The sequence below is a fragment of the Aporhodopirellula sallentina SM41 genome, assembly GCF_000346505.1.
Lineage (GTDB): Bacteria > Planctomycetota > Planctomycetia > Pirellulales > Pirellulaceae > Rhodopirellula > Rhodopirellula sallentina.
Map to the genome: position 1 here is coordinate 1 of NZ_ANOH01000462.1, position 41,053 is coordinate 41,053.

General features: G+C 57.7%; 27 protein-coding genes. 14 read left to right on the forward strand and 13 right to left on the reverse strand.

Annotation, left to right across the window (positions count from 1 at the left end):
• Positions 1–173: 173 nt before the first annotated feature.
• The gene (locus RSSM_RS29965) at positions 174–3,314 is read right to left on the reverse strand and encodes a dockerin type I domain-containing protein (RefSeq protein ID WP_144060232.1); all 3,141 of its coding nucleotides are present in this window, start codon (positions 3,312–3,314) and stop codon (positions 174–176) included.
• 582 nt (positions 3,315–3,896) lie between these two features.
• On the opposite strand from RSSM_RS29965, the gene RSSM_RS29970 reads away from it, so the two are divergent.
• The 7 genes from RSSM_RS29970 to RSSM_RS30000 all read left to right on the forward strand — a co-directional run bounded on the left by RSSM_RS29970 (position 3,897) and on the right by RSSM_RS30000 (position 13,384).
• A complete protein-coding gene (locus RSSM_RS29970; RefSeq protein ID WP_201767243.1) occupies positions 3,897–5,504 on the forward strand; it encodes a hypothetical protein in 1,608 nt (535 codons plus the stop codon).
• A gap of 174 nt (positions 5,505–5,678) precedes the next feature.
• Complete coding sequence (locus RSSM_RS29975; RefSeq protein WP_236621492.1) at positions 5,679–6,203, forward strand: hypothetical protein; 525 nt, start codon at positions 5,679–5,681, stop codon at positions 6,201–6,203.
• A gap of 134 nt (positions 6,204–6,337) precedes the next feature.
• Positions 6,338–9,082, forward strand: coding sequence for a pyruvate dehydrogenase (acetyl-transferring), homodimeric type (gene aceE, locus RSSM_RS29980; protein ID WP_008688811.1), 2,745 nt, complete (start codon positions 6,338–6,340; stop codon positions 9,080–9,082).
• 117 nt (positions 9,083–9,199) lie between these two features.
• Positions 9,200–10,630 carry a 2-oxo acid dehydrogenase subunit E2 gene (locus RSSM_RS29985; protein WP_044304037.1) on the forward strand — a complete coding sequence of 477 codons (1,431 nt, stop codon included), beginning with the start codon at positions 9,200–9,202 and terminating at the stop codon, positions 10,628–10,630.
• A gap of 430 nt (positions 10,631–11,060) precedes the next feature.
• Positions 11,061–11,783, forward strand: coding sequence for a polyprenol monophosphomannose synthase (locus RSSM_RS29990; RefSeq protein ID WP_008688820.1), 723 nt, complete (start codon positions 11,061–11,063; stop codon positions 11,781–11,783).
• 174 nt (positions 11,784–11,957) lie between these two features.
• Entirely contained in the window at positions 11,958–12,863 is a 906-nt protein-coding gene (locus RSSM_RS29995; protein WP_008688822.1) for a hydroxypyruvate isomerase family protein, read from the forward strand.
• A gap of 284 nt (positions 12,864–13,147) precedes the next feature.
• A complete protein-coding gene (locus tag RSSM_RS30000; RefSeq protein WP_008688823.1) occupies positions 13,148–13,384 on the forward strand; it encodes a hypothetical protein in 237 nt (78 codons plus the stop codon).
• A gap of 140 nt (positions 13,385–13,524) precedes the next feature.
• Here the strand turns inward: RSSM_RS30000 and RSSM_RS30005 are convergent, their stop codons facing one another.
• Positions 13,525–15,018, reverse strand: a complete 1,494-nt coding sequence (locus RSSM_RS30005) for a sulfatase family protein (protein WP_008688825.1) — start codon at positions 15,016–15,018, stop codon at positions 13,525–13,527.
• A gap of 856 nt (positions 15,019–15,874) precedes the next feature.
• Between RSSM_RS30005 and RSSM_RS30010 the strand changes: the two genes are divergently transcribed.
• A complete protein-coding gene (locus tag RSSM_RS30010; protein WP_008688830.1) occupies positions 15,875–17,170 on the forward strand; it encodes a peroxiredoxin family protein in 1,296 nt (431 codons plus the stop codon).
• A 560-nt stretch (positions 17,171–17,730) separates the two neighbouring features.
• Here the strand turns inward: RSSM_RS30010 and RSSM_RS30015 are convergent.
• The 3 genes from RSSM_RS30015 to RSSM_RS32045 form a co-directional block, all read right to left on the reverse strand.
• Positions 17,731–19,095, reverse strand: a complete 1,365-nt coding sequence (locus RSSM_RS30015) for a DUF1501 domain-containing protein (protein ID WP_044304038.1) — start codon at positions 19,093–19,095, stop codon at positions 17,731–17,733.
• Between the two features lie 12 nt (positions 19,096–19,107).
• On the reverse strand, positions 19,108–21,711 hold the full coding sequence (locus tag RSSM_RS30020) for a PSD1 and planctomycete cytochrome C domain-containing protein (protein ID WP_044304046.1): 2,604 nt from the start codon (positions 21,709–21,711) through the stop codon (positions 19,108–19,110).
• Positions 21,712–22,000: 289 nt separating this feature from the next.
• The gene (locus tag RSSM_RS32045; RefSeq protein ID WP_008688837.1) at positions 22,001–22,486 is read right to left on the reverse strand and encodes a hypothetical protein; all 486 of its coding nucleotides are present in this window, start codon (positions 22,484–22,486) and stop codon (positions 22,001–22,003) included.
• 826 nt (positions 22,487–23,312) lie between these two features.
• On the opposite strand from RSSM_RS32045, the gene RSSM_RS30040 reads away from it, so the two are divergent.
• The gene (locus RSSM_RS30040; protein WP_008688841.1) at positions 23,313–24,593 is read left to right on the forward strand and encodes an outer membrane protein assembly factor BamB family protein; all 1,281 of its coding nucleotides are present in this window, start codon (positions 23,313–23,315) and stop codon (positions 24,591–24,593) included.
• A 268-nt stretch (positions 24,594–24,861) separates the two neighbouring features.
• Here the strand turns inward: RSSM_RS30040 and RSSM_RS30045 are convergent, their stop codons facing one another.
• The 3 genes from RSSM_RS30045 to RSSM_RS30055 are packed head-to-tail and all read right to left on the reverse strand — an operon-like array spanning position 24,862 to position 27,876.
• On the reverse strand, positions 24,862–25,698 hold the full coding sequence (locus RSSM_RS30045) for a sugar phosphate isomerase/epimerase family protein (RefSeq protein ID WP_008688844.1): 837 nt from the start codon (positions 25,696–25,698) through the stop codon (positions 24,862–24,864).
• Between the two features lie 4 nt (positions 25,699–25,702).
• Entirely contained in the window at positions 25,703–26,884 is a 1,182-nt protein-coding gene (locus tag RSSM_RS30050; RefSeq protein WP_008688845.1) for a Gfo/Idh/MocA family protein, read from the reverse strand.
• A complete protein-coding gene (locus RSSM_RS30055; protein WP_008688847.1) occupies positions 26,881–27,876 on the reverse strand; it encodes a dihydrodipicolinate synthase family protein in 996 nt (331 codons plus the stop codon). Before RSSM_RS30055 ends, RSSM_RS30050 begins: the two co-directional genes overlap by 4 nt.
• 78 nt (positions 27,877–27,954) lie before the next feature.
• Here RSSM_RS30055 and RSSM_RS30060 point away from each other — a divergent pair, with 78 nt between their 5' ends.
• Positions 27,955–28,848, forward strand: a complete 894-nt coding sequence (locus tag RSSM_RS30060) for an AraC family transcriptional regulator (protein ID WP_236621493.1) — start codon at positions 27,955–27,957, stop codon at positions 28,846–28,848.
• A 201-nt stretch (positions 28,849–29,049) separates the two neighbouring features.
• Here the strand turns inward: RSSM_RS30060 and RSSM_RS30065 are convergent, their stop codons facing one another.
• From RSSM_RS30065 to RSSM_RS30080, 3 genes are all read right to left on the reverse strand, one after another.
• Positions 29,050–29,694, reverse strand: a complete 645-nt coding sequence (locus tag RSSM_RS30065) for a hypothetical protein (protein ID WP_044304049.1) — start codon at positions 29,692–29,694, stop codon at positions 29,050–29,052.
• Between the two features lie 145 nt (positions 29,695–29,839).
• Positions 29,840–31,312, reverse strand: coding sequence for an OprO/OprP family phosphate-selective porin (locus tag RSSM_RS30070; protein WP_008688857.1), 1,473 nt, complete (start codon positions 31,310–31,312; stop codon positions 29,840–29,842).
• Positions 31,313–31,777: 465 nt separating this feature from the next.
• Positions 31,778–32,197, reverse strand: coding sequence for a hypothetical protein (locus RSSM_RS30080; protein WP_008688858.1), 420 nt, complete (start codon positions 32,195–32,197; stop codon positions 31,778–31,780).
• 295 nt (positions 32,198–32,492) lie between these two features.
• Between RSSM_RS30080 and RSSM_RS30085 the strand changes: the two genes are divergently transcribed.
• From RSSM_RS30085 to RSSM_RS30095, 3 genes are all read left to right on the forward strand, one after another.
• Positions 32,493–33,866 (forward strand): nucleoside monophosphate kinase, encoded by a 1,374-nt coding sequence (locus tag RSSM_RS30085; protein WP_173403200.1) that lies wholly within the window; start codon positions 32,493–32,495, stop codon positions 33,864–33,866.
• A 5-nt stretch (positions 33,867–33,871) separates the two neighbouring features.
• The gene (locus RSSM_RS32945) at positions 33,872–34,693 is read left to right on the forward strand and encodes a phosphorylase family protein (RefSeq protein WP_008688864.1); all 822 of its coding nucleotides are present in this window, start codon (positions 33,872–33,874) and stop codon (positions 34,691–34,693) included.
• Positions 34,694–34,893: 200 nt separating this feature from the next.
• Entirely contained in the window at positions 34,894–37,926 is a 3,033-nt protein-coding gene (locus RSSM_RS30095) for a mechanosensitive ion channel domain-containing protein (RefSeq protein ID WP_008688866.1), read from the forward strand.
• Positions 37,927–38,060: 134 nt separating this feature from the next.
• On the opposite strand, the gene RSSM_RS30100 is transcribed toward RSSM_RS30095, so the two are convergent.
• Together RSSM_RS30100 and RSSM_RS30105 are read right to left on the reverse strand one after the other, a co-directional pair.
• A complete protein-coding gene (locus RSSM_RS30100; RefSeq protein ID WP_008688868.1) occupies positions 38,061–39,773 on the reverse strand; it encodes a FecR family protein in 1,713 nt (570 codons plus the stop codon).
• Positions 39,774–39,847: 74 nt separating this feature from the next.
• Entirely contained in the window at positions 39,848–40,387 is a 540-nt protein-coding gene (locus RSSM_RS30105; protein WP_008688871.1) for a sigma-70 family RNA polymerase sigma factor, read from the reverse strand.
• Between the two features lie 385 nt (positions 40,388–40,772).
• On the opposite strand from RSSM_RS30105, the gene RSSM_RS30110 reads away from it, so the two are divergent.
• The coding region (locus tag RSSM_RS30110) for a type II secretion system protein (RefSeq protein ID WP_008688876.1) at positions 40,773–41,053 on the forward strand (281 nt) is incomplete at its 3' end.

Here is a 41,053-nt window from a genome sequence, read left to right on the forward strand (position 1 = left end):
CTTTCCGTCCGGGCTTGCCCCGGCGTTTCTCTCCCTGATTAGCCATCCCAACCAGTGAGCCGAAGTGCGTGAGCACTCGGGTTTTGGGTGTGTTGGGTTTGCAAGCTCTCTCGGCGATTTTACCCGAGGCCTTACGGCCATTCGGCTCACTTCACTTGGGGAGGTCTTTCGCGTTAACCCAGTAGGTCGATATCGGGTTCGCCGAAGACCTGGTCCGTCGTTTCTTCGTCGCTGTCAGATTTCGACGTGTCCGCGGCGAGCGACTCGACGGCTTTTTGAAGTGCCTCGGACTGTGTGGCGTCGACGGTCTTTTGCAGCGGTTCGCTAAGTGTGTCGCCGAGTGCGAGCGCGTCAAGGTTGATCTGCCGACCCAGTGGTGCGATCTTGGTTTCGATCTTAGGTACTGGAGCGATCTCAGTTGCCTTCGATTCCGCGGCAATACCACGCTCTGCACCGGAGTCGCCACGAGGAGAAACGGGTTCGCCGCCCGGTTCGTTGCCAACGGTGCCGCTGCTGGTTCCCGTCGTGTTGAGTTCGTTGATCACGAGCAACGCGTCGAGCGAGGTGACCATTCCGTCGTTGTTGACGTCGTAGCCGTAGGCTGGGTCGCCCTCGCCGACTGGTCCGGGGCCGAAGCTGTTGAGGTAATTGATGATCGCGAGTGCGTCGCTCGCGGTGACGTTGCCGTTGCCGTTGACGTCTTCGGGGAGGTCGTCATTGTGGAACGGTTTGTCGTTTTCGAGAACGGCGATGTTGAATTCAACTTCGACCGCTTCGACGCCGCCTGACTCGGGGGTGGCGGTAACCTTCAGCAAAATCTCGTCGTCGATTCCGGGGGTGCGTTCAATGAACTCGTCATCGGCGAGTCGCAGGATCGAGTCCTCGAAGATGAACCGTGGGTCGTCGACGGTGAGTCGGTGCCCGTTGGCGGCGGGGTTGCCCGCGATGGTCATCTCGCCGACGATATCACCGGGTTCGAGTTCGAGCACCGAATGGTTGGTCAGGGAGAAGTTCTGCGGAGTTTCCGGAGCGTCGAGCACCGTGATCACGATCGCTTTGGTAAACGAGTCTTCTTTGAACGAGGCGGTGATGTTGATCGAAACCGTCATCTCGGCTTCGTGGTCGAGCGCCCGGTCGTCTTTGAGTTTCAGTTCGCCGAAGACGACTTCGAATCGATCGTCGTCGACTTTCAGCGTGTGGATGTCCTCAAAGTCCTCGTCAATCACCGTGATTGTTTTGATGATTTCGCCGGGACGGTTTTCCCGAACGCTGGCCGAACCGGGCAGGATGTCCGTCACCGGGTCGTCGGCATCGGTGATCGAAAGAGTCGTCGCGTACTCAATCGTGGTGTCGGCGTCCGGATCGCTCACTGAGATAATCAGCGGGATTTCCCATTCCGTTTCGAAGTCGAGGCGTCCCGGTCCGACAAAGATCAGTTGGTCGTTGATAATGTCGAAACGGTTGTCTGGGACGCGGTTGTCGTTGAGGACTTCGATCTCGAATTGATTCAGTTGATCAGGATCGATGATGTTGATGATCCCGATCGCATCAAACTCCCCATCGACGTCGGCTGGAAGGATGTTTTCGGGGACCGGATCAATGACTGCCTCGATGTCCGAGGGGGCGTCCGGGACGGGCGTGACGTTGATCGTGATGGTGGCTTCGGTAGAGTCTCGCCCGTCGTGCAGGATCACTGTGAACGTGTCGGTGCCTTCGAAATTATCAAAAGGCGAGTACGTCAGGCTGCCGCTGGGATTCAAGGTGGCGAGTCCCGAGTTCGGGGCGCCGGTCGGCAGGACGACGAAACCGGTGTCTCCCTCGGCATCAACGGCGGTGCTGAGCAAACCGGGGGCGGGCGTGATCAGGTCGTTGTCTTCGGCGACCGACAATACCGGCGGAACCGAGAACGCGGGGGCGGAGTTATCGCCGATCAGTCGGACGCCAAAGCTCGCGGGCGTTGAGTGGGTGCCGGCAACCTGAACGCGAGCGGGGCCTGCCCGTCGCAGTGATACTTGGGTCATCCCGGCGGCGCCCGCAATCGCGAGGCTATTCAAGTTCGCGTCGAGCGAAACGGCTGCGATGTCACCGATGGCTGACAGGTCGATAGCCAGGTCAGCGACGACCGAACCCGTTTCGCTGTCGAGCAACCGCAGTCCGGCGTCTTCGGTAGAACCTTCACCGCCGAAGGAACGCGGCGACAGTGTCACGATCAGTCCGCGGGATGCGTCGATGCCCGCGATCGATTCGGTGTCGTCGATCGTAAACAGCGTTGCCAGGTTCGCGGAGTCGACGTCGTGAACCGAGAGGGCGTCTCCGGATCGCAGCACCAGCAAACCGGCTTCATCGTGGAAGGCGACTACTTCGCTGGCACCGCTGACGACAATCGGTGCCGACAGCAGCGACTCGTCCGAATTGCTCCAGAAACTTACCGCGAGGGTTTGCGTGGTTCCGCCGTTTCCGTCATCGACCAAGGACGCGTGGCTGATCACGCTGCGGGTTGGCCCGTCGTTGGTTCGCGGGGTCGAATCGCCGGTGATCACCGATCCGGCCGCCACCATCACTCCGGTCGCCGAGACCTCGAGGGCGCCGCGGTCGATCGCATACAGTTCGCTTTCGCCGGTTTCTGAGTCGGCCGGTCCGATCGCGATTCCACGGCCGACATCGTCCACGCCGAGTGAACCGAACGAGACTCCTCCGCCGGGAGTGAACAACGCGTCGGCCTCCGACAGCGATTCGCTCACGATCGAAATCGCGGTACCGTCGTTCGTTTCGTTGGCGACGAGGATGGATCCGTCGGCGAGCCGAGAGAGATGGTCGATGTCGCCGGTGAAGATGAACGGCGTGCCGAGGTTTCCGTCGCTGCCGACGATTTGCAGGTTCGCACCGCTCGCGAGGATCGCCGGAGCGATTCGTTGCTCAGGGCCACCGGATCCGAGCGGGGTGGCGGCGATCACGGCGGAAATGTCGCTCTGCAGGACCGCGTCGTGAAGGACCGCCGCCGACATCGGAGTCGTCTGGGCTTGGGTGCGGGTGGCGTTGAACAGCCGCAGGGCGTACTCGCCGTCGGCCATGTCTTCGAACGCAAAATTGCCCGCCGCGTCCGAGAGCGCGTACTGCTCGCCGGAATCCATTCTCGCGTTGTTGTTTTGGTCGATGTAGACCAATCGTCCGCTCAGCCCCGATTCCGTCTCGTCCTTTCGAAACGAATCGTTCGCGTCGTGAAAGACGCTTCCCACGATGGCGGCGAGCACCCGCCGGTCATCAAGGACCTGGAGCGAAAGCCTGCGGCGGGTGCGGCGCGGGGGACGTGGCATGGGAAAGGTTGTGCGGGGAAATGATTTCGGATGCGGGGGGAGCCCATCTCAGTACGCGTCGCCGGTTCTGACAAGCCGCCGTGGATTCCGGAAGCCGTCGGTCTTGGAAACCGCTGCTGCCCCGGCGAGGTGCGCTCGACCGCGGGAGTGTGACGTTCGACGAGGGGGAAAAGTTCCCCTTGGTGGGGAGAAAGACCGGCGAAAAACGTCGTCACCAAGATTCAGTTGGCCTATTATAAACGCCGGCGGGTTCGCTGAGTCACCGCAAAACCTGATGGAATGGTCGCAATTATCCTGATCTTAAGAAACGATCCGAGACGTCATCACGGTTGGTTTTGGGGGCATCGAACGACCCGCCGAGCAGTTTTCTGCAAGGTTCGTTTTGTTCCCGCATGATTCGTTCTGCGAATTCCTTTTTACGAAGCTCTGAGTCTTGCGTGCCCTCCGCCGCGGGGGCTTGTTGCTCGTTTGAATCAATCCGCTTTCGTTCTTTACTTCCTTTTCGGTAGCCCCACGATGATACCGTGCCTGTCTTTTTCCTTGGTTCGTCGCCTCGCCGCGTTCGGTTTCGTGGTTTGGGCGATGACTCTCATTATCGTTTCGACGCTGGTTCCTGCTCCGACCGCGTTCGCCCAGGATCCCGGTTTGGGGCCCTACGGCGGTGGGCCTCCGCCGGGTTATGGGCCTGACGGCGAACCGCAAGCCGCCGACCCGAATGCGTTGCCGCCGGCGAATTTGACGACCGGACCGACGCCGGCCGCCGTTTGGCAATTGACTCAGCCCGATTGGCAGCCGCTCTTCCAAGAAATCGGTCGCCTCGCCGAAGCCGTCAAGGTGCCGGCGCCGCCGCGTCCGGAGGGCCCGACCCTCCGCAACGAGGCCCACGTGGCGTATCGCTATGGGCATCTCGAGTTGGCCCGCGAGCTGTTCTTTGCCCATGCGGCGTTGGCCGACACACAGGCGGTCGAGGACCTGAAGAAACTCCGTTTTTGTGCCTACTATCGACGCCCGGTGTGGTCGCTGCGTTGGGGCGTCTCGATCGGGCTGCACGGTGACACGCATGTGACCGACTACGCACCGATTCGGCTGAGCGGCCAGAGCGGTCGCGGCGGCATGAATAATTTCGACGGCGGGATGGATGAGTTCGACAGCCCCGATTTTGGAGGCCGAGGAGGCCCAGGAGATCCAGGCTTTGGCGGTCGAGGTGGCCCGCCCGGCATGGGGCCTGATGGGATGGGCCCGCCCGGCGTGGGACGCGATGGAATGGGGCCGGACGGCATGGGGCCAGGCGGTCCAGGTTTCGACGGTCCGCCGGATGATTTGATGATGGAAGAGGAGATGATGGGGGCCGGCGAATTTGGAGGCCAGTTCGGAGGCCCCGGACGTGGTGGATCCCGACGGGCAGCGATCTCCATCCCCGAGCCCCAGGTCACCGACCCGCAAGTCACCGAGCGGTTCGACGAATTGATGGGGGCGGTCGCGTCGACCGTTGCCGACGGGATGCGATCTCGGATCGAGGCGGGGCAATTCGGCAACGCGTTGGTCAGCGTGGATCCGGATGCGAAGAACCAGGGGTACCAGATCGGCGGCGAAGGAGTCCCGCAGGCCGAACGCCGGATGTGGATTCCTGGAGTGGTCTATCTCGGCGAAGGCAGTATCCAGCAAATGTCCAAGGCTGCGGTCGACGCGAACGTCGAGTTGCTGCTGCATTTTGACGTTGCGTTGAAAGAGGTGCGGGGCGGATCGACGCAGAATATCACGCGGGTAAAGATCGTCGATTGCGTCAACGGAAAGACCGTGGTCCTCTCGGGGGCGATGGACAGTCGCGAGGTGCAGCGTCTGCAGCAGGCCAACCGAGGCACCGTCGATAGTTATCTCAGTGAAGCTCTGGAGAAATTTTGGGGCATTCTCGACAGTCGTTTCACCGTGATCGACTTCCCGTCGCTCACTCCTGAAGTCGCCCGGCGAAGGGTGGCCAGTTTGCTAGGCGATAACTCGTTGTCGACGTTGCGAAAACTGGCCGAAATCCGATTCCTCGGACTCTCCGGTTGGCTCACCGAAGAGGAGGTGGAGCAGGCGTTTGATATCGCGGTGGGATCCGACGGGATGACGATTCTTTATGGAGCGCCAACCGATGCGATTCGGACGCTCCGAGAAATCGCGTTGCGAGATCTCAACGAATCGTCCTGAACGGTTGACCGCGGCAGGAATTCTCGACGCGAACTGTCGGGAGGAAGTCTCTCTCTGTGGAGTCATCTCTGCGGAGTTTGTCACGCCGGAGCCATTCTCGCCGACCTGTTTGACCGCAGGAGTTGGCTTTCTCGAACCTCTTATGAAACGATTGTTTGTCAAGGAAGAGGCCTTATGGACCGACTCACTCCTGCCGAATTACCGGGCCCATCGAGCAATCGCTTCTCGAGGTATTTCTGTTTGCGGGATACCTGTCCGGGCCTTCCTGTGATGTCGCTCGTGTTCTCTGCGGTTGTGCTGTCGGCGCTGGCTGGGTGTTCGGATCCGGGACGCGACACCTACCCGGTTTCCGGTTTGGTGAGGTTTCCCGACGGGACGGTGTTGCGAGACGGTTCGGTCGAATTTGAGATTGTCGGGCGAAAACCGGCGGTCACCGCAACGGGGCAAATCGGACCTGACGGTACGTTCACCCTCGGCACTTTCGCCGCCGACGACGGGGCTCTCGCGGGGAAACACCGGGTCGCGGTGTTCAGCAGCCATCGGATCGGGACCGGGGCGGAGCGTCCCGGAATGATCCCGGAAAACCGGTTGCACCCACGTTACCGCAGTTTCGATTCCTCGGGCATCACGCTCGAGGTCCAACCCGCCGAGAATCAATTCGTGATCGATGTCGAATTTGCCCCAGAAACCGGGGGCTAAGCGACCGTGATGGCGGTGAAGGATACCTTGTTGGATCGGTGGTCGTCTGACTAAAGTGTACGGCGCCAGAGAGTTTTCGCACCAATAGTTGTTTTTGAACACGTTCCGTGAGGCCGGGATCTATCCCGTTTTTGATGACCGATTCCAATAATGTCGCCGAAGTCGAAGTCGCCCAAAACGAACTCGCACATAGCCTCGGTGAATTGCAGAAATCCGCCGACATCGACATCAATACCTATGAGACGCAGGAGTGGCTCAGCTCTCTCGAGTATGTGCTCGAAAGCCAGGGCCCCGAACGCGTCAAGTTCCTCATCGATCAACTTCGTGACCGGGCCGCTGAACACGGCGTCCCGTTGACGGCCGATACGTCGACGCCTTACGTCAACACGATCCCTCCTCAAAAACAACCCGCATACCCGGGTAACCGCGAGCTCGAACGCCGCATCAAATCGATCATCCGCTGGAACGCGATGGCGATGGTCGTCCGAGCCAACAAACGCGGCGGCGGCGTCGGTGGTCACATCAGCACCTTCGCCAGTAGCGCGACGTTGTACGAGGTCGCCTTCAATCACTTCTTCAAAGGCCGCGGTGCGGACGGCTACTCGGGTGACTCGGTTTACTTCCAAGGACACGCCTCCCCCGGAATGTATTCGCGTGCCTTCGTCGAAGGTCGACTCGATGAAGAGAAGCTCGAAAACTTCCGCCGCGAACTTTCCGAAGGTGGCGGACTGAGCAGTTACCCGCACCCTTGGTTGATGCCTGAGTTCTGGGAATACCCCACCGTCTCGATGGGCCTCGGCCCGATCATGGCGATCTACCAAGCCCGCTTCAACGAATACCTCAACGACCGCGGCCTGAAGAACACCAAGGGCCAAAAGGTATGGGCGTTCCTGGGTGACGGCGAATGTGACGAACCGGAAACCCTCGGTGCCATCGGACTGGCGTCGCGCGAAAAACTCGACAACCTGATCTTCGTGATCAACTGCAACCTGCAACGTCTCGACGGACCGGTTCGCGGTAACGGCAAGATCATCCAAGAGCTCGAGTCGATCTTCCATGGTGCCGGATGGAACGTGATCAAGGTCATCTGGGGCAGCGAATGGGATGAACTGCTCGCTCGCGACAAGACCGGCCTGCTCGCCAAACGGATGAACGAAGTCGTCGACGGTCAGTATCAGAAATACACGTCGATGCCGGGCAGCTACATTCGCGAACACTTCTTCGGCAAGTACCCCGAGTTGCTCGAACTGGTCAAACATCTCTCCGACGAGAAACTCGAACGCATTCGTCGCGGTGGACACGATCCGGAAAAGGTCTACGCGGCCTACAAGCAAGCCGTCGAACTGAACAACGGCAAACCGACCGTGATCCTCGCCAAGACGGTCAAGGGTTACGGGCTCGGCGAAGCGGGTGAGGGACGAAACGTCGCTCACAACCAAAAGAGGATGAACGAAGCCGAGTTGCTCGAATTCCGAACCCGGTTCGGCATTCCGATCAGCGATGAGGAAGTCGGCAACGCACCGTTCTACAAACCACCGGCCAGCAGTGCCGAGATGAAATACCTGCAGGAACGCCGCAAAGCTCTCGGTGGACCTGTCCCGAGCCGCCCGGCGTCGCCTCCAACGATGGAAGTTCCGTCGATGGAAGATTTCGGCAAACTGATCGGCAAACTCGAAAACAAGAGCATCAGCACCACGTTTGCTGTCGTGCAAACCCTGATCGCGATGTGCCGAGACAAGAAAATCGGCAAGAACGTTGTGCCGATCGTGCCCGACGAATCGCGAACGTTCGGCATGGAAGGCATGTTCCGCCAGTTCGGAATTTACGCTCACGCCGGACAGCTCTACGAGCCAGCCGACTCGGACCAAATCGCGTTCTACAAAGAAGCCCAAGACGGTCAGATCCTCGAAGAAGGGATCACCGAGTGTGGCTCGATGAGCAGTTTCAACGCCGCCGGTACCGCGTATAGCTGCCACGGTGTGAACATGATTCCGTTCTACATCTACTACAGCATGTTCGGCTTCCAACGGGTCGGTGATTCGATCTGGGCCGCTGCCGACATGCGTGCCAAGGGCTTCCTCGTCGGTGGTACCGCCGGACGCACCACGCTCAACGGCGAAGGTCTGCAGCACCAAGACGGACACAGCCTGCTCAACGCGATCGCGTACCCGACCGTGCGTGCCTACGACCCGGCGTTCGCGTACGAAGTCGTCGTGATCGTGCAGGAAGGGTTGCAGCGGATGTACGCCGACGGCGAACAGTGCCTCTACTACATCACGGCCGAGAACGAAGAGTACATGCACCCCGAAATGCCGGAAGGTTGCGAAGAAGGCATCGTGAAGGGGATGTACAAATACAAGAGCGTCGAAGCCGACGGGGCGAAACAACGCGTCCAACTCTTCGGCAGCGGTGCGATCCTGAATTGTGCCTTGAAGGCGCAGGAAATCCTCGCCGAGAAGTACTCGATCTCGTCGGACGTTTGGTCCGTGACCAGCTACACGCAGCTCCGCCGCGAAGCCGGTGCGTGTGATCGTTGGAATCGACTGCACCCGACCGAAACGCCTCGCAAGAGCTACCTCGAGGAAACACTCGAAGGCGTTGAAGGCCCATTCATTTCGGCGAGCGATTACGTCCGTGCCCTCGGAGAGCAGTTGACGCCGTGGATCCCGGGCGACTACTACGTGCTCGGGACAGACGGAATGGGACGCAGCGAAACTCGCGAGGCCCTCCGTCGTCACTTCGAAGTCGATGCCGAGTCGATTGTGATTGCGACTCTCTACCGATTGGCGAAGGCCGGGGAATACGAAATGGCCGACGTCGCCGCGGCAATCAAAGACCTCGACTATGATGCCGACAAGATCGACCCGTACTTCGCGTAACGTCGCGAACGGGGCCGAGCGGCCAGGCCACAGGTGGGCCTGAAACGCTTTGTCTGTCACCTTTGTTTTTGCACCTGTTACCTGCTGCCTTTCACCTCCTATCTCTTTTTTGCACTCATGCCTGCAGTCAAACTTCCTGAACTCGGCGACGGTATCGAATCCGGCGACGTCCTCGAAATTTTCGTCTCCGTCGGCGACGTCATCAGCTCCGGCGATGACATCGTTGAGATGGAAACCGACAAAGCCACCGTGCCTGTGCCGTCGGATGTCGGCGGGAAGGTGACCAAGATCCTGATCAATGAAGGCGACACCGTGCCGATCGGTGGCGAACTGATCGAAGTCGAGGCGGCCGAAGGTGCTGCCGCCGAACCGGCCAAGCCAGCCGCTCCCGCACCCAAAGCGGAAGCCGCTCCTGAGCCCGCTCCTGAGCCCGCTCCGGCGCCGGAGCCAAAACCGGAACCGACACCCGCTCCGGCGTCTCCAGCCCCGACACCCGTTTCGGCTGCACCTCCCGTCAACGAACCAGCCAAACCGGCCGCTCCTGTTGCACCGGCAACGATCGAACGGCCGATGGCGGAAAGCGTCACCGTCGCCGATTCCGGTGCCATCCCCGCCGGACCCGCGATCCGTCGTCTCGCACGCGAAACTAGCGTCAACTTGGCCAACGTCCAAGGCACCGGACCGGGCGGACGCATCACCCGCGATGATGTTCTCTCCGCAGTCCGATCGGCCAGCCAAGCCAAACCTGCCTCGACCGGCGGATCAGCTCGTCCGCCACGGCCTGCCGCGTCGGCATCGGGCGGAGACGCCAGCCTGCCCGGCACCGAAGGCCAAGACGAATTCGGCCCGATCCGTGTCGAACGCATGAGCAAGATCCGCAAGACGATCTCTGCTCAAATGCACGTGTCCTGGTCCAGCGTTCCACGTGTGACCAACTTTGACGACGCCGACATCACCGATCTGGAACGACTGCGTCAATCCAGCAAGGACGACTACGCGGCTCAGGGTTTGAAACTCACCACGATGCCGTTCTTGATCAAAGCCGTCGCCACCGCCCTGCGTCAGCACCCCGCCATCAACGCGGTGATCGATAGCGATAACGAGCAGATCATTTACAAGGATTACGTCAACATCGGAATCGCCGTCGACACCGACCGTGGTCTCGTCGTTCCGGTCCTTCCCGATGTCGATCGGATGGGCATTCCGGACATCACGCGAGCCCTCGCCGAAACCGCTGGCAAAGTTCGCGGTGGTCAATTCGCCGTCAGTGATCTCAAGGGCGGATCGTTCACGATCAGTAACCTCGGCGCGATCGGTGGCCAGTACAGCACGCCGATCGTCAACGTTCCCGAAGTCGCGATCCTGTTGGTCGGACGCAGCCGCAAACTGCCTGTCGTCATGCCCGATGACACGATCCAACCTCGTTTGATGGTGCCGCTGAGCCTGTCGTACGACCATCGTTTGGTCGACGGAGGCACCGCTGCTCGATTCCTCAACGATGTGATCAGCTACCTGCAGGCACCGAGCCGTTTGCTGCTCGCCCTCTAGGAAACGTTCGCGGCCCCGAACATCGGATAGGTCATTCTCCGCATCGCACTCTGGTTGCGATGCACTGCATCACCGATGGCTTTGGCCGCCTGAATCTTGTTTTGCGTTCGGCCATGAGTCGACGCAGGTCGTTCAGCAGGTCCGTTACCCACGGCAGCGTGCCCACCACTGGGCACAGAACGCTCGGTAGCCGGACCTTCTCAATGCGGACGATTGCTAGAGACCAACTCTAGCCGTCACGCTAAACTGAACGAGTGGTGCGTGATGATCTCATTCGCTCTCTCGCGACATCGCCTTTGAAAATCAACGTTGAGTCTGGACGTCGGGATCGTTGTGATTGTTGTCAGGCAATCGCTGTCCGCGTCCGGATCGATCACCCCGCAGCCCCGCCCGAACGGACTCGCCTCCCGGCCAAGAGACGACGGAATCCATGTCATCGAATCTGCGCATTCTCGTCGGTATCTGTACCTACAACGAAGCAGGCAACATCAAGGCGATGCTGCAGCGGATCGGTGACGCCCTACCGACGGCCGATATTTTGGTGGTGGATGATGATTCTCCGGACGGCACCGCGGCCCGCGTGGCAAAGTATGCGGAGGCGAACGGAAGGCAAGATTCCATTCGCTGCATCGTGCGCGAAGAACGAGGGCTCGGCGGAGCGATTCTCGCCGCGATGAATGCCTCGATCGAAGGCGGCTACGATCTCTTTTGCAATCTCGATGCGGACCTATCGCACGACCCGGCTGACCTGCCGCGTTTGGTCTCGGCCGTTGCCGACGGTTTTGACGTCGCGGTAGGGTCCCGGTACGTGCCCGGCGGGGAAATCGTGGGGTGGCCGGTTCGTCGCAAATGGATGAGCCGGTGGATCAACTGGATCACCCGATTCAGGCTAGGGCTGCCGGTTAACGATGCGAGTGGATCGTTCCGGTGTTACCGAGTCGCCGCACTATCGCGACTGGACCTGAACGATCAGCCTTCGGAAGGCTATTCGTTTTTACAGGAAGTGTTGCTGAAACTTCACCGCCAAGGTGCCAAGTTCACCGAAGTGCCAATCACGTTCACCGAAAGAGCGGTCGGCGATAGCAAATTGGACTTCCGCGAAGCCGTGCGATCGGGGTGGACGGTGCTGCGTTTGCGATCCAAGCATTCGTGAAATAGGCGTTCGCGGATCCGCCTGTCAATTTGCCGCCTTCCGCTTTGCCGCCTTCCGCTTTGCCGGTTGACGCGCCCGCCGGCGGGAACGTCCGCATGCGATTGTGCGATTCGTTGGTATATAATGTTGTTCGCCTTTCACCATTCGCCTCCCGCCTTCCGGAATCCCTCACTGATGTCTCACCCCGAAGATTCGGTTTCTCGTCGTAGTCTCTTATCTCGTTCGCTGGCAACTGCCGCGGGTGCCGCCACGTTGGCGTCGGCGGGCTCCGCCGTTGCCGCAGAGTCGGTTGCCGAGGCGCCGGCAGGCCAATCCGCCGACGCGAAGAAAGGTCGATTGAATCAATCCGTTTGCAAGTGGTGTTATCGCAAGCTCAGTTTAGAAGAGATGTGCCAAGCCGCCACGAAGTTTGGTTTGGTCGGGATCGATCTGCTCGGGCCAGACGATTTCCCGACGCTGAAGAAACACGGGCTCGTTTGCACGATGGTCAGTTCGCACTCACTGACCAACGGATTGTGTGACAGGAAGTTCCACGACGAAGCACTCGAAAAGATGAATGCGGCGATCGAGGCAACCGCAGCAGAAGGTTGGAAGAACGTGATCTGCTTCAGCGGGAACGCCCGAGGAATCGATCGCAAAACCGGAATGAAGAACTGCGTCGATGCGTTGAAGAAGATCGTTCCCGTCGCCGAAGCCGCAGGCGTCACGCTGCAGATGGAACTGCTCAACAGCAAAGTCAATCATGCGGATTACATGTGCGACAACAGCGAATGGGGCGTCGAGTTAGTGAAGCAAGTCGGCAGCGATAACTTCAAATTGCTCTACGACATCTATCACATGCAAATCATGGAAGGTGACATCATCCGCACCATCGAGAAGAATCATCCGTACTACGGTCACTACCACACCGCGGGCAACCCAGGTCGCCACGAACTCGATGACACGCAGGAATTGTTCTATCCACCGATCGCCCGCGCGATCGCCGACACCGGTTTCCAAGGCTACTTCGCTCACGAATTCCTGCCGGTCGGTGACCCGCTCGCCGGACTCGAAAACGCCGTCGCCCAGTGCATCGTCTGATCGACGTGCAGGTGTTTTTTTAAACCGGTGCATGGCGAGATCATTTCCAATTTGGACCTGCCGACTTTGAATACGATCGAAATCGTTTTCAGGAATGTGGTAGCCGACGTCGCCAGGCTTCGGTGAACTGAATTCAGGCGAGTCTAGTGACGAGAACCGGACACGTTAAACTTCAAAATGTTCTAACCGCCGGCGCGCGCGCCGAATGATAAATAATCGATCGCGACGGAGCGATGCGGTCATGCGAAAAGACTCACGCTCATCGCCTACACAAGGAATGCTCTTTGTCCGAATCCACACCATCACCTGCTGATACGCAGCCTCCGCAAGACGATGCGGATCGTCATCAGGTTGTGCGTTCGTTGTTCAATCAGGCCGTCGCCCTCGAGGATACCGAGCGACGTTGGTTCCTTCATGCGCTCGAGGACCGTGATCTCGCCGCCGATGTCGAACGGTTGTTGGAATCCTCGGCCTGTTGCGGAACGTTTCGCGACAAGAATTCATCCTGCGACGGCAGCTAAAGCGTTCTCGAAAATGACGTAACCGATGTCGCCAGACTTCGTTGGGCTGAATGCTAGCGAATTCCGCTACAGGCATCGAACACGTCAAATTTTAAACTGCTCCCGGAGCATTCACGGTTCGTTATCTTTGCCGAGTGATGCTACTGATCCTCGTCGAGGATTCTCGATAGCGATTCGGCGATGCGATCGTTTTGCAGATGCGGATCATTCGTTGCGGTACCGTACTCTCGGAGCGATTTGGCGAGTCGTTTCGAAACCTTGTGTGTATCCGGTCGTCCGTAGAGGTTTTGCAATTCGTCGGGATCCCGTTGAGCGTCGAACAGCCAAGGAACATCGTTCACCGAAAGCACGAGTTTGTATCTGCGGTCAACGGCGGCGACCCATCGAGCTGACTTGCCACCGATGCGGAGGAAGGTAACCGGTTCGTCGGAATCAGACTCGTTGATCGTTGACACGTCGGCCAATTCATTTGAAAGGTTTCGGCCGTGATCTTCCAGATTGGCAGGACGATTGAGTAGTCCCATGATGGTCGGTGTCATGTCGACCGTTCCGATCGGACGCGTGTAGTACTGGCCGGCTTGGATGCGTTCGGGAAAACGCAGGATCATCGGAATGCGAGCGGAGCCTTCGTACGGGTTGCCTTTGTTTTGTCGGTCGTGTTCGTAACAAAGGTCGCCGTGATCGCTGGTCATGATGATCAACGTGTTGTCGAATTGGTTGGCTTCTTTTAGACGTTCTACCAACCGCCCGATGTTGTCATCGATGCATTTGACCATGCCGTAGTAGATCGACATGTCGGCGCCACGGAACGCGGCGTGATTCTTTTCTGCCACCCATTTCGGTTTCGGTTGGCCAGTTTGATACGTGCGAGGTGGCGCGAAAGGCAGGTCGTCAAACATGTGATCGTAAGGCGACCGTACCGCGTTGGGACCATGTGGATCAGGATAGCTGACAACGGTGAAGAACGGTTGGGTCGCGGACTCGTCCGTGATGTATTCGATCGCACGGTCGGTCAGCCAATCGGTTGCAAATGACTCTTCGTCGGCCTCGCGTGCTCCTGCCCGGGCGTTTCCATTCTTGCGTGTGGCAACCGAGGGGATACCGTCTTCGATCGCGAACTTTTTCCAGTGTCCTCGGTTGAACATGAATTTCTTAAACTGAAAACCTCCGTCGACTTTCGGTGACCATTCTGGTTTCCCGGTTCCGCCCAGGTGCCATTTGCCGATGTACGCGGTGCGGTAGCCGACGTCATTCAAACGATCCGCCAACGTCGGAACTGAGCGGTCCAGGACGGCGTCGTTCTCCGGCACACCCGTGGCATGTGGATAGCGACCGGTAAAAAGCGCCGCGCGACACGGGGAACAAACCGGCGAGGTGGCATAGGCTCTCGTGCACAACACACCGTCTTTCGCTAACGCATCTAAATGCGGCGTCGGCACGACAGCGCCGATTCCCCACATGTTGGATTGTTCTCGTGACATCGTCTCGCGATAGCACCCCAACGTGCGGAAGTTATGTTCGTCGGTAATGATCAGCAACACATTCGGTTGCTGGTCGTTCGCCGAGGACTTGGTTGCGAACAGAAAAGGACTCCATAGAGCGAGGAGTCCCGCAACGAGCAGTTGAGATCGCATTTCGATTCTTTCGAGTTGGGTGGGGAGGTACGCAAACGCGTACAGCCACCTAGTTCACGGTGGGGATCGGTGTTCATGGTGGGGATTGGCAAGAACGCCGGCACTATTCTAACACCGAATGTTTGCTCTGGTGCGCGTCGGGTTCAGTCTCCAGCCATCACAACGATGCGGTGCTGTTGATGACTGGGGAGAAGAGATTCGTTTGGCGGACAACCCTCCCCTTACGTCTGCAGGCGATCGGCAAGTCTCGCACACAGCCCGTGATGAGTATCCCTTTGAGAATGCGTCAGAAACTGCGTGAGTGGATCCAATATCGCTAGGCTCATTCCAGCACAACCGAATCATGAAATCCCAACGATGAAAGATCAAAACGAACCAAATCGAGTTGAAGAGCTGTTGGTACTGGCGCGTTGATCGCACGGTAGCGACAAGGCCGACCGGAAAGTCCTGTGTTTTTCTCGAATGACATGACGGCAAAGGACTTTTCGATTTTTTGGGGATTCTTTGTCCCCGGATGTGGATACCGCGACAGTTAAAGGTGTCGGATTGCCGTAGGTTCACTTGCGGGTTTTCCGAGTGGGGGACAAGGTCCATCTAGCGTTGGAAATATTGGTGCGTGAGAACTCACGGATGCTAACCGTCTGCAATACGCAGTCTGGTGTGAGTACTCATGCACCGCGGCGTGAACGTGCATGTGAGACGCGGCGATAAGCCGGGCCGCAACACTCATCCAAACGCATGTCACTTTCGAGTGAGGATGCCGACCATCGTTCGCTCGTTTTATGCAGCTACTTGGCAGTAGCTTTTTCTCGCTCTCTATCGTTTCTCGACGCACTTTTTCCTCTGAGATTTACATATGATCAAAAGCACTCCGTGGGTGATACTGTTCCTATTGGCCAGTGTTCCGGTGCGTACTACAGGGGCGCAAGAACGCCGAGCAACGCCACACTACGGCAGCAGTCGGGGAGGGGTTTTGCGAGACGCCGCACTTCCCGACCTCGACGCTCATTTGGCGAACGGTGAGCCGATCAAATTGCGTGAGCTTTGCAAAGGCAAATACACCGTGTTGGCGGCTGGTTGCCTGACCTGCCCACAATTCCATCGCGGTTATCCGGAGATTGAGGCTGCGAGCCAAGACTACTCTCCGCGGGGCGTGCAGTTTTTTTACTTCTACAAGTCGTTGAGGCATCCTGAACTCAACGGTTATGTCGAGGCCCAGAATACGTCGGAGCGATTGTTGCAACTCGCCGAGGCACGCAAAATGTTAGGGACGCAGGTACCTTGGATCGCCGATACGATCGATAACTCGATTCGAGACGGTCTGAATTCGGCGAACAATTCGATGTTCTTAATCTCACCAGAAGGACAAATTGTTTTCGCCTCCGAGCATCTCGACGGTCCCAGTCTTCGTCAAGCGTTAACCAAACACATCGGTGAAGTCAGTCGCCCGACGCAGGCCGCGGACATGAATCTGCCACACATTGCCCGAGCGAAACAGCCGGCGAACGTTGACTCGGACATTCTCGTGTCGAGGCCCGAGGGGTTGGTGATCCTCGCTACCACGCCGAAGAGTCCCTCGGAAACGTACTACGTGAAAATGCGAGCCGAGGCCGACGCGGATCTGTTAAAGACGGGTAGCGGACGTCTCTTTCTCGGGTTCTATCCTGATCCGATCCACGGCGTGCACTGGAACAATTTGACGGAGCCAATGAAGTATTCTCTGACGATGCCTGCGGGCGTGCAGGCAACTCCGGCCGAAGCGAGTGCTCGGCCAGGTCCTGGAGATTCAGACACGCACCCACGTCAGTTTTGGGTTGATATCAAATCCGATTCACCTGGTGCGTCGTTCGAACTCGCGATGCACTATTTCGGATGCACTGATACGATGTGCGAGTCCCTCACGCAGGAGTACACGGTTCATCTCAAGCCGGCAAATATGGGATCGAGCACGTTCGGTTTCAACCGTGGCCCGGGTGGTTCGGGACGCGGCCAAGGCGGTCAACGGGCACAGGGCGGTCAACGGGCACAGGGGAGTCAACGTGGCCAGCGCGGCCAGGCGTCTCGTCGAGGTCAAGGTTCGAGGCAACGACAAGGCAATCAGCAAGGGGTGGAGCGTGGCCGGTCCGATGGTGGAGATCGTGGAGTGAATTGAGTGCGAGGTTACGATCCCGTCTCCTGCTCTCTTTTTTGTCCACGCTCACAGGATGAAACGCCAATGAACGCGATTTTCCCCTTCACGGTTGCGCTCCTGGTGGCATCGTCAGTTCATGTACCGAGGCTTGCGATCTCGCGATAGAGGTCGCAGCCTGTTCTCGCTGAGTTTCCGGCGTCGTAGTAAACCTTCAGGGCGGGGATCCGACGCTGTCGAGAATATGCCGAAGCTCTTCTTCGTTGAGAAGGCTCGCGAAGGCGAGCGTCATGCCGTTTTCTTTCGCAAAAGGGGGGCACGCGTTTTCGTTTCGTGATCGTTTGCTCGGTCAGCGCGGGATGGACGTTGATGTCACCTCGATGGAAGAACGGGATCTTATTGAGCGGTCCGATTCCTGCCGATGAGATCGCGACGCAGATCAGTGTCGCGGAAACGGAAACGGAAACGGCCCGCCATGAGTGTTCATGGCGGGCCGGGAGGCGTTCAGTTATTCGCTGCGTTCGCTCGATGAGTCGAACGCAATACGGGGCGAGGAAGTCAATCTCGCCGTCATGCTGTTTTGCTTACGCGAGGATGTCGGTCGCGACGTTTCCGTGGACGTCGGTCAGGCGGAAGTCTCGTCCGGCGTAGCGGTAGGTCAACTGCTCGTGGTCGAGACCGAGCAGGTGCAGGATCGTCGCGTGCCAGTCGTGAATGTGGCACTTGTTCTCGACCGCTTCGTAGCCGTGCTCGTCGGTCGCTCCGTAGCTGAATCCACCTTTGACGCCACCGCCGGCCATCCAAGTCGTGTAGCCCTTGTTGTTGTGGTTGCGGCCGTCACCGCCTTGAGCGGCGGGAGTGCGACCGAATTCGCCGCCCCAAATCACGAGCGTGTCTTTGAGCATGTCACGTTGTTTGAGATCTTGTAGTAGACCTGCGATCGGTTGGTCGCAGGCTTCCGCACGGGCCTTGTGATCGACCGACAGATTCACGTGCTGGTCCCAGTTCCCGTGCGTGACTTCGACAAACCGCACGCCGGCTTCGACGAACCGCCGAGCGAGCAAACACTGCTTGCCAAAGCTCTCCGTCGTGCTGTTTTCGATTCCGTACAGATCGAGCGTCGCTTGAGTTTCCTCGGACGTGTCCATGAGCGCCGGCATGGCATCTTGCATCCGGAAGGCGAGTTCGTAGGACTCGATCATTCCTTCAATTCCGGGCTGGTATCTTTCCCGTTTGAGCTTTTCTTCGTTGAGGCTTTGGATGAAATCGAGTTGTTTGCGTTGTTGTTTTTCCGAGAGGTTCGGGTTTCGAATGTCGGGAACGCTTTCGCCGCTGTTGCCGCGTCCGAATCGTGACGATCGGCCGACCTTCGATCCGCTGTAGATCGCCGGCAAAAAAGAACTGCCATAATTTCGCGAGCTTCCCGAGGGCGGGTTCAGCGAAACGAATCCCGGCAGGCTTTCGTTTTCGGTCCCGAGACCATAGAGCGACCACGCTCCGAGCGACGGGCGAATGAACTGAGCCGTTCCGGTATGCATCTGTGTCATCGCACCGGGATGGACCGGTTGGTCGCACTGCATCGACCGAATCAGAGTCATGTCGTCGGCATGTTTGGCGACGTTGGGGAAAATGTCCGAGATCCACAGTCCGCTCTCGCCGCGTTGGCGGAATTCCCATGGGGATTTCAAAAGCGACCCGCCGTACTTGCCGGCTTTGCCGTGATCTTTCGCGAGTTGCGGTTTGTAATCGAACGTGTCGACATGCGAAGGACCACCGGCCATGCACAGGAAGATGACCCGTTTGGCTCTGGCCGGGAAATGAGGTGCTTTCGGGGCGAGCGGGTTCGTCGATGCGGCTTCGGCGGCGGCCCGTTCGTTGCACATGCCCGCGAACGCGAGGTAACCGAACCCGGCGGACATGCTTTGTAGGAGATGTCGTCGTGAGAACATGGCGTTTTCCCTTTAATCGAGATATCGGAATTCGGCGGAGGCGAACAAGCTTTGGCACAGTGCGTTGATGGTGTCTTCGCCACGAGAGCGGTATGACGTGGTCGGGGCGAACTCTCGGATGAACGCGGCGGCGGCTGATCGCTCGGACGACGTCGGTGGTCGTCCGAAGGCGAGAAGGAACGCGTACTGCAGTTGATCGTTGGGTGTCTTGCGTTCGCGAATGACTCGATCGGCAAACGCTTCGCTTTGTTGAATCACAAAACGATTGTTCATCATGTAGAGGGCTTGGTTGGCCGTGTTGGACGTTTCACGCGTCCCGATGATGGTGCTCGAATCGGCGAAGTCAAACACGGAAAGGCATCTCGGTTCTTCGTCACGGACGATCGTGAGGTAGACGCTGCGGCACTTGGCGTCTTCTTGATCGAGTTGTCCGGTAACCTTTCGCAAGATATCTTCGCTCATCGAGTTGCGTCGCCCACGTTGCATTCCGCGTCGCATGGTGCCTCGTGATCGGGTTGCCTCTTGGATTGCCTGACGGGCTTTTTCTCTTGGATTGCCGAGGACCCCACCGGTCACGCGTGTGAATCCCGCCTTCGCGACTTCGGAACCACGAGGCCGTTCAAAGTCGATCTCACCACTGATGCTGAGCATCGCGTCGCGGATCGCTTCAGCATCGAGCCGGCGAGGATTGGCTCGCCACAACAGCGCGTTGTCCGGGTCCGCTTCATGAGAAGAACGATCGTAGGCCGTTCCCATTCGGTAGACACGCGACGTCGCGATAGTGCGTACCATCGTTTTGATCGACCAATCCGATTCGACGAACTGCACGGCGAGATGATCGAGCAATTCCGGATGGCTCGGTGGTTGACCGGTGATGCCAAAGTCGTCGGCGGAACTGACGATGCCGCGACCGATGAGGTTTTGCCAAATTCGGTTCACCATCACGCGTGCGGTTAGTGTGTTGTCATCGCTGCCGATCCAACGAGCGAGTTCGAGGCGGCCGCTCTCGTCACGCTCGATCTCTGGTTGAACGCTGCACAGTACCTGCGGGAAACCGCGAGCAACGTCCTGTGCCGGTTGGTCAATTTCGCCACGCACGAGCAGACGCGCGTCGGACGGTTTCTTGCGTTCCTGCACGCCCATGCAATAGCTGCGTGGGTTGCCGTTTTTGTCAACGACTGCCAGTTTTGCCGACAAGGCTGACATCTCATTAAGGAGTCGCAACCGGGTACGCTGAGCGGTTGCCGCGTTGTCGTTCGGGCCGACCGCACCACGACGTACCGTGAGAAGTTCTCGTTGCTTCTCTTGCATTTGGTCACGAAGGTCTTGCAGTTCCTCCGCGGTGTACCGTTTGTCGTAGGGATTCGGATCCGAAACCGGCAACACCATCAGGCTGCTCGATTGACGCGTCTGCGCGTTGGTGATCGTGCCGTACTCGGATGGCGGGTTTCCGAAGTAAGTCGTCATGTTCGAAAAGATCCCGACCAGCGCGTAGTAGTCGGTTTGAGGAATCGCGTCGAATTTGTGGTCGTGGCAGCGGGCACACGCGACCGACGCACCGAGGAAAACCCGAGTCGTCGCATCGATCTGTTCGTCGACGAGGTCAGCGGCAAATTGAACCCGGTTTTGTTCGTTGAGGTTCTTCGGTCCGATCGCCAGGAACGTGGTCGCGACAAGATTCTCGGCCCATTCCTCGTCCGTTTTTGCTGGCATCAAATCGCCGGCAATCTGTTGTTGGACGAACTGATCGAACGGTTTGTCCGCGTTCATCGAATCGATCACGAAGTCGCGGTATCGCCACGCATGCGGGTACGTCTGGTTGACCTCGCGACCGGTCGATTCGGCGTAACGCACCACGTCGAGCCAATGCCGCCCCCAGCGTTCGCCGAACTGATCCATTTCCAATAGGCGGTCAACGACATAGGCGACTGCCGCATCGGGATCAGATTTCCATCGTTCGGCAAAATGCTCGATTTGGTCAGGCGTCGGTGGCAAACCCACGAGGTCAAAACACAGGCGACGCAGCACTTTGTACGACTCCGCGTCTTCGGTCGGCGAAAGGCCTTCTTCTTCGAGTTTGGCGAGCACAAACCGATCGACATCGGACCGTGGCCACGCCGTGTTCTTCACCGATGGGGCCGAGTGTTTGATCGGAGGTTGATAGGCCCAAAAGTTTGCTTTCGCCTGATCAATGTCCTCTTCGCTGATCGATGAGCGGACCTCGACGGTTTCGTTCACTCGCGGATCGGGGGCACCCATTTCGATCCACTCGCGGAAATCATCGATCACGTCCTGTGGCAATTTCCGTTTGGGCGGCATCACGAAGTCTTCGTGGATGATCGCGTTGTAGAGAAGGCTCTCTTCGAGATCACCGGGGACAACCGCAGGCCCGCTGCCGCCGCCGATGTGTGTCAGTTCGCGCGAGTCCAGACGCAAGCCGCCTCGAACGTTCCCTGACTCATTAGAGTGACACCCATAACATTCTCGGATTAGAACGGGCCGGATTTTGGTTTCGAAAAACTTTACCTGTTCGGGAGTGATCTCCTCACCACGGATCGGACTCATCAGACCGATCGTCAACAGAAGCATTGTCGAAATGGTTATTCGATAATTCATCGATCGTTTCACTAGAGAAGAAGAGTGATGGAGGTTTCCAAACGGGATTGCCATGGGCGCTGCGTGCACGAGAAACACTGCAGCGATGCCCGATGGCGCTTTCGAGGCGATAGCACTGACGATAGAGCCAACAAGACGCTATCAATTGGCTGCGTCTCTGTGTTCCGCGGTGTTTGTTCCGCAGCCTCAGATCCGCGGTGTCTGATCCGCGTTGCACCGTATCCGCAGTGCACCGTATCCGCAGTGCACCGACATGCGGCGAGTTCGCGTCAACCGATTCGCGGCCGTACTATTCCGCTGCGGGGCGTTTCGGTACGTCACCGCCGGGCGTGGCGTCTTCGTTGCCAGAGTTGCGACGTTTTTTCTGCATCATCTCGCGATTGCGTGCCCCTCTTTGTTCACCGTCGCGGGCCATTGCGTCGCGGCCCCCTTCACGTCCCATCGCTCGGCCGCCGCGTCTCGCTCCTTGTCCTTCCATACCTTGTTCTCCTCCTCGGCCGCCGCGTCGTTCCCGCATCATCGTCAGCAACGCGGTCAGTTCGGTCGAATCGAGTTTCTCGTCACCGTCTTTGTCAAATTGCTCAATCAATCGTCCGACCATCTCCGCGGGATCACGGTCGCCCATGCCGCCCCGTTGGCGACGTTGTTCGCCTCCTCTTGCTTGGCCGTTTCCTCGCTCGCGATCACCGCCGGGGCGATTTGGCGGCTGGGCCTGGGATTGGCAGGCGAACAAAACGGCGAACAGAAAAGCAGCAATACCGGCGGGGATTTTCATCGTTGGCTCCAGTGGCGGTGGATAAGAAGTGATGCACTTCGGTGAAACTCCGTTCTACAGAACAGGTTCCGCGACACTGTGTCGTTTTGCTCAATTCGCAGCCCATCACAAACAAATTTCTGTCGGAACCGAGATCTCAATCGAAAATTTGTGCGCCGCCATTGATGCGAACGCACGGGAGATGACTTCCGTTGGTCGTTTGCTTCGCCGATGTTTTCGGTTTCGTGTGCTGCTCAGCCAACGTGTGCCCCCTTTTGCATTGGAGGTCGTGCCGTTTTTAAGTGCTGTGCCAGTAACGCGTTGTGAACCCCGCCCGCGCGGGACGTCGATTTTATTACTGACGTTCTTCGAGGCGTCCTTGGCCCAGGACCTGAACCGTAGTGGACGAGGCGACGAGTCCTTCCCCACGCAAGGGACTCGTCGCCTCGTCCACTACCAAATGCTGCTTTTAATCAAACGGCACCCCCAGTGGCAGGGGGCGGGAAGCGAGCCTTCAGTGAGCTTTCCCGGGGGAGGGCAAACCGCGCCGCTTCCCATGCTCGGCCTCTCCCTCGCGTACGCCTGAACGGCGACGCTCGACCTCCCCCCAAAACTTCGTTTCGGGAGAGGTTCTCAAATGCTGAAACCCGCTAAAACGCGACCTCGAAAAACTGCACGACCTCATTGGGGGTGGGGGGCATTGGGATTGGATTGGGGACGCCTCCACCGGGCCGATCTCGAACGAGTCGATCTCGGATTGGTTAAACTTGACGGAGGAATGCTCGTTTTGAGCGGGCATGCAACCGAGTTTGTTGGCCGCCTTTATCTATTTTGAAATGAGAAACGCATGAATATCACCCTGATGCGAACGATCGTTGTGACAGTTGGCCTGTGCGTCGGGAGCGTTGCGGTCGATGCCGCGGACTGGATGAGTTGGCGTGGGCCTCGCGATCACGGCAGCCAGTCGTCGGGGACATTTCCGGATGAGCTAAACGAGGAGTCGATCGTGTGGCGAGCTCCTCTGCCGGGGAAAGGTTGTTCGACGCCGATCCTTGTTGACGGAAACCTCTATCTCACCGCACCCGAAAATGGAAAGGATGCGGTGATGTCGTTGGACGCATCCGGCCAGCGTCGGTGGCTGACCGCATTCGATACCGAGGTCTCCGGCAAACATCGAAACGGTTCGGGATGCAACGCTTCGCCGGTCAGCGACGCAAACGCGATCTACGTTTATTTCAAGAGCGGAACGTTTGCCGCTCTCGAACTCGACGGTACCAAACGTTGGGCGACGAATCTTGTTGAACGTTTTGGAAAGGATGAGCGGTTTTGGGACCACGGTACTTCGCCAGTGTTGACGAAAGACTACGTCGTCATGGCACGCATGCACGCCGGTGAATCATGGTTGGCCGCGTTCGATAAGGTCAGTGGTGATTTGGTGTGGAAGGTTCCTCGGAACTATGACGTGCCTAAAGAAAGCGACCAATGTTACACCACGCCTTTGGTGATTGAGTACGAACAGCGTGAGTCGGTATTGGTTTGGGGGGCGGAGCATCTGACGATTCACGATGCCGCCACGGGCGAAGAACGTTGGTCGTGTGGGGGCTTCAATCCGGATGCGAATGCGCTTTGGCCGGCCATCGCTACCCCGGTGATCGTGGATGACATGGCGGTGGTTTGCTTTGGCCGGAACGACCGTGGGACCCCGCAACTCCATGGCGTGCGTCTGAACGGAAACGGCGACGTTACCGACACGAACCACGTTTGGTTTCGTGATGACGTCAGCGCGTTCGTCCCCACACCGGCGGTTGCGAAGGGACTCGTTTATATCGTCCGTGACAAAGGCGAGGTGGACTGCATCGATCCCGCGACCGGCGAAACCGTTTGGTCGGATCGATTGCCCAAGAACCGTTCCGCCTACTACGCGTCGCCGCTAATTGCCAGCGGAAGACTCTACGCGATCCGAGAGGACGGTGCGATGTACGTCGTTGATGTGAATAATTCCAAGTTCGAGTTGTTGTCGGAATACGAATTCGATCAACCGATTATCGGCTCGCCCATTCCCGGCAAAGATTGCCTGTATATCCGCGGGCAGGATCACCTATTCTGTCTTGCGACGGATCGCCAGTAGTGAAGAGCCTTTTCGGGCTGTTGATTTATTCGTTTAACGGGCAGCCAAAGGCGACCTGCTTGCCACTGCCACGTCGCCTGCGGCTACCGGTTAAACGAAAACAGGTTGACTCTTGGTTAAATCGACAAACCGTTTTGGACGCGTCTCGTCTAACGAGCGGGGTTTCGAGAGCGTTTTGAAGAACGATGCGGCCGATGTCGCCAGACGTCGGTGCCTGAACTCTGGCGAATCAGCTATGGGGAGCGGACTCGGCAGATTTCAAAACGCTCTAACAGTCAGCGTAGCGTTCGATGATGTCGTTGAGGAACTGCTGTTGGTCGCGGGCCCAATGTTCGTCGGAGAAAATCTCGACCTCGTTCCAGCCATCGAACCCGGCGGACTCAACCATTCGGCGGATTCCTCGGATGTCAATGCAGCCGTCGCCCATCAAGCCACGGTCATTCAGAAAATCACGCGTTGGAACACGCCAATCACAGATGTGAAACGCAAAGAGCGTGTTCTGCGTCCCGGCGAGTCGGATCTCGCTTTCGAGTTCAGGGTCCCACCACGTGTGGTAAACATCGACGGCGATTCCGAGCATACGGTCGTTGATCGATTCGCAAATTTCGCGAGCGTCCCACATTCGATTCACGCAACTCTTGTCGGCCGCGTACATCGGGTGCAGGGGTTCGATCGCGAGGCGAACGTTGTGTGAATTCGCATCCGTAATCAACGCTTCAATCCCGTCGCGAACCCATCCACGCTGGCGGTCGAGCGGTTCACCTGGGGTCGCCCCGACGACGAGGACCAACATCTCGGCGGAGATCTCTGCGGCGGTTTCGATCAGTCGACGGTTATGGTCGATCCGTCGTTCGCGTTCTTCGTCAGAGCGATCGCAGAAGAAACCACCCCGCACGAGTGCGGGAACCTGGAGCCCGGCGTTCTGCAGCGTGCTGCGGACGTCCGCGTTCGTCATGCCCTCGATCGCCTCCACCCAAACGCTCATCCCGGACACGCCTGAGGCAGCGTACCGGTCGGCCGCTTCCGCCAAACCCCATGGCTTGGTTGTGATCGTGTGCACGGCGAGGCGGTCGCGTGCCGGTGACTCCATCGCATCGCTCTGCATCGGGTTATGCCTTTTCGTAGGTGTTTTTAAGGGACACCCATGCTTTCTGGTCTACTGATTGCACACCTGCTTCGGCGAGCTGCACGCCCGCTGCCGCTGACACGAGCGACCATGGGAAGTCGCCGTCATCGGCACAGTGGCGAATGAACAGCTCCCACTGGATTTTGAAGGCGTTGTCGTATTCGGTGTTGTTCGGGATCTGTTGCCAGTTGTCGTAGAAGTTGATCGGCTGCGGTACGTCCGGATTCCAAGTTGGTTTCGGGGTGGACGCTTCATTTTGGATCCAACATTCACGCAGTCCCGCGACTGCCGATCCCTTTGTGCCGTCGACCTGAATCGTCAACAAGTCGTCTCGCCGCACGCGAGTTGTCCAGGAACTGTTGAATTGACACGTGACTCCATTCTCGAGCACAAAGATCGCGTACGCCGCATCATCCGCGGTGCATGGAAACGGACGGCCGGTTTCATCAATTCGTTCGGGGATATCGGTCAACGCGTGTGCCAAAACGCGATCCACGGGGCCAAACAAATCTTTGATTAGGTATTCCCAGTGGCAGAACATGTCGATCATCATCCCGCCGCCGTCTTCGCTGCGGTAGTTCCACGAGGGACGCTGTGCCGGTTGATCGGCAGTGTGCCCGGTGAACACCCAGTAACCGAACTCGGCACGGACGCTCAGTAAATCACCGAAGAAGCCTTGGTCGCGAAGCATTCGTAACTTGCGAATTCCGGGCAGCCATAGTTTGTCTTGCACGGCCCCGTTTTTGACTTCGGTTTGGGCCGCGATATCGGCGAGTTCACGAGCGGCGTCGAGTTCCGTGGCGATTGGTTTTTCGCAGTAGACCGCCTTGCCACGATGCATCGCTTTCTTCAGGACTTCCGGACGCAGTTGGGTGCTCGCGGCGTCGAAGAAGATGTCCACGTTGTCATCCGAGAGCACCGATTCCAGGTCGGTCGTCCACTCGATGTGGCGCCCGATTTTTTCCTGAGCGACGTTCTCGGCGAGGTGCCGCAACTTGTCTTCGTTGCGTCCCACCAGAATCGGTTCGATCGGCTGGACGTCGCCGTTTGATAACGTCACTCCGCCTTGCCGCATAATCGCCAAGATCGAACGGATGAAGTGTTGGTTGGTTCCCATGCGCCCGGTGACACCGTGCATGGCGATCTTCATGGGTTCACGATTCATGATTCGAGCCTTTCGAGAATTTCGGTAAGGATGGCAACGTCGGAATCGGGCCGCGTGGGGCTGCCCGGGAAGGTAAGCGATTCTTGGATCCAACCGCGGGCTTTGAGGAACTGCGCCGCGTTGTGTTTGTACGCCGGGACCGGCGATCGGAAGGTGAGGAATCCGAGGTACTGCAGCAAATCATTGAGTTGGTAAAAGCCGGGATCGCCGCTTTCCCACATCGCGTCGCGTTTCGCGAATTCATTGGGAGCGAACGTGCTCAGTCCCAACAGGTAATCGCTGCCGTACATGACCATGTCGATCGCCAAATCATTTCCGGTCAACACCATGAACTCCGGTCGGACCCGATCGCGAATCGCAAGGCGTTGCCATTCTTGTTGTCGGTCGAGAGAGGAGTGTTTGGCGCCAAGGCATTCCGGGATTTGGATCATCTTCTCGTAGAGGTCCAGGTCATAGATTGCACCAAAAGGGGCAAACATCTTTCCCAGTTCGAATGCGTAGAACCCGCCGGAATGTGAGCCGATCTGTGAGTAGGATTCCAGCACGTCGTCGGCCGACTGCTGCGTTAACCCGTAGCTTTGAAAGATCACCGGTTTGCCACCGTGATCCAGGATCTCATCCATGCGGCTTTGGTAGGCGTCCCTGTTGTAGGAGTCGCCAGGTTGGTCGTCGACAAAAGCACCCGCGATAAACGGACGCCCGGCGGTGACCTTCTGCGTTTGCGCTAAGACGGCGAGACGCAGTTCGTCATCGATTAAATTGCCGTAGCCGGTGTCCATGTTAACGGCGGGCACCAGGCCGGCGTCGGACGTCCGGGCGACATGATCGCGGAATCCGGGCCAGTCGACTTCGGTCGTGGAGAGCATGGGAAGCAGGATCGCCGACATGCCGGTGATCTTGCGTTGATGTCGGATAGGGGGAATGTTGTTCTTCATGTCGCCAAGGATACGCAGTACCCGTTTGCGAGGCTTGGCGATTTGAGCGTGAGTCATTGGCGTTTTGGGCAAGAGAGATCACAATGGGTGGAGGACGCATCCGCCTTCCCCGTTGCCGTGTAGATGGAAACCTCGATGCCGCGTACATCATCGACTCGCCAAAACGACGAAACCCGTTCGTCCCCCGTTCCGCCGAACATGCGGGGAAACGGGTTGTGGGTGTTCGAAAGTCGGCACGATGATTCGTTCGCGATGTCTGTCACCCGTCATCCGTTTTTGAAACTGTTGTGGATCCGCGAGGGCCATGCCGAGATTAAATTCGGGACGCGTTCGCAGAGTTGCGAAATGGGCGATCTCGTCATGGTCGCGCCTCAAATGAAACACCGCATCGTTGATTCACCCGATGCTCCGGTTTCGCTCTGTGGGTTGGGCGTCAATGAAAAACAACTGCGATGCGTGTCGCCAGTCATGCCACTGTTTCGTAGTGGCGTTTACTCAGGGGCCCGAATGGGAACGCTGCGAATCGAACAGCAGTTTCGAAGGTTGCTGTATCTGGTGGACCAGCATGACGCTGCGAGTGAGTTGTCGTCGGTCGGGATCGCGATGGAACTGCTTGCCGAACTCGCGATGAAGTTGACTCCACCTGAAGACACCGCTGGCCGAGCTTTGACGTCGAAAAGGCAGACGCAGAATTTGGCGAACGGTCCGCTGGCGGATGAAGAGTTACCCGACCCGATGTTGGAGGCGTACATCGAATGGCTGAACCGCAATTTCTATGAGTCGCTATCACTCGATGACGGGGCGAAAGCGTCGGGCATGTCGCGACGGACGTTTACCTCGCGGTTCAAGTCGCGGACCGGAATGACATGGCTCGAGTACGTCAATTCGCTCCGGATCCAGCGAGCCGAAGAGTTGCTGCGTGAACCCGATCGGAAGGTGACGTCGATCGCGTTCCAATGTGGGTTTGATGACTTGTCGACTTTCTATCGAGCGTTCAAACGAATCACGGGCCGGACACCGGGGGCATAGAGAAACGCGGGCATAGAAAAGCGGGGGCATAGGAAAGCGGGGGCACTGAGAAGAACGCAGCTGGCCGAGGACGACTTACTGAGAACCGTGTACTGGAGGCCGTCGGTCGAGGGCACCCTATCAACGAACAAACCGCCCGGTCTCCTTAGGAAACCGAGCGGTTTGCGTCATGTCGTTGCGCTGAAGACGGCTTCGTTCGTCTTAGCGTGCGACTTCGATCATGTCAGCTTCTGCCGAGAGGGTCTCGGTGGAGTGGTTGCTCAGTGAGATCCATCCGTCTGCTTCAGGTTTCGCTTCACGGATCGCGTCGAAGACGGCGACCGAAACGTCGGGATAGCGAGCGGCGAAAGCAGCAGCTTCCTCTTCGAACGCTTCGTCCTTCATTTCAACCTTGGCAGGCACTTTGGCTTCGGCACAGCATGGTTCCATGGTCATTTCGCATGGGTAGCCGACCGAGTCGCAGCAGCCGCTGTCGCAGCAACCGCTATCGCATCCGTTTCCGCAGCAGCCGCGGAGCTTGCTGCAGCAATCAGGGCAACAGTGAATTGCGGTCCAGTCATAGACGCATTCGGTCTTTTTGCACGTGATTGTGCCAAGCTTCTTAACGCATCGGACTTTGCCGCACTTCTTCAGCGGGCCACATTCCCACGGGAAACGCAGTGGTGGGATGCAGATTGCTTCTGCCTCGCAGACCCACTTTTTAGTATCAACTTCTTCTTTCTCGACTGTTACTTGGCAACGACCTTCTTGGCAGAAGCAGCAGCACGGGCCGAAGGCGCTGGCACTGCTCGCCAGCGACATCACGGCGGCAGCAGCCAACAACCCTAAGGGGATGATTCGGTTCATCGGAAAATCCTTTTTTGATGTTTTTGTTCGGGTGTCTGCCACGCCCGAATTGGGCGTGGCATTTCAGTCTCTCAATGATCAGGTGGTTCGCCTGATCGCAGTATTTCCTTGTCGAGACTGAGGCTCGACTTTCACGACGTTCGACTTAGAAGTCGACCATGAAGCGAGCACCGTAGATGTCGTAGTCGCCTTGTCCGACCAAGTCGGTGCGATTTTCGATGTTGCCGGTGATGTAGTTGAACTGCATGCGAGCGTTGGTGTTCCAGTGCCAGTTCAGGCCGAGCGTCAACGATTCGGCTTCACCACCGGTCACGTCTTCGTCGCTGAAGTCAGCATAGGAAAGTCGGGCTGCGATTTGCCATGCACCCCAGCCTGCCGAACGTCCACCGCCAGCGGTGTCAACCAACCAGAAGTTCTCGAATGGTTTGACACGTCCCAACGTGCCGCTTTCGCGATCCCATGGAATGTGCTCACCGGTAAGGAAGTAGCTAACGTACCCATACGCACCGTGCAGGTGAACATCTTCGAAGCCGTTACGTTCGCCCCAGTTGCTTTGGTATTCGCCTACGAACTGAAGGGCACCAAGGTTAACGACCGTTTCCAATCCGAGAATGTTGTAGTAGTCTAGCCCATCGATTCGACCAGTGTCCAACCAACGCGTGCCCGCGGTACGTCCTTCCGGACGTGTGCGGAAACGGCTCTCGGCAAGTGCGCCATCGTCTTCGTTGCCGTCAGCGTCTCGAGATTGGTTGGTGCTGACGTCCGAGTGTGTTCCCGAGATCGCCCAGTGAGCGTAGCCGCGTCCACCGCTCGTTTGGTCGTACCAAATCGTATTGGCCAAACGACCCGCGAATTCGAGTTGCAGGTGGTCGCCGACGTAGTTGCCTTCGTCTTGGACGTTACGTCCGTTGAAGACACCGTAACGCCAGTTCCACGCTTGGTTGTCTGATACACCGTACGACTGCAAACCGAGACGACGCGCGTCTTCGTTGAACGCTTCGATCACGAACGGACGTTCGATGAAGACGTTGTAACGCGAACTGTTGAGGTGATCCAAACCGTACGGACGTTTTTGGTTACCGAGCAACACTTCCCCGAGATAGGGAAGGTCAGTCCAACCGAGAAACGCGTCACGGAACTCCGAATCGTTTCCGCCCGCGAGCTCCATTTCGATCTTATAGATCATGTTGTCTTTGATCTTGCCCTTGACGCCGAAACGCAGGCGGCGAAAACCAAGCCGGTTGCTTTCGTCGTTATCATTGGCGGCGATCTCATTAATGTTTTCATCGTGGTCGAAACCCCAGGCATCGACGTGAACACGACCGCTGACCTTCATCGTCGACTTGCTGGTTCCGCTGACGACGATGCTCTTGTTGCCTGCCAACTCTTCGACTTTTTCGAGGGATTCCTCGAACGCGTCCATGTCTTCGCCAAATGCGGCGATTTCTTCGGACAGCTTTTCAATATCGCTGTCTCCTTCTTCCTCTGCCTCTTCTCCGCCTGGTGCGTCAAAGTCGAGCGGCTCGGCGACTGATTCGCCGACAGGTTCTTCAACGGCGTAGGAGTAAGTCGAATCGAGGAAGTTACCGAACTGGTCCGCGTACGCATTTTGCCCCACGAGCGCAATCGCCGAGGAGCAAAGGAGTCTAAAAAGAGTCCGCTTGCGGACTGTTAAAAAAACGGAGTCCATGTGGTGACGCCTTTTTTTGAATTTGAATGAACTGATGAGACTCATCAGTGGGCCGAACATATCCCGTTGACGTTTTCGGTTTGAAACCGAAAACTCTTGGTGCTGGGTGTTCTCGGAAGCATTTGCAGACGCAAGTGCCCGGAAGAATCCATCCTTCCCCCGTAGTCACATTTCGGGATGCGAGGCCGGAAAGGCACTGATCAAGATGAGCCGTTTCGGGGTTCTTCATAAACCGGCATGGACGATTCAGCACAATCGAAACAACCGGACTCGCACGAAATCACAAATCGTTTGAATTATTAATTTCTCGCGCACTTTTTCACAAAGTGTGCTACGGCGAGTCACGAAGTGTGCTACGGCGACGGGGGCCAGCCCTTCAGAGGTGGTTGCGGTTCAGGATTGATCGAAAAGAGTCGCTAGTTTTTCGTTGAATTGACCGCGGGTCAAAACGTTTGGGATTCCTTGTTGTCTGGCATCACGCAGGCGTTCCACTTGGACGTGAGGTGCGTAGGCAACAACCTGCGAATTTGGGAACCGTTCTTCAACGGATTGCATGAGACCAGAGACAACCTTCGACCGAGTCGAGAGATCCACCAAGATGAAACGTACCTGACCCGATGGATGTTCAGGCAGGTTCCCCGCCAACTGAAATTCCAGACCGGCTGCCAGTGCTGCGGCCCGCACTCGTGAAGCGAAAATCAAATCTCCCGATAGAAACACAACCACGCCTGCCTGCGAGCCCGCACCATCGTCGGTTGTCGACGAAGAGCCTGCGGGATTATCGTTTGCTGCTGGATCGGAGTGAGAGGTCATGTTGGGATGACTGTACGGATGAGAGCGGTTACAGAAACATGTTCGGTGGGATCGGAAAGCGAGTTCCGCAGAATCATGCCGCCGCCCTCGGTAGTCAGCCCGTTTGGCAATCGACTACGGTCAACAAAGTGCCTTTAATCGGTTGCTTCTTTGGGCTGATTGCCAATGTCGCCTGCGACAAACCGCCTAATATACTCATTGCGTAGCGAAACCGTTAGGATACGGCGGTTCGGTTGCTCTGCCGGCCAGAACACTCGTTAGTTTTTCACCACGTTTGACGCACGGTTGTTTGCTGATGTCTCCTGACTTCGATCACATGCCTGATATGCCTAGTGCACCGAACAATCGGAGCGGTGCTGATTCTGAGCCCTCCCCGAATCCCGGAGGTGGGATCAAATCGACTCACGGCGGTTTGGTGACGGAGAAGTTTTTACCTGAAGACAAAGCGTCGCAACTCGTGACCGACGCGGTCGTGGCCGCCGCTCATCCGGGGACGGTGGAAGACCTCGAAGTCAAAGACGCGCACGTAATTTTCAATACGGTGTGGAATGACCTCGAGGAAGAGATCGGGCACGAAAATCTACGCTTCGCCAAAGAGCTGATCTTGCTCGGCGGGGCGCCCGGCAGTGGTAAGGGGACCAACAGCGAATTTATCTCCAAGGTGCGCGGTCTGACCTGCCCACCGATCATCGTCAGCGATTTGCTCAACACCCCGGAAGCGAGACGCATCAAGGAAGCCGGCGGAATGGTCGGCGATACCGAGGTGGTCGGAATCCTGTTCCGCAAACTGCTCGAGGAAGACTACCGAGACGGTTGTATCCTGGACGGGTTTCCGCGAACACGTGTGCAGGTGGAGTGTTTGCACCTGTTGATTCAAAAGATGAATCAGCTCTACCGGGAATACCACACCACGCCGTTGGCGATCAACTTTCGCAAGCCGACCGTACACGCGGTGGTGCTGTTCATTGATGAAAAAACCAGCATCGAGCGTCAGCTTCTGCGTGGCCGCAAAATTGCCGAACACAATGAACGCGTCGCGCTCGAAGGTGATGGCGAAATCATCGAGTTGCGACCGACCGACTTGGACCCGATCGCGGCGAAGCGACGCTACCGTGTCTTCAAAGAAAAGACCTGGGATGCGTTGCAATCGCTCAAACAAATCTATCACTATCACTTCATTGACGCCGACGGTGCGATCGCCGACGTCGAACGAAAAATTCGCAGCGAACTCGACTATCAGTCATCGCTCGAACTCGACCCGGAAACCTATGATGCCGTTCGCGGATTGCCGTTGGCAACAGAAATTGGTGTGCATGCACGCCAAGAATTGGTCCGTCGTCTCGACAGTTATGAACTCGAACACCGCGAATTGTTCCACAAGGTGATCTCCGTCATCGAGCACCGGTTCGTGCCGATCATTCAACGCCACGCGATCGCAGGGTTGGCGATCATCAACAGCGAAGATCACCTGTTCGATGACCCCTTGGCACTCGCGATGGTGATCGACATCTTCGCCGAACGCGGGTTTCGCGCGGTCGCCAACATTAACCTCGACGAAACGCCAGATCATTTCGATTTGGAAACCGGCAAGATCACATGCAAGACTAAGAAGATCTTCCGATTCCAAGTCCGTTTCGAAGGCAGCGAGATTCGTCGCGGCGGTCGATAACGAAGATGGAAACTCTGTTGCTCGTTCCGACCGCGATGGAGCGAGACCGTGTGAAGTCCGGACTGAAGGCTCGCGGTGCGTGGCGGGAAGGATCCGGACAGACAAAGATGGAGTTGTGTGGATTCGGCATCGCTGCGGCAGCGGCGGTTTCGTCGCAGTTGATCGCAACGCATCGTCCTTCACGTGTGGTTCTCGCGGGCATTGCGGGCGCGTTCGAACCCAGCGCCGTGGAAGCCAGCGCCGTGGAAGCCAGCGCCGTGGAAGCCAGCGCCGTGGAACTCGGTGCGGTCGAACCCAGCGCACTCGGTGAACTTGGAACCGATGACGCCACCGATGGATTGTCCTGTTGCGTCGGCGGTGCCTATTGGTTCGGCGATGTCTTGTGCGATGGCATTGGTGTCGGCGAAGGTTCCGATCACGTTTCCGCAGGCGAACTCGGGTGGCTGCATCTTGTACCCGAGAACGGCGGATCGGTAATTGGCGATCGAATCAAACTCGAACTGCCGACCGGCGTCGACGGGCGTCACGGTAGGCGATGTCTCGTCACCGGCTGCGCCGCCTCGGCTGATCAAAAAATGGCGAGTGTTCGCGTCCAACGTGCCCAGCGAATTTTGCGACACAGCAAACCGAGCCAAAATTCAGTAGCGGTCGCCGAGGACATGGAGGGGTTCGGTGTCGCGCTCGCGTGTTCGATCGCAACGGTTCCGCTTTCAATTGTCCGCGGAATTTCCAACATTGCCGGCGATCGGAACCACGCGTCCTGGCGGATTGACGAGGCGATCGATTCGGTCGTGACGGAACTCGCCGTACTGCTGGAAACTGTCTAAAAAAGTTCGAATTGACCCGCCGGAGGGCTGGATCTTGAACGCGGCGGGTTTTGCCCCATGAAACGGTGGCGGTCTGGCCCCGTGAAACTGGATTGATGTGGCTATGCGGTAGTGGAATTGTGTATGCATGGACCGGCACTCCATCTGCCGGAATGCCCTTTTCCTCTTTGCGTACGTTCTCCACACCAGGCCCGCGGTCAATGACGTCCCCTCATCATCGCTCGTCTTTTTATCGCATCGCGTTCGGCCAGACTGCATTTGTGAACGCGTTGTTGGTCCATGGTGCGACGGCAACGCGAGTGGGCGCCTTGGTGTTGGCGTTCATCGCCACTCCTCTGCTCGCTCAGCAAACGGTTTACCTCGACGAGGGATATTCGCAGACCAGCCATCATGCGACGTTGGTGGCTCCTCCGCCGATCTCGACCCAGCAGGCGATTATGAACGCGCCGCCGATCGAAAGTCGACCGGATTTGATTGCCTCGTCGAGACGTTATCCGGCAACGTCGTATTTTGAGAGTTCGCTCGATGATTCACGTGGCAGCATCAATCGAGCGCCGCGATATGGATCCAACGGGATGGAAACGGCGAGTGAAGTCGCCTCGCGTTTTCGGCGTCTATCTGAAACCGCCCCGGAGCCCGTCGCCAACGTCGCCGCCCAAAATGCGAGCTACGTCGAACAATGGATCGAACTGAATGCGTTGCAACGAGAGTTATCCACCCGTGTCGACGAGGCCAACGCGAAACTCGATCGCACGACAACGGATCTCAACGATATCACGGCGAAACTGCATCACTACGGGCTGACGCCCACGATCGGGATGTTGCTCCGCAGTCGACGGGAGCAACTCGATCAGTGGCAGGTCGATGATTCGTCGAATTTGTTCGCAGGCCAAGAGTTGGCTCGCTCCCGTGCTCAGCAGCTCGAAATCGAGATGGTGCGGCACGACGGTTCCCATCCGGAATTGCACGCCCGGGAGTTGTTGGATGCCGCGGGGATCGCATCGGCGACGTCTGACTATCCGCGTCTGAATTATCAACTGCAAGACCTTCTCGAGGAACGACATCAATGGCTCGCCAGCCTCAAACAAGGCTACCAGGATTACCAGCAAAAGCTCGGCGAGTTGGATTCCACCACCGCGGCGGCGGCCAGCCTCGCGGATCGCTATCGTGCGTTGATCGACCGACACATCACATGGATTCGCAGTGGCAACCCGTTGTCGATCGGTGACCTCAAACGGTTGGGGCAAGGCGCGTCGGCGTTGTTTGACTCTTCCCGCAGCGCCGCGTTTGGATATTCCGTTCAGCGAAAGTGGGAATCGAGCCCCATTGAGGGAATCGGGCTAATCGCCTCGGTCGTCATCGTTTTGCTTTTGCGATGGCGGGCGAAAGTCGTCTTGGTTGGCGTTGGTGAACGTCGACGGATGAAGGATGCTTCGCCTGAGATGCGAAAGGTCGTCGCGAGCGTGTTGACGGTACTCGTGGCGTTTGCGATTCCCGGAGCCCTTTACCTGATCGCCCGCTGGCTAGGAAACGGGTATGTGTCGGAGTCAACTCTGACGGCGTCGAGCGGAATCTACGCGGCGAGTTTGGTCGCGTTGATGGTCGAACTTCCGCGACAACTCTTACGCGGTTCGGGGTTTGTCGACAAACACGTCGACGTGGAATTGCCTCGACGCGAGCGAGCATCGACTTACCTCAAAGTGATCGGGCTCGGTTTGGTATTGGCGGCGTATGTCGTCACGCTCGTCGGCGAAGTGGATCATGGAGCGTGGCGCGACTCGACGGCTCGGCTCGGCTTCCTCTTGTCGATGGCTTTGGTGGCGTGGACCTTTCACCTCGCCTTGCGACCGGTTGGTGGATTCCTCGAACCGTTGATCGCCAAGTTCGGCGGAAGTGTGATTCATCGGCTGCGGTTTGTGATCTACTTCGCCGGCATCGGATTCCCTCTCGTCATGATGGTGTTGTCATCGCTCGGGTATTCGTTCACCGCGTGCGAGCTGATTCAGAAAGCCATCTTCACGCTCTCAGGATTGTTGGTCGCGGCAACGTTGTGGCCGGCGGTGAAAATTCTGTCGTCTCACTGTTGGGGAATGCTGACCGGGACAGCCCCGACTAAGCCGGAGCGTGATCGGTACGGCGAGTTGCCCGATACGTCGGGATCATCGGTGACCGGCGTCTTAGGTGAACACTACCTGGAATTGAAACACCACCTCGCGTTCCTGTGCCAGTGCGCTCTCGTGTTCACTGCGATTGTGGGCATCGGTTGGTTATGGATCGACATTTTTCCAAACGTGCGGATGGGCAATCCTGTGGTTTGGAGCGTCGAAGATACCGTCACTAAAACGACGATGGACGCCAGCGGGCAGATGGTAGCCAGCACGGTGGTCGAGACGACTCCCGTCACGGTCGTGCACTTGTTGGCCGCTGCGGTGACGCTGTTTGTTGCATTCCAGTTGGCGAAATTGCTACCCGCGTTGTTTGACGCGTTGGTTCTGCAACGCGTGTCTTTTGACGAGGCGATGGAACATTTCTCTCTCGTCCTCGGGCGGTTTTTGTTGTTTGGCGTCGGGTGTTTGATCGCGTGTAAGTGGATCGGCATTCGATGGCAAACCATTCAGTGGTTGGCGGTGGGACTCACCATCGGACTCGGCTTTGGGCTGCAGGACATGGTTCGCAACCTGTTCGGCGGACTGATCGTGCTATTTGAAAAGCCCGCGCGTTTGGGCGACTTCATCACGGTCGGGAATGTCAAAGGACGGGTTGCCGCGCAGCGACTGCGAACGACGGTGTTGTCCGACGACGACGGCCGCGAAGTCATCATTCCCAATCAGAACTTTGTCGATTCGGAAGTGGTCAACTGGCGAGGCGCGGGCCGTCTGAGCGCGGTGCCGCTCGAGGTTGCCGTGAGCCGAGACGAGCGGCCCGCGGACATCTGTCGTACGCTCACTGAACTCGTGATCGAACAAGACGAAGTGCTGCTGACGCCGACTCCGCAGGCCACGTTGGTTTGTGTCGGAAAGCGTTCGCAGCGGATCGAGGTGCGAGCATGGATCGAAGAAGGACGCGACGCCGAGAGCTATCGCGACTCCCTGCTGCGGATCGTTCGGCGTTATCTCTCCGAACGGAACCTGCTCGCCAAGTCGCAACCGACCCAGCCTCCGATGCTCGACCAGTTTGACGCACTGACATCGGATTCGCGTTCCACGCGATCCAAGCGGCGACGGGTCGCCTAATGCTTTCATGTCAACTTGGTCTTCGGGCGTGGACGGGGCAACGAGTCCTTTCCCACGCAAGGGACTCGTTGCCTCGTCCACTACCAAATGCTGCACTCAATCAATCGACGTCCCTGGCAGCGTCCTCTCACGACTCAGTGCCGGATCGGGACGACGGCATTCCATGTGCTACCGATCCGAATCTCATCGAACGCCGCGATAGCGGTCGCGTCTGACCACAGGCGAATCTGGTCGATCACGCCGTCTTGTTCGAGCGGTTTTCCGGTGACATCCCACAGGACCGGTTCGCATGCCGCCGGCGGGTCTGATTCCGAATAGGCGTTTGCAAAGATGTGATCAGGTCCGTCGCGATGCAGTTCGAGTTTGAGCACGATCAGGTAGGTCGTATCGGGATCGAGGTTGCGACCGCCGGCGTGTTCCGCTCCGCTGAAGAGAGTCAGGTTTTCTCGCATGTCGATTGAAACGCCGAAACGCTTGATGTCGAAGCCCGAACGCAGCGCGAGCCCAGCTCCGCAGCGGTCGTCGCGGGGAGACTGAATCACACGTTTTCGCATCACGAAACTCAGGTAGACGTTTTGGTCCTTCGCGACATCAATCGGTTCTGCGAGCGTGCGAGCGGAGACCGACGCGAGCGAAACAACCGTGTGCTTGGGGGTAATTGGCTGCAACCACGCCGGTGCGTTCAAATAGCCGCCCTGGCGAATGACGCCGCTCGGTGGGAACAGCGGGTTGGAGTGTTTGAACCACGGCACGCTCCATCCGATGCCCCCGGGGTCCTTCTGCATCACGCCGAGAGGGTACTCGAACGATTCGTGAACCGTCGGTTGGTCATAGTCGTCCCGGCTGTTGATTCGCGTCGCAAACGCACGAAGTGTATCCAGGTGGTCGGCGTCGCCCTTGAGTGTCATTCCGTGGTTGTCCGATGGGGAACGGAACCGAACGGATTTGCCTTCGGCCAACATCGAGCGTCCTGAATTGGATGCGCGTTCACGCGGCAGCCACGTGACGGCTCCCTGTAGAACCGTGACATTGCTTTGCCCGTCCGAGTCTACCGACACGGCAAACTCCGTCCCGATGTCAACGACGTTGGTGGTCGGGGTTCGCAGTGTGAATCCGAGAGCCTGATCGTAGGCTTTGGCGAGCACCGTACCTTCGAGAACGGTCATCGCGCGATCGGCATCGAGCGTCGCACGCACCGGACGTTCACGTGCATCGAGGATCACCACCGCCCCGTAAATCGAATTGAGACGCGCGACACCTTTACGCAGATGGATGTGTCCGAAATCGAACTGGTCGCCGATCTGAACGTCCATGTCCCAGAGAGCGTCCTCCTGATACGTCACCGTCATGACGTTTTCGAAGTCCAGAAACGAGGACTGGTCCGGCCGTGACAGGATGGGTTTGGAACTATGGGTGGCCAACTGAACCGAAGCCTGGTTCGTGTTGTATAAGAGGGTAGAGTAAACAACCGATACGCCGATAATGGTCGCCGCCAACATCAACACCCACGGACCGAGGAACGCATGTTTCTCGCTCTGCTTACTTGCCGAGTTGCGGCCGGTTTTGACCGCGGACGGATCCAAGGCGGGGTTCGAACCGGATGACGAGGACGGGTCGAAACGGATCGCTGTGTTGCGAACCTGAAACTCTTCCTGCAACATCGCGTCGAATTGAAGCGAGCGAACCGCGACGTATCGCAGCCCTTTATCGTTTCGCAGTAGGTCGTTGAGTTCGTCGATCTGTTCGGCCGTCGCGTCACCGCCCTGCGAAATCTGAAGGAGTTCTTCGACTTTCCTGCTCGGTTCGTTCCGGTTCGGTTCGATCCAGCTCTGTTCGTCAGATTTCATGTCAGGTGTCTATGTTGAGTGAGACAAGCTGTTGAGTAAGGCAAGCTCGGTTGGATGTGATGCCCATGTCCGCACTACGAATTCATTTCGTTGGAGGCCAGTCGTTGGTCGATGCATTTTCGCAACGACTTTCGACTCCTCATCATCAAACTTTTGATTGCATCGATCGTCTTGTTGGTGGTGTTGGCGATCTGTTGCAACGAAAAATTTTCTGCGTAGCGAAGTCCGAATACGTGGCGGGTATCGTCGTCCATCTTCTCCAAGCATCGATGAAGTGCTTGCTGTCGATCGGGCCATGACTCCATGTCCGTGTCGGCGATCTCGCACAGCATGTCGACCACATCGGTGTGAAAGACGACGCGTTCACGTTCACGACTTCGGTCTCGCAAAAATCCGAGTACTTCGTATCTCGCAACACCGAACGCCCAGGGCAAGAACGGGGAGCCGTCGCGGTATTGTGACGCTTTCTTCCACAGCGTGAGGTTTGTTTTTTGGAGCACGTCCTGTGCGTCGTCTCGGTTACCAAGCGCTGAAAACACGAAGCCTTTTAATTGGCTTTGGTGCATGGTTAGGAGACTAACAAACTGTTCACTGACCTCGTCCGATTCCGGCATTACGTTCTCTAACTGCTCGCGTTCCATGGCGAGTCACCACCACGAAGCTCTATAGGTTCTTGGTCTATAGGGCGGGCGACTCATGGTGGCGACAAAAGCTATCGCCACGAATACTGAAAAGGTGTCATCTATTCTAAAGGAAATTGCCAAAGGTTGGACTTCTTTCCGTTGTTTCCAAAGTTTCGGCGTTTTCCGTGCCACCTCCGCAAAGTAACTGGAGAATACCACTGAGAGCCGGCAATGGTTGCTTTTTGCGAATTGTTATCACGCGAGAATCCGACCCGAGTCAGTGACTTATCACAGATGTCAAGAAATCCTCTGCGTGCAACTCTATGGATTTTCTTGTTTTTCTCTATTCACTTTTCGTTCTATAGGAATCAATTCAATGCGGAAGAATCAAACAACCCGTTCGGGGTTCACGTTGGTTGAGCTGTTGGTGGTGATTGCCATCATCGGCGTCTTGGTTGGGCTGCTTTTGCCTGCTGTTCAGGCCGCCCGTGAAGCGGCTCGTCGCATGAGCTGCAGCAACAACTTCAAACAAATCGGCCTCGGTATCCACAACTACCACAGCGCCTACAACAATCTGCCCGGCCACGGTATCGGAACGATGGATGCATCGATTACGGCGTGGTGGCACGGGTCGAACGCATCGAACGCGATGCGGTT

Coding starts and splice junctions, on each gene's coding strand:
- RSSM_RS30045 (WP_008688844.1), bottom strand. CDS start 25,698: ATGCAGAGCGATGCGATGGAGTCACCGGCACGCGACCGCCTCGCCGTG.
- RSSM_RS30005 (WP_008688825.1), bottom strand. CDS start 15,018: ATGCGATCTCAACTGCTCGTTGCGGGACTCCTCGCTCTATGGAGTCCT.
- RSSM_RS29965 (WP_144060232.1), bottom strand. CDS start 3,314: ATGCCACGTCCCCCGCGCCGCACCCGCCGCAGGCTTTCGCTCCAGGTC.
- RSSM_RS32945 (WP_008688864.1), top strand. CDS start 33,872: ATGGAAACTCTGTTGCTCGTTCCGACCGCGATGGAGCGAGACCGTGTG.
- RSSM_RS30020 (WP_044304046.1), bottom strand. CDS start 21,711: ATGAATTATCGAATAACCATTTCGACAATGCTTCTGTTGACGATCGGT.
- RSSM_RS29995 (WP_008688822.1), top strand. CDS start 11,958: ATGTCTCACCCCGAAGATTCGGTTTCTCGTCGTAGTCTCTTATCTCGT.
- RSSM_RS29975 (WP_236621492.1), top strand. CDS start 5,679: ATGGACCGACTCACTCCTGCCGAATTACCGGGCCCATCGAGCAATCGC.
- RSSM_RS30085 (WP_173403200.1), top strand. CDS start 32,493: ATGTCTCCTGACTTCGATCACATGCCTGATATGCCTAGTGCACCGAAC.
- RSSM_RS30095 (WP_008688866.1), top strand. CDS start 34,894: ATGACGTCCCCTCATCATCGCTCGTCTTTTTATCGCATCGCGTTCGGC.
- RSSM_RS30105 (WP_008688871.1), bottom strand. CDS start 40,387: ATGCCGGAATCGGACGAGGTCAGTGAACAGTTTGTTAGTCTCCTAACC.
- RSSM_RS29985 (WP_044304037.1), top strand. CDS start 9,200: ATGCCTGCAGTCAAACTTCCTGAACTCGGCGACGGTATCGAATCCGGC.
- RSSM_RS30050 (WP_008688845.1), bottom strand. CDS start 26,884: ATGAATCGTGAACCCATGAAGATCGCCATGCACGGTGTCACCGGGCGC.
- aceE (WP_008688811.1), top strand. CDS start 6,338: ATGACCGATTCCAATAATGTCGCCGAAGTCGAAGTCGCCCAAAACGAA.
- RSSM_RS29990 (WP_008688820.1), top strand. CDS start 11,061: ATGTCATCGAATCTGCGCATTCTCGTCGGTATCTGTACCTACAACGAA.
- RSSM_RS30010 (WP_008688830.1), top strand. CDS start 15,875: ATGATCAAAAGCACTCCGTGGGTGATACTGTTCCTATTGGCCAGTGTT.
- RSSM_RS30080 (WP_008688858.1), bottom strand. CDS start 32,197: ATGACCTCTCACTCCGATCCAGCAGCAAACGATAATCCCGCAGGCTCT.
- RSSM_RS30065 (WP_044304049.1), bottom strand. CDS start 29,694: ATGAACCGAATCATCCCCTTAGGGTTGTTGGCTGCTGCCGCCGTGATG.
- RSSM_RS30040 (WP_008688841.1), top strand. CDS start 23,313: ATGAATATCACCCTGATGCGAACGATCGTTGTGACAGTTGGCCTGTGC.
- RSSM_RS29970 (WP_201767243.1), top strand. CDS start 3,897: ATGACTCTCATTATCGTTTCGACGCTGGTTCCTGCTCCGACCGCGTTC.
- RSSM_RS30015 (WP_044304038.1), bottom strand. CDS start 19,095: ATGTTCTCACGACGACATCTCCTACAAAGCATGTCCGCCGGGTTCGGT.
- RSSM_RS30060 (WP_236621493.1), top strand. CDS start 27,955: ATGCCGCGTACATCATCGACTCGCCAAAACGACGAAACCCGTTCGTCC.
- RSSM_RS30100 (WP_008688868.1), bottom strand. CDS start 39,773: ATGAAATCTGACGAACAGAGCTGGATCGAACCGAACCGGAACGAACCG.
- RSSM_RS30055 (WP_008688847.1), bottom strand. CDS start 27,876: ATGACTCACGCTCAAATCGCCAAGCCTCGCAAACGGGTACTGCGTATC.
- RSSM_RS32045 (WP_008688837.1), bottom strand. CDS start 22,486: ATGAAAATCCCCGCCGGTATTGCTGCTTTTCTGTTCGCCGTTTTGTTC.